The sequence below is a fragment of the Eisenbergiella massiliensis genome (assembly GCF_003435485.1).
Window position 1 is genome coordinate 1 of record NZ_QVLV01000027.1, and the last position, 57,671, is coordinate 57,671.

Annotated in this window: 55 protein-coding genes and 1 pseudogene (1 of these 56 running past the window's edge); 38 read left to right on the forward strand and 18 right to left on the reverse strand. The window is 48.1% G+C overall.

Features of this window, described 5'->3' with window-relative positions; translation table 11 throughout:
- Positions 1-182 precede the first annotated feature (182 nt).
- Positions 183-821, reverse strand: a complete 639-nt coding sequence (locus DXC51_RS24775; RefSeq protein ID WP_117545607.1) for a flavodoxin family protein — start codon at positions 819-821, stop codon at positions 183-185.
- A gap of 497 nt (positions 822-1,318) precedes the next feature.
- Between DXC51_RS24775 and DXC51_RS24780 the strand changes: the two genes are divergently transcribed.
- The 5 genes from DXC51_RS24780 (at position 1,319) to DXC51_RS29700 (ending at position 2,493) form a co-directional block, all read left to right on the forward strand.
- Complete coding sequence (locus tag DXC51_RS24780; RefSeq protein WP_117545608.1) at positions 1,319-1,576, forward strand: type II toxin-antitoxin system RelB/DinJ family antitoxin; 258 nt, start codon at positions 1,319-1,321, stop codon at positions 1,574-1,576.
- Complete coding sequence (locus DXC51_RS24785) at positions 1,569-1,832, forward strand: Txe/YoeB family addiction module toxin (RefSeq protein ID WP_117545609.1); 264 nt, start codon at positions 1,569-1,571, stop codon at positions 1,830-1,832. Before DXC51_RS24780 ends, DXC51_RS24785 begins: the two co-directional genes overlap by 8 nt.
- A gap of 47 nt (positions 1,833-1,879) precedes the next feature.
- Positions 1,880-2,029 (forward strand): hypothetical protein, encoded by a 150-nt coding sequence (locus DXC51_RS30150; RefSeq protein WP_243003268.1) that lies wholly within the window; start codon positions 1,880-1,882, stop codon positions 2,027-2,029.
- The gene (locus tag DXC51_RS24790; RefSeq protein WP_243003269.1) at positions 2,005-2,184 is read left to right on the forward strand and encodes a toxin-antitoxin system antitoxin subunit; all 180 of its coding nucleotides are present in this window, start codon (positions 2,005-2,007) and stop codon (positions 2,182-2,184) included. Before DXC51_RS30150 ends, DXC51_RS24790 begins: the two co-directional genes overlap by 25 nt.
- A gap of 135 nt (positions 2,185-2,319) precedes the next feature.
- A complete protein-coding gene (locus DXC51_RS29700; RefSeq protein ID WP_181970192.1) occupies positions 2,320-2,493 on the forward strand; it encodes a hypothetical protein in 174 nt (57 codons plus the stop codon).
- A 21-nt stretch (positions 2,494-2,514) separates the two neighbouring features.
- Here DXC51_RS29700 and DXC51_RS24795 read toward each other — a convergent pair whose 3' ends face one another.
- Positions 2,515-3,486 carry a helix-turn-helix domain-containing protein gene (locus tag DXC51_RS24795; protein WP_117545610.1) on the reverse strand — a complete coding sequence of 324 codons (972 nt, stop codon included), beginning with the start codon at positions 3,484-3,486 and terminating at the stop codon, positions 2,515-2,517.
- 48 nt (positions 3,487-3,534) lie between these two features.
- Between DXC51_RS24795 and DXC51_RS29705 the strand changes: the two genes are divergently transcribed.
- From DXC51_RS29705 to DXC51_RS24805, 3 genes are all read left to right on the forward strand, one after another.
- Positions 3,535-3,684 carry a hypothetical protein gene (locus DXC51_RS29705; protein ID WP_181970193.1) on the forward strand — a complete coding sequence of 50 codons (150 nt, stop codon included), beginning with the start codon at positions 3,535-3,537 and terminating at the stop codon, positions 3,682-3,684.
- A 233-nt stretch (positions 3,685-3,917) separates the two neighbouring features.
- Positions 3,918-4,523, forward strand: coding sequence for a zinc ribbon domain-containing protein (locus tag DXC51_RS24800; protein ID WP_021637090.1), 606 nt, complete (start codon positions 3,918-3,920; stop codon positions 4,521-4,523).
- A 190-nt stretch (positions 4,524-4,713) separates the two neighbouring features.
- On the forward strand, positions 4,714-5,196 hold the full coding sequence (locus DXC51_RS24805; protein WP_334294622.1) for an amidase domain-containing protein: 483 nt from the start codon (positions 4,714-4,716) through the stop codon (positions 5,194-5,196).
- Between the two features lie 44 nt (positions 5,197-5,240).
- Here DXC51_RS24805 and DXC51_RS24810 read toward each other — a convergent pair whose 3' ends face one another.
- Complete coding sequence (locus DXC51_RS24810) at positions 5,241-6,047, reverse strand: AraC family transcriptional regulator (RefSeq protein WP_102289216.1); 807 nt, start codon at positions 6,045-6,047, stop codon at positions 5,241-5,243.
- A gap of 142 nt (positions 6,048-6,189) precedes the next feature.
- Between DXC51_RS24810 and DXC51_RS24815 the strand changes: the two genes are divergently transcribed.
- A complete protein-coding gene (locus DXC51_RS24815) occupies positions 6,190-8,211 on the forward strand; it encodes a beta-galactosidase (RefSeq protein ID WP_117545612.1) in 2,022 nt (673 codons plus the stop codon).
- A 100-nt stretch (positions 8,212-8,311) separates the two neighbouring features.
- Here the strand turns inward: DXC51_RS24815 and pdaA are convergent, their stop codons facing one another.
- Complete coding sequence (gene pdaA, locus DXC51_RS24820; RefSeq protein ID WP_117545613.1) at positions 8,312-9,136, reverse strand: delta-lactam-biosynthetic de-N-acetylase; 825 nt, start codon at positions 9,134-9,136, stop codon at positions 8,312-8,314.
- Positions 9,137-9,453: 317 nt separating this feature from the next.
- Here pdaA and DXC51_RS24825 point away from each other — a divergent pair, with 317 nt between their 5' ends.
- The 9 genes and pseudogenes from DXC51_RS24825 (at position 9,454) to DXC51_RS24865 (ending at position 20,204) form a co-directional block, all read left to right on the forward strand.
- Entirely contained in the window at positions 9,454-10,809 is a 1,356-nt protein-coding gene (locus DXC51_RS24825; RefSeq protein ID WP_102289214.1) for an ArsB/NhaD family transporter, read from the forward strand.
- 13 nt (positions 10,810-10,822) lie between these two features.
- Complete coding sequence (locus tag DXC51_RS24830; protein WP_035322272.1) at positions 10,823-11,416, forward strand: cytidylate kinase-like family protein; 594 nt, start codon at positions 10,823-10,825, stop codon at positions 11,414-11,416.
- 113 nt (positions 11,417-11,529) lie between these two features.
- Positions 11,530-12,132, forward strand: coding sequence for a cytidylate kinase-like family protein (locus tag DXC51_RS24835; RefSeq protein WP_117545614.1), 603 nt, complete (start codon positions 11,530-11,532; stop codon positions 12,130-12,132).
- A gap of 302 nt (positions 12,133-12,434) precedes the next feature.
- A complete protein-coding gene (locus DXC51_RS24840) occupies positions 12,435-15,374 on the forward strand; it encodes a response regulator (protein ID WP_117545615.1) in 2,940 nt (979 codons plus the stop codon).
- Positions 15,374-16,675: an ABC transporter substrate-binding protein gene (locus DXC51_RS24845; protein ID WP_243003270.1), complete on the forward strand. Its 1,302-nt coding sequence runs from the start codon at positions 15,374-15,376 to the stop codon at positions 16,673-16,675. The genes DXC51_RS24840 and DXC51_RS24845 overlap by 1 nt, the downstream gene beginning before the upstream one ends.
- A 258-nt stretch (positions 16,676-16,933) precedes the next feature.
- The gene (locus DXC51_RS24850; RefSeq protein WP_117545616.1) at positions 16,934-18,067 is read left to right on the forward strand and encodes an aldo/keto reductase; all 1,134 of its coding nucleotides are present in this window, start codon (positions 16,934-16,936) and stop codon (positions 18,065-18,067) included.
- An 83-nt stretch (positions 18,068-18,150) separates the two neighbouring features.
- Positions 18,151-19,044 carry a LysR family transcriptional regulator gene (locus DXC51_RS24855; protein WP_117545617.1) on the forward strand — a complete coding sequence of 298 codons (894 nt, stop codon included), beginning with the start codon at positions 18,151-18,153 and terminating at the stop codon, positions 19,042-19,044.
- Positions 19,045-19,048: 4 nt separating this feature from the next.
- Positions 19,049-19,399, forward strand: a complete 351-nt coding sequence (locus tag DXC51_RS24860; RefSeq protein ID WP_117545618.1) for a MerR family transcriptional regulator — start codon at positions 19,049-19,051, stop codon at positions 19,397-19,399.
- Positions 19,400-20,204, forward strand: a pseudogene (locus DXC51_RS24865) (aldo/keto reductase).
- A gap of 261 nt (positions 20,205-20,465) precedes the next feature.
- On the opposite strand, the gene DXC51_RS24870 reads toward DXC51_RS24865, so the two are convergent.
- Positions 20,466-20,792, reverse strand: a complete 327-nt coding sequence (locus DXC51_RS24870; RefSeq protein ID WP_021637073.1) for a hypothetical protein — start codon at positions 20,790-20,792, stop codon at positions 20,466-20,468.
- A gap of 199 nt (positions 20,793-20,991) precedes the next feature.
- Entirely contained in the window at positions 20,992-21,492 is a 501-nt protein-coding gene (locus tag DXC51_RS24875; protein ID WP_021637072.1) for a VanZ family protein, read from the reverse strand.
- A 298-nt stretch (positions 21,493-21,790) separates the two neighbouring features.
- Between DXC51_RS24875 and DXC51_RS24880 the strand changes: the two genes are divergently transcribed.
- Both DXC51_RS24880 and DXC51_RS24885 read left to right on the forward strand, forming a co-directional pair.
- Positions 21,791-22,474, forward strand: coding sequence for a DUF2461 domain-containing protein (locus tag DXC51_RS24880; RefSeq protein WP_117545619.1), 684 nt, complete (start codon positions 21,791-21,793; stop codon positions 22,472-22,474).
- Positions 22,475-22,489: 15 nt separating this feature from the next.
- Positions 22,490-22,807, forward strand: coding sequence for a hypothetical protein (locus DXC51_RS24885; RefSeq protein ID WP_117545620.1), 318 nt, complete (start codon positions 22,490-22,492; stop codon positions 22,805-22,807).
- Between the two features lie 4 nt (positions 22,808-22,811).
- Here DXC51_RS24885 and DXC51_RS24890 read toward each other — a convergent pair whose 3' ends face one another.
- The 4 genes from DXC51_RS24890 to DXC51_RS24905 form a co-directional block, all read right to left on the reverse strand.
- Positions 22,812-23,504 carry an ABC transporter ATP-binding protein gene (locus DXC51_RS24890; protein ID WP_021637067.1) on the reverse strand — a complete coding sequence of 231 codons (693 nt, stop codon included), beginning with the start codon at positions 23,502-23,504 and terminating at the stop codon, positions 22,812-22,814.
- A 116-nt stretch (positions 23,505-23,620) separates the two neighbouring features.
- Positions 23,621-26,113 carry an ABC transporter permease gene (locus DXC51_RS24895; RefSeq protein WP_243003271.1) on the reverse strand — a complete coding sequence of 831 codons (2,493 nt, stop codon included), beginning with the start codon at positions 26,111-26,113 and terminating at the stop codon, positions 23,621-23,623.
- 122 nt (positions 26,114-26,235) lie between these two features.
- Positions 26,236-27,723: a sensor histidine kinase gene (locus DXC51_RS24900; protein WP_117545621.1), complete on the reverse strand. Its 1,488-nt coding sequence runs from the start codon at positions 27,721-27,723 to the stop codon at positions 26,236-26,238.
- On the reverse strand, positions 27,720-28,427 hold the full coding sequence (locus DXC51_RS24905; RefSeq protein ID WP_102289204.1) for a response regulator transcription factor: 708 nt from the start codon (positions 28,425-28,427) through the stop codon (positions 27,720-27,722). The genes DXC51_RS24900 and DXC51_RS24905 overlap by 4 nt, the downstream gene beginning before the upstream one ends.
- An 87-nt stretch (positions 28,428-28,514) precedes the next feature.
- On the opposite strand from DXC51_RS24905, the gene DXC51_RS30320 reads away from it, so the two are divergent.
- Positions 28,515-28,649 carry a hypothetical protein gene (locus DXC51_RS30320; RefSeq protein ID WP_270495307.1) on the forward strand — a complete coding sequence of 45 codons (135 nt, stop codon included), beginning with the start codon at positions 28,515-28,517 and terminating at the stop codon, positions 28,647-28,649.
- A gap of 88 nt (positions 28,650-28,737) precedes the next feature.
- Positions 28,738-29,766, forward strand: a complete 1,029-nt coding sequence (locus tag DXC51_RS24910; protein ID WP_117545653.1) for an NAD(P)/FAD-dependent oxidoreductase — start codon at positions 28,738-28,740, stop codon at positions 29,764-29,766.
- Positions 29,767-29,950: 184 nt separating this feature from the next.
- Here the strand turns inward: DXC51_RS24910 and DXC51_RS24920 are convergent, their stop codons facing one another.
- Together DXC51_RS24920 and DXC51_RS24925 are read right to left on the reverse strand one after the other, a co-directional pair.
- On the reverse strand, positions 29,951-30,415 hold the full coding sequence (locus tag DXC51_RS24920) for a helix-turn-helix domain-containing protein (RefSeq protein WP_117545623.1): 465 nt from the start codon (positions 30,413-30,415) through the stop codon (positions 29,951-29,953).
- 334 nt (positions 30,416-30,749) lie between these two features.
- Positions 30,750-31,841, reverse strand: a complete 1,092-nt coding sequence (locus tag DXC51_RS24925) for a hypothetical protein (RefSeq protein ID WP_117545624.1) — start codon at positions 31,839-31,841, stop codon at positions 30,750-30,752.
- 584 nt (positions 31,842-32,425) lie between these two features.
- Between DXC51_RS24925 and DXC51_RS24930 the strand changes: the two genes are divergently transcribed.
- The 7 genes from DXC51_RS24930 (at position 32,426) to DXC51_RS24955 (ending at position 42,450) form a co-directional block, all read left to right on the forward strand.
- Positions 32,426-33,430: a hypothetical protein gene (locus DXC51_RS24930; protein ID WP_243003272.1), complete on the forward strand. Its 1,005-nt coding sequence runs from the start codon at positions 32,426-32,428 to the stop codon at positions 33,428-33,430.
- 348 nt (positions 33,431-33,778) lie between these two features.
- Positions 33,779-34,621, forward strand: a complete 843-nt coding sequence (gene licT / locus DXC51_RS24935) for a BglG family transcription antiterminator LicT (protein ID WP_021637049.1) — start codon at positions 33,779-33,781, stop codon at positions 34,619-34,621.
- Between the two features lie 140 nt (positions 34,622-34,761).
- The gene (locus tag DXC51_RS24940) at positions 34,762-36,756 is read left to right on the forward strand and encodes a beta-glucoside-specific PTS transporter subunit IIABC (protein WP_117545625.1); all 1,995 of its coding nucleotides are present in this window, start codon (positions 34,762-34,764) and stop codon (positions 36,754-36,756) included.
- Positions 36,757-36,774: 18 nt separating this feature from the next.
- Positions 36,775-38,199, forward strand: coding sequence for a 6-phospho-beta-glucosidase (locus tag DXC51_RS24945; protein ID WP_117545626.1), 1,425 nt, complete (start codon positions 36,775-36,777; stop codon positions 38,197-38,199).
- 90 nt (positions 38,200-38,289) lie between these two features.
- Positions 38,290-38,427: a hypothetical protein gene (locus DXC51_RS29710; RefSeq protein WP_181970194.1), complete on the forward strand. Its 138-nt coding sequence runs from the start codon at positions 38,290-38,292 to the stop codon at positions 38,425-38,427.
- 56 nt (positions 38,428-38,483) lie between these two features.
- Positions 38,484-39,434, forward strand: a complete 951-nt coding sequence (locus DXC51_RS24950) for a glycoside hydrolase family protein (RefSeq protein WP_181970195.1) — start codon at positions 38,484-38,486, stop codon at positions 39,432-39,434.
- Positions 39,435-39,717: 283 nt separating this feature from the next.
- Positions 39,718-42,450: a bifunctional diguanylate cyclase/phosphodiesterase gene (locus DXC51_RS24955; protein WP_117545627.1), complete on the forward strand. Its 2,733-nt coding sequence runs from the start codon at positions 39,718-39,720 to the stop codon at positions 42,448-42,450.
- 88 nt (positions 42,451-42,538) lie between these two features.
- On the opposite strand, the gene DXC51_RS24960 is transcribed toward DXC51_RS24955, so the two are convergent.
- Positions 42,539-42,943 (reverse strand): ACT domain-containing protein, encoded by a 405-nt coding sequence (locus DXC51_RS24960; RefSeq protein ID WP_021637043.1) that lies wholly within the window; start codon positions 42,941-42,943, stop codon positions 42,539-42,541.
- A 210-nt stretch (positions 42,944-43,153) separates the two neighbouring features.
- Here DXC51_RS24960 and DXC51_RS24965 point away from each other — a divergent pair, with 210 nt between their 5' ends.
- Positions 43,154-44,152 (forward strand): glycoside hydrolase family 43 protein, encoded by a 999-nt coding sequence (locus DXC51_RS24965; RefSeq protein ID WP_025489457.1) that lies wholly within the window; start codon positions 43,154-43,156, stop codon positions 44,150-44,152.
- Positions 44,153-44,168: 16 nt separating this feature from the next.
- Here the strand turns inward: DXC51_RS24965 and DXC51_RS24970 are convergent, their stop codons facing one another.
- Genes DXC51_RS24970 through DXC51_RS24980 form a run of 3 tightly spaced genes read right to left on the reverse strand, consistent with a single transcriptional unit; the run spans position 44,169 to position 46,062 of the window.
- Entirely contained in the window at positions 44,169-44,846 is a 678-nt protein-coding gene (locus DXC51_RS24970; protein ID WP_117545628.1) for an HAD family hydrolase, read from the reverse strand.
- The gene (locus DXC51_RS24975) at positions 44,843-45,685 is read right to left on the reverse strand and encodes a flavodoxin family protein (RefSeq protein ID WP_117545629.1); all 843 of its coding nucleotides are present in this window, start codon (positions 45,683-45,685) and stop codon (positions 44,843-44,845) included. Before DXC51_RS24975 ends, DXC51_RS24970 begins: the two co-directional genes overlap by 4 nt.
- Entirely contained in the window at positions 45,682-46,062 is a 381-nt protein-coding gene (locus DXC51_RS24980) for an ArsR/SmtB family transcription factor (protein ID WP_117545630.1), read from the reverse strand. The genes DXC51_RS24975 and DXC51_RS24980 overlap by 4 nt, the downstream gene beginning before the upstream one ends.
- Before the next feature lie 617 nt (positions 46,063-46,679).
- Here DXC51_RS24980 and DXC51_RS24985 point away from each other — a divergent pair.
- The 5 genes from DXC51_RS24985 (at position 46,680) to DXC51_RS25005 (ending at position 52,831) form a co-directional block, all read left to right on the forward strand.
- Complete coding sequence (locus tag DXC51_RS24985) at positions 46,680-47,660, forward strand: hypothetical protein (protein ID WP_117545631.1); 981 nt, start codon at positions 46,680-46,682, stop codon at positions 47,658-47,660.
- Between the two features lie 128 nt (positions 47,661-47,788).
- Positions 47,789-48,466, forward strand: a complete 678-nt coding sequence (locus DXC51_RS24990; RefSeq protein WP_117545632.1) for a response regulator transcription factor — start codon at positions 47,789-47,791, stop codon at positions 48,464-48,466.
- Positions 48,463-49,383, forward strand: a complete 921-nt coding sequence (locus DXC51_RS24995) for a sensor histidine kinase (RefSeq protein WP_117545633.1) — start codon at positions 48,463-48,465, stop codon at positions 49,381-49,383. Before DXC51_RS24990 ends, DXC51_RS24995 begins: the two co-directional genes overlap by 4 nt.
- A gap of 213 nt (positions 49,384-49,596) precedes the next feature.
- Positions 49,597-50,295 carry an ABC transporter ATP-binding protein gene (locus tag DXC51_RS25000; protein ID WP_117545634.1) on the forward strand — a complete coding sequence of 233 codons (699 nt, stop codon included), beginning with the start codon at positions 49,597-49,599 and terminating at the stop codon, positions 50,293-50,295.
- Complete coding sequence (locus tag DXC51_RS25005; protein WP_117545635.1) at positions 50,288-52,831, forward strand: ABC transporter permease; 2,544 nt, start codon at positions 50,288-50,290, stop codon at positions 52,829-52,831. The genes DXC51_RS25000 and DXC51_RS25005 overlap by 8 nt, the downstream gene beginning before the upstream one ends.
- Positions 52,832-52,837: 6 nt before the next feature.
- On the opposite strand, the gene DXC51_RS25010 is transcribed toward DXC51_RS25005, so the two are convergent.
- Entirely contained in the window at positions 52,838-54,172 is a 1,335-nt protein-coding gene (locus tag DXC51_RS25010; protein WP_102289185.1) for an MATE family efflux transporter, read from the reverse strand.
- 125 nt (positions 54,173-54,297) lie between these two features.
- Between DXC51_RS25010 and DXC51_RS25015 the strand changes: the two genes are divergently transcribed.
- Positions 54,298-54,861 carry a TetR/AcrR family transcriptional regulator gene (locus DXC51_RS25015; RefSeq protein WP_180998265.1) on the forward strand — a complete coding sequence of 188 codons (564 nt, stop codon included), beginning with the start codon at positions 54,298-54,300 and terminating at the stop codon, positions 54,859-54,861.
- 73 nt (positions 54,862-54,934) lie between these two features.
- On the opposite strand, the gene DXC51_RS25020 is transcribed toward DXC51_RS25015, so the two are convergent.
- Entirely contained in the window at positions 54,935-55,951 is a 1,017-nt protein-coding gene (locus DXC51_RS25020) for an alcohol dehydrogenase catalytic domain-containing protein (RefSeq protein ID WP_117545637.1), read from the reverse strand.
- Positions 55,952-56,121: 170 nt separating this feature from the next.
- Between DXC51_RS25020 and DXC51_RS25025 the strand changes: the two genes are divergently transcribed.
- Both DXC51_RS25025 and DXC51_RS25030 read left to right on the forward strand, forming a co-directional pair.
- The gene (locus tag DXC51_RS25025) at positions 56,122-56,883 is read left to right on the forward strand and encodes an AraC family transcriptional regulator (protein WP_117545638.1); all 762 of its coding nucleotides are present in this window, start codon (positions 56,122-56,124) and stop codon (positions 56,881-56,883) included.
- Positions 56,880-57,671, forward strand: partial view of an HNH endonuclease gene (locus tag DXC51_RS25030; protein ID WP_117545639.1) — the 5' portion only. Its footprint extends 531 nt past the window's final position; the window shows 792 of its 1,323 coding nt (coding positions 1-792); it begins with the start codon at positions 56,880-56,882; its stop codon lies off the right edge, out of view. The genes DXC51_RS25025 and DXC51_RS25030 overlap by 4 nt, the downstream gene beginning before the upstream one ends.

Here is a 57,671-nt window from a genome sequence, read left to right on the forward strand (position 1 = left end):
AGGTTCTTTTTTATTCAATTGGCGTTATTTCTGAATTACAGGAATGCTCCTTATCCTTCACTGAAATGAAACAGCTGCCGGCGCATTCCGGGCGGCAGTATGTCTGTGTTAGGCTTATGCTACCTCCCAAAGCTGCTTTTGTAAAGATATTTTATGAATTAGAAAGATTCTTTTCATAGCGCTCACAGTGTTTCCCGCAGGACAATTTCAATGTATTCCTCCAGTTTCTGCCTTATGGAATCCCAGTCGTATCTCTGAACCGGGAAGATGCTGTCTGTTTCCTCGATTTTGGAGATAGGAAGAGAAATGCCGGTATTCCATTCGGAATCAAAGGGGATTACCCTGCATTGAATTGTTTCCAGTGCATTTGCTATCGTGTCGTTTACCATTGCTTTATAGCTTTTCAGCGCCCATTGCGCACCGCCGCCATGTGAGATAATCCCTGCGGGAAGATGATACAGTTCCGAACGGTAGGAATTATCCTTCCACCAGTGAAGAAAGGTGATCTGTTCCATTTTTTCCAGAAGCATGCTTACCTTGGCGGGGATGGGGGCGTAGTGGGGGGAAATGAAGAAAATACAGTCCGACAGTGTCAGTTTTTCGTAGATCTCATTAAAACCGGCATCCATATGGCAGCGTCGGGTGCTGAAGCAGCAGCCGCAGCCGGTACAAGGGGAAAGCGCATAGCTACGCAGGTCGATAATCTCGCAGGAGATGTGTTTCCTGGCGGCGGTTTGGGCAATGACTGCGCAAAGCTGCAGGGAGGTGCTTTCAGCTTTGCTGTTTAATATGTTGGAGCCTGAAATGCATGTGATTTTCATGAAGAACCTCCTTTAAAATAAGCTTTTTTCAAGTGATATTTTTTGATTGAAAGCTTTGAATCCATTTTATAAACTCTTATAAGTATCGCAGTAAAACGGCTTGAAATCAAGGCTTTCCGCGAACTTCTTAAATTCGTTATGATTCCTTATTGCGTGATTTTAGAAAGTCGGATACCATGTGACTATTTACAGGCGCACTTCAATTAAAGTAGAAAGTGTTGGAAAATGTAGTTAATTTTTTTATGAAGAATCAAATAGAGAGTGAAGAAAATTGATGTTTTTAGGAGGTAAGCAGTGTGATTTGGCCTATGATGCAAATGTTTGACGGAGATTGTGATGGCAAAATTCGACATAATTATGGACTACATTTTTATTATTATTTTGTGTCAAACACTGACAGATAGTCATATCACATTGAAACAAGCATATGTATATTGAAATGCTTGTATTTTGCTGATATACGTGGTACAATAAAAGAACAAGAAAGGAGGAATTTTATGGCACAGATTAGTTTACGTGTTGATGATGATGTGAAGCGTGGTGCTGAGCAAACCTTTGATGACATTGGTTTGAGTATGTCAACTGCAATCAATATCTTTTTGAAAAAGGTTGCCAGAGAGCGGCGTATACCCTTTGAATTGTCTGCTGATCCATTCTATTCCGAAAGCAATATGGCGCACTTGCGACGCGGTGTTGCCGCCCTTAATGCCGGAAAAGGCGTAGAGCATGAGCCAATTGAGGTAGAGGGTGAATGAAAAAGTATGGTTTGATGAAGCTTGGGAGGATTATCTGTACTGGCAGACACAAGATAAAAAAACGTTGAAACGTATCAATGCCTTGCTAAAGGATATAGAGCGAGGGAATTTTGATGGTATTGGTAAACCTGAACCGCTGAAGGGAGATTTGAGCGGCTTTTGGAGCAGACGTATTGATGATACAAACCGCTTTGTTTATCGTATCAATGACAATGTTTTGGAAATACTATCATGCCGTGGACATTATGATGGCTAGAGGACGGGAAACCGCCCTCTTTTCCTTTATAAAAGGCGGTGAGCATAATGGCCAAGACAGTTAATATCAACGGTTGCATTGATCCAGAAACAAAAGCCGGAGCAGAAAAACTTTTTGCCTGTTTTGGTATTACAGTTAATGATGTAATCAATATTATTTACGCAAATCTATCATGGAAGCAGGCTTGCCTTTCGTAAGGAAGCTGTCCCGGTACAACGCGGAGACAGAAGCCGCCATGCAGGAAGAAGGAGATATTATTAATGGTGATATCTCCATTAAAAGCTATCCCCCTGCCCGTGAATTGTTTGCAGAATCTGACGCAGAAATCGATGGTAAAAGATGTTACAGTTAGAAATAGCCGGACAATTCCGGAAAGATTACAGGCGGGTAAAAATGAGAGGATATGATATAAATCTGCTGAAAGATGTTATTCAAACACAAATTGATATCATGTCATAATGGAGACAAACGTAAAGGAGCAAATACATTGGAAAAGTTTATGAATCCCCCAGTCAGGCACAAATGGAATGCTGCCGATATCAGAGAGGAACACAGGCAGGGCAGAGATCTGAAGAGGATTGCCAAAAGGTACTGCATCACCAATAAAGAAGTCAGGGAATTGCTTGGAGAGCCAAAGCGGAAAGCGGGAAAGTGCGTATAATGTATAAGCGCCGGATAATACCTATTCCCGCGGTACGGACATATTTCGGGCAAGCGGCATTTTTTTGCCGGACAGGCCGTATTTTCTGGAATAAGCGCCGGGCGTAGTGCCAGTGTATTTCTTGAATACCCTGGAAAAATAATAAATATCCCTGAATCCGCACTTTTCAGCCACGTCGGAAATCCTGCTGGTGCCGTCCGACAGCAGCTGCCTGGCTTTGGAAATCCGAAGCTCATTCAGGTAAGCAAGGATCGTTTTCCCTGTGGCTTTCTTAAATAAACGGTTGATATAATCATAATTACAGCCGTATTTCTGTTCGATGAGGGCGCTGGTAATTTCCTCCGTGTAGCTGCTCTGGAAGAAAGTAAGGATATCATGGATAATCCGTGTGGAACGGCCTGTAAGCCCGAAGTTTTCTTCATACAGACAGGAATCGGTCAGTTCCCGTGACAGAAGAATGAGAAACTGCAGAAACAGGCACCCGGTATTCAGCTGAAAATGCTCCAGATGATTGTAGTGGGAAGCCTTGATCTGTTCCAGCAGTTCCGTCAGCTGCATTACAGCGCCTGGCTGGCCGATATGCATGTGCTTTGGCAGCAGAATGGGGGAAGCCGGATTTTTACGGATGGAACATTCATCTGTCTGAAGCGCGGCAAAACGGCTGCTGACAAGCTCGTTTTTTACCAGCTCCTCCGGTGCGGAGCATTCTGCCATCCGATCATGATAAAAGTGTATGTAAAAATACGTACAGGAGGAAGCCTTTGTGCCGCAGTGTACCAGATGAGGATCCAGGATGAGCATATCACCGGGCTTCAGCGCATATTCGCGGCTCCCTTCCTTCAGATACATTTCCCCTGAAAGTACAAAATAAAGTATGAATTCCTCTGTTTGTCTTTTTATATGGATGTGAGGCGGTTTTACGCTCACTTTATTTGTAAATTTAACTACGGGCATGCAGGTGCTGTCCATTTTATAAAAAAGAAAATCTTCCATTGTTTCTGCCTTTCCTGAAAATCATCTGACTGAAATGCTTCCATCTTTATGAGTATAGAAGCAATTATTGCTCATGGCAACGGATTTTTTGAAATATTTTTAATGATAATGGCAGCGCAATTACGCAGAGAAATAGTAAGCAGAAAGCAGCAGGTGATTCCGCCTTATTTTACCAAGGCGGAACAGGGATTGATTTGATTGACTTTGCATAAAGGGACAGGTATAATTCAGTTTATGATGTACATGTTGCCATATGAAGGGGGATTATTTATGGTTATGATTAAGGTACCTGAGTGCGGACAGGAAATTTCCGGCAAGGTTCAAAAGAGTACCTATTGCGGAAAGGTTTTGCTGAGGAGGACAAAAAAAGAAGCCGGATAACGTATAAGAAGACAGAAAAATAATAAGAGTACATAAGGGAGATTAATTCTATGGCATTAATTAAATGTTCAAAATGTGGATCAGAGATAAGCGGAGAAGCTTCTTTTTGCCCCAAATGCGGATGTCCTGTTGCGGGTTCGGCTGCGGCATCCAACAACAATAAGCAGAAGAAAATGATAATAATTATAACAGCGATTGTTATTTTGGCGGCAGCACTGATTGGATTTATAGTTTACAGGTCCGCCAATAAAACGGATAAGAGTGGTTATTATAATGGGTTGAAATGGGGAACATCATATGAAGAAGTCAAAAAACAAATAGACGATGATGTAATCAGTATTGAAAAGGATGGCAAAATTACTGTTGATTTGCAGAATTATGAGGGAAAAGAAGGAGTAAACTGCATATTATCTTATGAGTTTGAAAATGATTCATTAGATCAGGTAGCTTTATTTATCACGAATCTTGACAGCAGTTCTTACACCGATAATTCTCTGATTGAAGAATATACAAAGAAATTTGATGAATTATATGGTGATCACAGTCAGGATCTTTCTACCTACATATGGAAAACAGAGTATAGCAGTATTGAACTGACATTTCTGATGGACAATCTTTTTATAATAGAATACAAAGATATTAATAAAGCAGATTAGAATGATCGGAAGTGAAGCGATTCAGCCGGATGCAGTAAGTGTGACAGCATCCGGCTGATTTTATTTTAGTCTTCCGGTGCTCAGGAATCACTTTCTTGCGGACAGCACAGGCAGATTCCGAAGATCAGGAGCATCGGCGCCAGTTCCGGTATATTATATGGTAAAGTAAAAGAAACAGGGTAAATACATGCTGAAGGAAATGGAATACCGCAGAGAGGCGGCGCTGCAATATGCAAAGCAATGGGCGCTTGGAAGAAATCCCCGATATTATAATTTTGAAGAACTGGGAGGGGACTGCACCAATTTTGCTTCCCAGTGTATCTATGCGGGGAGCGGCGTCATGAATTATACGCCAGTGACGGGCTGGTACTATAACAGCAGCTCGGACCGCTCGCCAAGCTGGACAGGAGTGCAGTATCTTTATAATTTCCTCACAGGGAATAAATCCGTCGGGCCATATGCCGCTGCAACCGACGCCGCAGGCGCAGTGCCCGGTGATATTGTGCAGCTGGGAAACCAGAACGGGTACTATCACAGCCCGGTGATTGTCGCCGTGGAGGACGGCCGCATTTATGTGGCTGCCCATACCTATGACGCCTATATGAGGCCGCTGGATACGTATATCTACCCAAAGTCGCGTTTCCTGCATATTATAGGGGTTCGCAGCTGGTAAGCATTTGTAATGGGGCTGCCGTGGCTCCGGGAAAACGGACGGAATTAATTCAGCTTCCGGAATTCCAGTGGCGTTAGCCCGGTCATTTTTTTAAAGCTGGCTATAAAATGGCTGGCATCGGTAAAGCCCACTCTCTGTGCGATATCCTGTACGCTCATTCGCGGAAAGGTCAGGAGGAATTCCTTTGCCTTATTGATCCGGTAAACGGTCAGGTATTCATAGGCTGAACAACCAAGGAAACGGCCGAACAGACGGGAGAGGTACTGGGGGGTGATAAAAACCTGACGGCTTAAATCCAGCACTGTCAGCTCCTGCCCGTAATTTGTTTCGATCTCTTTTACCACAGGAGCCACATATTTCTCATAGAGAGGGTCTTTAATCAGGTCACGGGTATATACGCCGTCCACGAAATACATCAGCAGCCGGTAACAGTCGGCGGAAAGGGATTTTTCATCTACCGGAGGATTTTCATATTTTTCCATCACATCCCGGATCAGGGCAGCGATTTGCGCGCCCTGATCTTTTTCAATAAAAATGACGGATCTGTTTCCCAGCATTGTGACAATACTGCTTTCTATTGTTCCGGCAAAGGTGGCAAAAAGGGTAAACCAGCTGTCTGTTTTGCCGGAATAGGCATGCTCTGTAAAAGGTGCGATAAGAACGCCCTCCCCTTCATTCAGAAGATATTTTCTTCCCTGGATTTCAATTCGCCCGCAGCCCTTTTCCGTCTGCAGATAATGGTAGAGCGGATAGCCTTTGGGGCGCCGTACGCTTTCCTGGCTCCAGTGGTTGCCTACGGAATCAAAAGTGAAAGGCTCGCTGACAGGCGCGCTCCTGAAAATGATTGGCATGGTTTTTCTCCTGTTTCGAAATGTTATATTTTTTAGTTTAACATGTTACACATACCGTTGTCCATCCATAATATAATGTCAGTAAAGCTGGGGGAAGAGTCCTGCGGCAATGTAAATTTATGTAAAGAGAGGGAAAGACAGGATGGAAGGAAAATTTAAGAGGATTTTATACGGAGGGGATTATAATCCGAACCAGTGGCCCAGGGAAATCTGGGATGAGGATATGAGGATTTTCAGGGATGCGCGGATTAACAGCGCTACAGTGAATGTGTTTTCCTGGGCAAGGCTTCAGCCTTCGGAGGAGACCTATGATTTTGAACAGCTGGATGATATTGTGGACATGCTCAGCCGTGAGAATTATGATATAGTGCTTGCCACATCCACAGCGTCGCTTCCGGCATGGATGGTAAAGAACTATCCGGAGGTGGCAAGGACGGATTATGAAGGAAGACAGCATAAATTCGGCCAGAGACACAACGCCTGCCCCAACTCTCCAATCTACCGGAAATACGCAGAGGCACTGGCATCCAGACTGGCCGAGCGTTATGGAAGCAATCCTCACGTCACCTGCTGGCATGTGAATAATGAATATGGCGGGGAATGCTACTGTGAACACTGCGAAAAGGCTTTCCGTGTCTGGCTGCGCAAGAAATACGGAACGTTGGAAGCGCTCAACGCGGCGTGGAACATGGAATTCTGGGGACACACCGTTTATGACTGGGATGAAATCGTGCTGCCTAATGCACTGAGCGAGGGGATAGGCACTGGCAAAACCGCATTTGCAGGAATTTCCATTGATTACCGTCGTTTTATGTCGGACAGCATACTGGCTAATTTTACTATGGAAAGAGATGCCATCCGCCGTTATGATAAGGAAACGCCGATCACGACGAATCTGATGGGAACCTATAAAGGGCTGGATTATTTTAAATGGGCGAAGGAGATGGATATCGTTTCCTGGGACAATTATCCCCGTTATGATACGCCCTGGAGCTATACAGCATTAAGGAACGATCTGATGCGCGGGCTAAAGGATGCTCCCTTCATGCTTATGGAGCAGACGCCCAGCCAGCAGAACTGGCAGCAATACAATTCCCTGAAACGTCCGGGCCAGATGCGGGCGCAGAGCTATCAGACGCTGGCGCGGGGAGCGGATACCATACAGTTTTTCCAGCTGCGCCGCAGCAAAGGGGCCTGTGAAAAATTCCATGGCGCGGTCATTGCACATGCGGGGACGGAGGATACCAGGGTATTCCGGGAGGTAAAGCAGCTGGGGACCGAGCTGGAGAAGCTGGGCAATGCCACGTTGGGAGCCGTAAATGAAGCAGAGGTGGGAATTGTTTTTGACTGGGATAATTACTGGGCGCTGGAATATACAAGCGGGCCGTCCGAGGATTTGACCTATGTGGATCAGATTCAGCAGTATTACCAGTTCTTCTATGACAGAAATATTGCGGTACATATGATCCCCTGTGATGCGGATTTCGGCAGATATAAGATGGTGGTTGCCCCTGTGCTTTATATGGTAAAGGAAGGGGTAAAGGAAGCGTTGGAGAAATACGTGGAGCAGGGCGGCGTGCTCGTCACCACCTATATGAGCGGTATTGTGGATCAATCGGATAATGTTTACCTGGGAGGTTATCCCGGGCCGTTGAGAACCCTTGCCGGCGTGTGGGTGGAGGAAATAGATGCGCTTTCACCGAAGCAGTCAAATGAGGTGATTTTCCAGGACGGCACAAAAGCCTCCTGCGGGCTGTTATGTGAGCTTATGCATCTGGAAGGCGCCGAATGTCTTGCCAGATATGGTCAGGATTTTTACAGGGATATGCCTGCTGTGACAAAAAACAGGTATGGTGACGGTATAACCTATTATATAGGAACAAGAATGGAAGAAGGGCTTGAAAAGATCCTGGAAAGCGCCGTTTCGGATGCACAGGTAAAGCCAGTGCTTGAAGGAACGGACGGACTGGAGGCGGTTTGCAGGAAAAAAGATGGATGCAGCTTCTATTTTGTGATAAATTTCCAGGATAAGGCGCTGCCGGTCCCTCCCGCTCTCGCAGGCCATATGGATATGCTGACCGGGGAGACGGTAAAGGCGGGAGATATGCTTGCAAAATACGATGTAAGGATTGTGCGTGTGGAGGATAGTGCTTCACAGGAATAGCACAGAAAAGCATCAATGCAAAAATGGATGGCGGAAAGCCCGCTTCTTTTCAGGCAGGAAGCCAGACCTGCAAGAAAAGAAGCGGGCCTTTTGCCGTCCATCAGCTGTTTCCCACCCCGGGCAGCTCTGTCAGGGCACGGAAGCTGTAACCCATCCCTTCCCATTTTGTGAGCAGCTCATCAAGTATTTCACCATTTGTTTTTGAGGTATTATGAAGCAGCACGATGGCTCCGGGATGTACCCTTTTGAGCAGTTTATCGAAGGCCTCTTCGTGGGTCGGCTGCTTATCCTGATCCCAGTCCACATAAGCCAGGCTCCAGAAGAAGGTTTTATAGCCCAGATCTTTTGCGATTTGGAGATTATTTTCACTGTATTTTCCCTGGGGCGGCCGGTAGAACTTCATCATCGGCTGCCCTGTGGTCTGCTCATAAAGCGCTTCCAAATCTCCCAGTTCTTTGGCAAAAGCGTCTTTGTCCATCCGGGACATGTCCGGGTGATGGTAGCTGTGATTCCCCACGATGTGCCCCTCTGCCAGCATCCGTTTTACCAGATCCGGGCTGGTTTCCAGATAATTTCCCACCACAAAAAAGGTTGCCTTTACGTTATGCTTTTTCAATGCATCCAGGATTGCCGGCGTGTTCCCATTTTCATAGCCGCAGTCAAAGGTCAGATAAAGAACCTTATCCTGTGTATTTTCGGCGTAAAAGGCATCATATTTCGCCAGCTCCTCATAGGTGGCATTGGCAACCGGCGGTTTTCCGTCCTCCTGAAAGCTCAGTCCCCAGTTCCCTTCCGCAGGCAGGACCGCCGGCGCCATTGTGCTTCTGGTGTCCATGGCCTTTGCCAGAAAACGGCCTGCAAGGAAGGCCAGGACAAACAGAAAAAGCACCCCCGTCAGCCCTTTGATTTTTTCAAGTTTGTTCATGTGTCTGATTCCGGTTTTTCTTTCATTATATACATCAAAGGCCGGTTTAAGACTTGCAGAATTTTTAGCAAAATGTTAACACTGCCTGAAAAAAAGAAGGAATCCGCAAAAAACAGCGCAAAATCACGATTCTTAAGCGTGTAAGGTATTTTTATATGCAGTCTGCGGTAGAAAAATGAAGAAAAAGCTTGTAAGTTTTTGCCATATTCAACCTTGTTTTTTTGTAATATAATAACAAGCCGGGGCGAAACTGAGTGGTTCCGTCCCGGCTTGCAAAATTATAAAGACAGAATATGTAAAGAGGAGGAAGATAGGACATGACTGTAGCACAGATATTAGCTGTTGTTATTTTTGTGGCAATGTTCGGATTGATTGTGTCGGAAAAAATTGAACGGCACCTTGTATCCCTAGGATGCGGCCTTTTGATGATCGTCCTGGTTTTCGGCCTGAGCATGCACAGCATGCCGGCAATCTGGAACACACTGGCGCTGAGAGATTTTTTTACGGCAGGCTTCTGGTATCAGGCAAAGGAAGCGGCGGAATCCTCGTCCGGAATTAACTGGGCGACGATTCTTTTTATTGCGGGAATGATGATAATGGTGGAAGGCATGGGAAGAGCAGGCTTTTTCCGTTGGCTGTGCCTGCGTATTGCAAAGGCTGTAAAGTACCGGACAATTCCGCTTTTTATTACTTTTATGGTAATGTCCAGCATCCTGGCCATGTTTATTGACAGTATTACGGTAATCTTATTTCTGGCGGCGGCCACGGTGGAGCTGGCCCGTCTGCTGAAATTCAATCCGGTTCCAATGATTATTTCGGAAATTTTCTGCGCCAACCTGGGCGGCTCCGCCACCATGTGCGGGGATCCGCCGAATATTATTGTGGGAACCTCACTGGGATATTCCTTCAGCGATTTTATTACGAACACAGGTTATATTGCACTGATCGCCCTGGTGTTTACCATTGCTTATTTTTACTTCTGCTTCCGGAAGGAGCTGGGGCAGAGCGCGGCGGGAAAAGGGACGGTATCCTATCCGGATCCCAGGGATGCTATCGAAAATAAGAAGGATTTCATCATCAGCTGTATCATTTTTGCCTGTGCGGTAGTGCTCCTTATCACACATGCACAGACAGGGCTGACTGTGGCGGCCATAGGCGTTTTTATCGGCGTGGTGACCCTTCTTACGGCGGGCAGGGAGGCTGTAATCCTGTTGAAAAAGGTGGATTATAAGACACTCCTGTTTTTCATCGGCCTGTTTATTGTGGTAGGCGGACTGGAACAGACCGGAATCCTGGAGCTGATCGCCGGCTTTATTGCAAAAATAAGCGGTGACAACGCCATGCTCATGATCGCCATCGTCCTGTGGGTTTCAGCCATTGCCAGCGCTTTTGTGGACAACATCCCCTTTGCGGCTACAATGGTGCCGGTTATCAGGAGCCTGGCGGCGGCACAGGGCGTGGATCTTTCCGTGCTTGCCTGGACGCTGGCTATGGGAACCGATATCGGCGGCAGCGCAACACCCATCGGCGCTTCTGCCAATGTTGTGGGAATTTCCGTGGCGGCCAAGGAAGGACATATGATTGGCTGGGGAAAATACTGTAAATATGCGGCGCCGGCTACCATTCTCGTGATGCTGATCTCCATGTTGTGTATTTATGTCAGATATTTCTAGGAAGGAGAGACTGATGGACGGACAGATGATTATTTCCGTGGGACGTGAGTTCGGCAGCGGTGGTCATGTAATTGCCGAAGCGCTTGCCAAAAGATTCGGCTTGCCGTTGTATGACAGCAATCTTCTGGAACATATTGCGCAGGAGAAAAATATAGATCATACAGAATTGAAAAAATATGACGAGAAGCCTAAAAACAGGCTGCTTTCCAGGACGGTCCGGGGTTACTCCAATTCCGCGCAGGAAAACATTGCGTATATGCAGTTCGACTATCTGAAAAAAAAGGCAGAGAGCGGAGAATCCTTTGTGGTGGTAGGCCGCTGTGCTGAAACAAAGCTGAAGGGCTTTCCCGGCCTTATCTCCTTTTTTATCCTGGGGGATAAGGAAAAGAAGGCGGAGCGTGTGATGAAGGTATACGGCGTTTCCAGGGACGAGGCCCTGCATATGATGGAGCGGGAGGACTGGGAACGGAAAACCTATCATAATTACTATTGCAGGGGAAAATGGGGAGATTCCAGAAATTATGATTTCTCCATTAACAGCAGCAGGCTGGGTATTGACGGCACGGTGACGATGCTTGAAGAATATATCAGGGCTGCCACTCATTAACAATTTTCAGGCCGGCAGTTAGAAATGCACTTGCCATTAACCGTAAAAATGCTAAAATATAAGAAACGGCAGTTTTCGGCTGCCGGAATTCTACTAAGCTTGGGGGAAGTGTTATGGGGAAACAGTTGATTATTTCCGTAGGACGTGAATTCGGCAGCGGCGGCCATGTGATTGCAGAGGAGCTGGCCAGACGGTTTGAGCTTCCGCTGTACGATAATAACCTGCTGGAGCACATTGCTGAGGAAAAGGAGATTTCTCACGAAAGCCTGAAAAAGTATGATGAACGGCCGAAGAACAGGCTTTTTTCCAGAACGGTAAGGGGATATTCCAATTCCATGCAGGAGAATCTTGCCAATATGCAGTTTGATTACCTGAAAAAGAAAGCCGCAGCAGGAGAATCCTTTGTCATTGTGGGCCGATGCTCTGAAACGATTCTGAAGGGCTTCGACGGCCTGGTTTCCATATTTGTCCTGGGAGATCCGGATGTAAAGGCGGAGCGTATCAGAAAGGTCTACGGCGTATCCGAAGAGGAAGCCAGGCGTATGATGAAGCGGGAGGACTGGAACAGGAAATCCTACCATAATTATTACTGCAAAGGCAAATGGGGAGATTCCAGAAATTATGATTTCTCCATCAACAGCAGCAGGCTGGGAATTGAGAAAACAGTGGATATGCTGGAAAACTGCATCAGAGCGCGTATGGAATCAAATTGCTGAAACAGCAGCGGGACGGATACATATTTATTAACTGCATAAGGAGTAAAAGTACGGTAAAATAGAATCTGCGGCCGGAGACGCCGCAGATTTTTTATGATTTTTCATTATTTTTGTAATAATTAATCATAAGGATATAGTCAATTGTTTCATTTCGTGCTAGACTATATCATATTGAAGATATTTTGTAACGGATATTTCTGCCCGGACAGTTGTTCCGCCATTCACTGCAGTTTCAGAAAAAAGGGAAGAGGATACCGCAGCAGCCTATCGGAGACAAATGAAAATTTCCCGGAGGTACGTAAGTGAAAGCTGAAGCGAAGGAAAAAAAGAAATCAGGCGCGATACTGGCGGCATCAGCAGGGATTTTTGTGATTGCCCTGTCTGTTTCCAGTTTCTTTCTTATCCAGATTATCGGCAGAATGAACCGCAGCGCCAATCAGAATCTTCTGACCTCCAGCCGGGTTATTAACGAGGGGCTGAATAATAAGATCACTTTGGATCAGGAAATGTTAAACACCCTTGCAGACCTGCTTGCCCTTGAAGAAGAGGACATGGTTGGGAAGACGCTGTGTAAATATACGGATTTTACGGATTTTTATCAATTTTCATATATAAATATGGATGGGAAGGGAACAGACAGTAAGGGAAATACCATTTATGCCTCGGATTTTCAGTTTGATGAGATATCCCTTTCTCAGGGGAAGAACGGTATTTCAGCCCCTTATTACGGTTCCAGCGGGCGGCTTCAGCTCACCTACCAGTCCCCTGTAATCAGGGATGGAAAGCAGGTAGGGGCCGTATATGCGGATCGGATTGTCAATGATTATAACCTTCCTACCCTGTTTACCTTCCATAATGGGGCGGGTTCCGCCTTTGTAGTGGACAGCGATGGGAAATTCATTATCAGCTCCCGGGGAACGGGAGGGGAAAAAGACATTTTCAGCTATCTGGGAGAACAGGGGAATGGAGATGCCGTCCGGGAGACGCTCCGTCAGGTGATGGAGGAAGAAAAAAGCGGAACGCTTACCATCGTATATAAAGATCAGAAGTCCCTGCTGGGTTTCCTTCCTGTAGAAGCGCCGGAGGGCTGTTATCTTCTCACGGTTATACCGCGTTCGATCCTTCAGCAGGAGGCTACGCCCATCATCTGTATGCTGTGCTGTATGTTCTGCCTGCTCCTTATCGGAGGAATTTCCATTTCAGCACTGCTGGCGGGCAGACAGTCCATGAAGGCCGATGTAAAGCAGAAGGAGTACCGGGAGAAGCTGTTCGGGAACCTTTCGGCGAATATTGATTTTGCATTTATGCTGTATACGCCGGAGCAGCAGAAGGTGGAGCTGGTGTCGGATAACCTGCCGGGGCTTCTTGGCATAACCTCACAGCAGGTAATGGAAAGGCCCGGACAGGTGTTTGATGCCAGCGGCATGTCCCGGGAGGATGAGGCCAGGAACGGCTTCCTGAGGGGGACGCTTGGAGAGCAGATTACAAGGGAGTCCATGGTTGGAAGCGGACCAAATGAGGTGAGACGCTGGATTGCGGTCCATCTGATACCGGCGGATTACGGACAGTATCTGGCGGTATTTCATGAGACGACCAGTGAGCATGATATGCGGGATCAGCTGGCGGATGCCCTGACGCAGGCGCAGAACAGTAACCGCGCAAGAACGGCCTTCTTTTCCTCCATGTCCCATGACATCAGGACTCCTATGAATGGAATTATAGGAATGACGAATATCGCCTTAAAGAATCTGGATGACAGGGAAAAGGTAGAGTCATGTCTGAACAAAATTACGGCGGCCTCAGGACATTTGCTGTCTCTGATTAACGAAGTGCTGGACATGTCCCGAATCGAGAGCGGAAGGATCAGCCTCAAGGAAGAAAATGTGCATCTTCCCAGCCTGATTGGAAATCTTCTGTCCGTTATCAAGCCTGATATGGATAAGAAGGGGCAGAGCCTGCGGATGCAGTCACGGATTCTGGAGCATGACACGGTAATCAGCGATACGCTGCATTTGCAGAAAATATTGCTCAACCTGTTGTCAAATGCGGTGAAGTATACGCAGGAGGGTGGTGAAATCCGCCTGCTGATTTCAGAGCTGCCGATGGAGTCGGATACCATAAGGATGCGTTTTGTGGTAGAGGATAACGGCTTCGGCATGAGTCCTGCATTCCTGGAGCGTATTTTCCTGCCCTTTGAAAGAGCGGAGGACAGCAGGATGAACCAGGTTCCCGGCACGGGACTGGGGCTTGCGATCACAAAGAGTATTGTGGATTTGATGGGCGGACTGATAAGCGTGGAAAGCAGGGAGCATGAGGGATCACGTTTTACGGTGGAAATTCCGCTGAAGCTGCCGGCGCAGCAGGTGGAGGAATTCCCGGAGCTGTCCGGTTATTCGGCGCTTATCGTGGATGATGATCGGGATGCCTGCGAAAGCATCGGCCTGATACTCCAGGAAAGCGGTGTGCGCGCCAATTGGGTTAATAATGGCCCTGCGGCGGTGGAACAGGTCTACAAGGCCCATGAGGAAAAGGATGATTACTGTGTTGTTATTCTTGACTGGAGAATGCCCGGAATGGACGGTCTGGAGACTGCAAGACAGATCAGGGGGCGGCTGGGCAGCGAGGTCCCCATTCTTCTGTTGTCCGCATATGATTGGGAAAGTGTGAAGGAGGAGGCTCTTGAGGCAGGAATTAACGGCTTCCTGACAAAGCCGATTTTCAGGACAGAGCTTCTGGAGCAGATGAAATATTACATATGGGACAAAAATAAGGAAACGGAAAAACAGGAAACGGAGAAAGCGGTAACAGCGAAACTGCAGCCGGAAGAAGCGGAAAACCTGCAGGGGATCAGAATCCTGACAGCGGAGGATAATGAGCTGAACCGGGAAATCATTGTGGAGCTCCTGGAAAACAGCGGCGCTGTGGTAGACAGCGCGCAAAATGGGAAAGAGGCGCTGGATTATTATCTGGACAGCAGTCCCGGATATTACCATCTCATACTGATGGATGTAAATATGCCGGTAATGGACGGACTGGAGGCTGTAAGAGCGATCAGGGATTCAGGCAGGGAGGATGCGGCCATGATTCCGGTGATTGCCATGACTGCGGATGTTTTTAAGGAAGATATTAACAAGTGCAGGGAAGCGGGAATGAATGCACATATAGGAAAACCAGTGGAGCTGGACAAGTTGTACAGCACGCTCCGGCGGTTTTTAAATACGGGAAAATCAGGGGAAATGTGATGAATGGGAAAAAGATGGGAAAAAGTGTGCTGTGCGCTGTATTGGTAACCGCTCTCCTGGGGGCAGGCTGCGGAAAGGAACAATCCGCTCCGGAGGTGTATCTGGACGAAAGCATTCCGGAAACGCCTGTGAAGCTGTTTACACAAAACGAAACGGTTTCTGTAGCCATCGAAGAATGCTGCAGGAAGGTGCTGAACCGGGACGGGAACACCAACATAACTCTTTACAGTGATTCTGCGGGCTATTATGCGGAAGAGGGGCTGTCATACCGGGAGCTTCTTCTAAAGCGCCTGTCCTCAGGGACCGCAGATGATTTATACCTCATCCCGGCAGAGGATGTGCTGGAGTTTGATGATAAGGGGTATATCTACGACATGTCGGATCTGAAATGTGTGTCGAACCTGTCAGATGATGCATTGATACAGAGCACCTATGACGGAAAGGTATTTTCCATTCCGCTTACATATACCTGTTTCGGTTTTGTCTGGAATGTGGACATGCTGAAAGAGTACGGCCTGGAGGTTCCGGAAAATCTGGAGGAATTTTTGAATGTGTGTGAGACTCTGAAGGAAAACGGAATACTTCCATATGGGGCGAACAAGGATTTTGCCCTGACGGTGCCGGTGATGTGCGCAGGACTTTATGATGTTTACCAGGAGGCTGATTCAGAAAAGAAGCTGGAGGCATTGTCAAACGGGGAGACGGCGATCAGCGAGTATATGGAAAAAGGCTTCAGCTTTCTCCGGCTGCTGATTGATCGGGGCTATATGGATCCGGAAGGCGCGCTCGGCATGGCGCCCTTGGGTGATGAAGAAAAGGCTTTTTTTGCGGAAGGAAACTGTGCTTTCATATGTGCGCTTTATCGGGGCGTCACTTTTGAAGGGTATCCGTTTGAAATAAAGATGACGCCGCTGCCGGTGCTGGAAAACGGTTCCATTTGCGTGGTCGGCGCGGATCAGCGCCTTGCAGTCAATCCGGGTTCGGAGCATCTGGATGCGGCCATTGCCATCGTTGAAGCGTTGGGCCAGACGGAAACGCTGGATTCCTTTGCTGCAAGCCTTGGAAAGATATCCTCTTCCCAAAATGCCACAGCACCGGATATCCCCCAGTCGGATTCGATTATTGCATGCGTGGCCGGCGGCGGGCAGATTCCCAATCAGGATTTCCGTCTGCATTTTAACGTATGGGATACGGTGCGGGATTTGAGCCAGCAGGTCTGCCGGGGAATGAGCGCGGAAGAAGCGGCGGCAGAGTATGATTCCAGGCAGCAGCAGGAAATTGCAGTGTATGGGAAGCAGTAATGCAAAAATAACGAAAACGGTATTGTGGGCTTAAGAAGGCTCCGGTACCGTTTTTTGCATGGTATTTACGGGAGAATGGATGACTGGATCGTTGGCTTGAAAAGGCTGGCTGGCGGAGATATTCGTAAAAGGTATAACTATGTATTATTTTTAAGTATTTGCCTTTGGCATAAAGTGAATTTACAATAAAAACAGAAAAGGAAGCATTCAATTTGATTAGCAGGCGGCGAAACTGCAAAGAAACAGGAGGAAGAAAAAATGGTATACCGCGAATTTCAGGACTTACAGTTATCTGCCCTGGGTATGGGGGCCATGCGTCTGCCCGTGATTGATGGAAATGACGCGCAGATCGATAAGGAAGCAACTGCTGAAATGGTTGCTTATGCTATGAAGCATGGCATCAATTATTATGATACCGCATGGGGCTACCATGCCGGTAATTCCGAAACCGTGATGGGGGAGGCTTTGAGCCGGTATCCCAGGGAAAGCTTTTATCTGGCCACCAAATTTCCGGGCTATGATTTATCCAACATGGACAAGGTGGAAAGCATTTTTGAAGCACAGCTGGAAAAATGCGGAGTGGATTATTTTGATTTTTATCTGTTCCACAACGTATGTGAAATGAATATTGATGCTTATCTGGATGAAAAATACGGTATTTTCGATTACCTGATGGAGCAGAAGAAAAAAGGGCGTATCCGTCATCTGGGATTTTCCGCCCATGGAAGCTATGACATTATGAAACGCTTTCTGGACGCTTATGGCAAGCATATGGAATTCTGCCAGATCCAGCTCAATTATCTGGACTGGTCGTTCCAGAATGCCAGGGCAAAGGTCGATTTGCTGAAGGAGCATCATATCCCTGTCTGGGTCATGGAGCCTCTGCGCGGCGGAAAACTGGCGTCACTGGAGGATGAGAATGCCGCTGTCCTGAAGGGGCTTCGCCCGGAGGAGGGGATTCCCGCATGGGCCTTCCGGTTCCTTCAGTCAATCCCCGGGGTGACCATGGTGCTTTCCGGAATGTCCAATTTTCAGCAAATGCAGGAAAATATCGCTGTCTTTGAAGAGGATAAGCCGCTGGATGAGAAGGAAATGGCTGCGCTGTTGGAAGTGGCGGACCGTATGGTAAAAAAGATTGCCCTGCCCTGCACCGCCTGCCATTATTGTGTGAGCCATTGTCCGAAGGGACTGGATATTCCCGCCCTTCTGGAGCTGTATAATGAGCACTGCTTTACAGGAGGAGGCTTTATTGCGCCGATGGCGCTGATGGCGGTGCCGGAGGATAAAAGGCCGGACGCCTGTATTGGCTGCAGAAGCTGTGAGGCAGTCTGTCCCCAGCAGATAAAAATATCGGAGGCAATGGCGGATTTTTCGGCGCGGCTGCAGGGTTAAGCAGGATATGCGATGCCTGAGGGCAGTCACAGAGTAAGGCGATTGGGAACGGACAGGCTTTCGGCCGGGAGGGATTGGCGGATATGGAGCTTCGGGTACTGAATTATTTTTTGATGGCTGCAAGGGAAGAAAACATTACCAGGGCCGCGTCGCTTCTGCACGTGACCCAGCCTACGCTTTCCAGGCAGCTGATGCAGTTGGAGGAGGAGCTGGGGGTAAAGCTGTTTGAACGCAGCAGCCACAGCATTATTCTGACGGATGAAGGAATGCTGCTGAAGCGCCGGGCACAGGAGCTGCTCCGGCTTGCGGAAAAAACAAAAAGGGAGGTTTCCCACGAGGAGGAGAGCATTATCGGTGAAATTGCCATCGGCAGCGGGGAACTGAGAAGCAGCGGCTGCCTGGCGGAGCTGCTTTCCTCCTTCCGGGAAAAATATCCTATGATACAGTACGATATTTTCAGCGGCAACGCGGACAATATCAAGGACAGGATGGAGCAGGGACTTCTTGATATGGGGCTGCTGCTGGAGCCTGTGGACATCGGCAAATATGAGTTTATCCGTATGCCATTAAAGGAGGAATGGGGGATTCTTGTGCGGAAGGATTCCCCGCTGGCACAAAAAAAGGCAGTCCGGCCAGAGGATCTGATTGGACGGCCGCTGATGGCATCGGGCCGGGAACTGGTGCAAAATGAGCTGGCAAACTGGTTTGGCGAATATGCGGATCAGGTAGATATTTTTTCTACCCATAACCTTCTTTATAATACGGCCATGATGGTGGATAAAGGAGCGGGAGAGGCGCTGACGCTGAGGCTGGAAAGCAGCTACGACAATTTATGCTTTGTACCGCTTTCCCCCGGCCTGGAAACCGGTTCGGTGCTGGCATGGAAGAAAAACCAGGTGTTTTCGCCGGCAACGGCGGCATTTATCAGGCATGTGAAAAAATGTATCAGAAAAGAACCAATGGGAGAGGAGGCGTGAGGATATGACAAAATCGGAAGCCTGCGAACGTTACCGGATTCCGCCGGAAATCCTCAGTGAATATGAAAGCTGGGGCTTGTGCGGGGCGGTAAGACAGGTAATGGGGGACTGGCAGTATGACGACCAGGATCTGGAGCGCCTTGGAATGATTATGACGCTGCATGATATCGGTTTTAGCCCGGAAGAGGTGGAGAGCTATATGAGGCTGATGCTTGCCGGAGAGTCCACGGAAAACGAAAGGATGAAAATGCTTGATGCCAAGCGGAGCAAGGCCCTGGATGAAATCCATTTCCGCGAAAGGCAGCTGGAGCGTATGGATTATCTGCGGCATGAGATGAAGAAGGGGAAAAAATAAATGCAATATATAAAGCTTGGAAATTCAAAGCTGCGGGTATCCCGTATCTGTATGGGCTGCATGGGCTTTGGCGATGCCGGAAAAGGACAGCATACGTGGACACTGGACGAGGCGCATTCCCGGACAGCAGCATATTATGCATATGATGGATAAAAGCCTTCAGAACCTGGGGATGGATTATGTGGATTTGTATATTTATCATATGTGGGATTATGGGACGCCGCTTTACGAGATTATGGAGGGGCTGAATGCTGTGGTAAAAGCAGGAAAAGCCCGTTATATCGGTATTTCAAACTGCTTTGCATGGCAGCTGGCGAAAGCGAATGCGCTGGCGGAAAAGGAAGGATTTGCAAAATTTGTATCCGTCCAGGGGCACTATAATCTGATTTTCCGGGAAGAAGAGCGGGAGATGGTACCTTACTGCAGGGAAGAGAACATTGCGCTGACGCCCTACAGTGCGCTGGCGGGGGGACGGCTGTCTAAGCTTCCGGGAGAAAAATCGAAGCGCCTGGAGGAGGATAGCTATGCACGTCAGAAGTACGGCAGTACACAGGCGCTGGATCAGATAATAATAGAACGGGCCGCACTGCTGGCGGAACAGAAGGGGGTTACCCTGACAGAAATAGCTCTGGCATGGCTTTTGCAGAAAACGGCGGCCCCGGTAGTGGGTGCGACGAAAATCCATCACATAGAAGGGGCGGCAAAAGCAGTTGATGTGCAGCTGACGGAAGAGGAGATCACTTTTCTGGAGGAAATGTATGTGCCGCACAAGCTGGTTGGCGTTATGGCGGAAAATAACCGCTGACCGTATGGGATGGCCCGGGAGGCGTTGTGCAGAGGGAGCAGCGGAGACAACTGGATAAAAGTAGCGCTATTAAGCATTATCGGTATTTTGGTAAAGATGTCTGTATTTCCGAGGAGACACACCTGTTTCCAACTTAAATTTGCGGGAAAAGCCTGCTAGAATAGTGCGTTTTCGTTGATTGAAAAATATATAGGGCATATTACATCCATATGCTGGTATGGATTCTGCCATAAGATGGGTGATACGGAAATCAGGGGATATTCATAAAGGATATACTAATGTACAATCCTCCACGTCCGCAGCTTCCTTTTCGCTAATATAGATTTCTGCTGAAAGGGAAAGATCATTATCGGAAAACTTCTCTTCATGAAAAAGTTTTGCTATGGCCGGCCAGCTTTGGGCGGCGTCCCCGGTTTCAAGCCAGATTCCCAAAAGAGGGCCGGAACCTTCTCGATCGATATAATCATATCCATTATCCTGAATGGCGCCATCCGTCAATTCCCCAATTCGATCGGGAATCAGGTAACGCAAGTCCAAGTCCGGATTTATAAGTTTTCCGGGATCTAACAGTATAACAATAGTCTGCATATTTTTTCTCCTGCTATTAAATATTATAGTTATTATGTATGTATCTGTTCAGGTCGGAGCATTTTCTTGAATGACGTTGCCATGCAAGAAACCTCGGATTGTTCATCCGAGGTGAATATTGGTGTAAAACAGTCTTATAAGCAAGCTTAACACCCGCTTTTGCACCAATAGTCCCGCATTCTGAACTGCTACCTATATATTATAGATTCACAAGCACCAAAAGTCCAATAAACAAAACTAAAATAATTCCTCCGGCCAGGCAGATTAGGTTAAGGATTTTCAGCGTATTCCTTTTGAATACTTTTTCCAGAAGGAAAAAGAACCCAATTCCAATAAGGCCGCCGAAAGTATTTGCGAGCAGGTCGGTAATATCGCTTGCACCGATGGAAAAGACAAACTGGATTACCTCAAAGGCCAGACTTGTCAAAAATACGGGCGCAACTTTCTTAAAGAAAGCCTGGCCCTGTAACAACATACCCATGAAAATACCAAAAGGGATAAATGCCGCTACGTTGTTGATGATTTCGCTGTAGTTTGTTTTCCCGTTTGTAACCATCGATTCGGCAAAAGGAATTAAATTGATATTTCTCAGATGCGGCAGCCCCTGAAAAGACAGCTGCATTTTAAAGATTATAATCCAAATCAAAGCAGCAAGATATACAATCAGCAATCCCCGTGTCAATTTTTTAGAATTCAACATATCCCGGCCTTCTTTCTTAAAGTCACTTCCTTAAAGTCATCCAAATTAATCGCTTCAAATTCAAGATTAATCTTATTAAATTCATTTTCGCATAGGAAAATTAAATAATACTGCACAAAATTCTTAATTTTTAAAAAAGACAGATTTATTGTCACACGGACGCCGCCGCGCAGTCTAACAATATAGGAGGAAAAATTATAAGCACGGGAACCGATGCAGAATCCGCCCTGTCATATCTTCTGGGCAGCTCCTGCAAAAGCCGAAGCTTATACAAACATAAAAACATAGGAGGAAGTTTATGAACACAGGGATTATTCTGGATTATCTGACCGGCCTGGCCGGAAACAACAACCGGGAATGGTATCATGCCCATAAGAAGGAGTATCAGGAGGCAAATGAGGAATTTATTGCGCTGTTACAGGAATTGATTTGGCGGATAGGGGAAAAGGACAGCAGTATTTTGCATAACGATCCACGGGACCTGACATTTAAGCTAAACAGGGATACCCGCTTCAGCCGTGATAAATCTCCTTACAATCCGGCCTTCCGCGCCCACATCTCTTCCGGCGGGAAGCTGCCGGTTCCTGTAGGATATTATCTGATGATTAAGCCGGATGGGCAGTCCTTTCTGGGAGGCGGCCTTTTTGCGGATATGTTTAAAGACGCAACCGGGATGGTAAGAAATTATATCGCACAACATCCTGGCGAATGGGAGCAGGTGCTTCAGGCGCCGGATTTCAGGAATACCTTTGAGGTACAGGGAACGGCGCTGAAAAATGTCCCCGCAGGCTATGACAGGAAACATCCCCAGGCCGAATATCTGAAATTGAAAAGCTGGTATCTGGAATACCTGGTCAGTGACGCCGTTGTGCGTAATACGGAGGATTTTCTGGATTTGGCCGTGGGTATTTTCCTGAAAATGAAACCCTTTAATGATTTTTTGAACCGTGCGCTGGCCGGGTTTCAAATGCCTGAACGATAAAGAAGGAGAAAAACCATGAAAACTTTTCTACTTACCTGTCTCATCGGAATGATTGCCGGGGCAATAGATATTCTGCCCATGATTAAAATGAAGCTGGACAGGCATTCCATTGCCTCGGCCTTCGTATTTTATTTCATTCTTCCCTTTGTCATCCTGGATATTGACCTGTTCAGTCTGGCATGGTGGCTGAAGGGCGGAGTGACCGGACTTTCTATGGCTCTGCCCATCATTATCATGGTGGCCAAGGAGGATAAGAAGTCTGCTCCGCCCATGCTTATCATGTCAGCTGTGCTTGGCACGCTTATCGGTATTGCAGGGCATTTCCTGCTGTAGAGCCTCAGGAGCACAGAAGCGTTCCGTCCTGCACGGTGATGATCCGTGTACTGCTTTCAGCCGCTTTGGGAGAGTGGGTTACCATGATGATTGTCTGGTGCTGTTCCTTGTTGATTTCACTGAGCAGAGCCATGATTTCCTCTCCGGTTTTGCTGTCCAGGTTCCCTGTAGGCTCGTCGGCAAAGAGGATTTCAGGGCTGCCCATGAGCGCCCGGGCGATGGCCACACGCTGCTGCTGGCCGCCGGAGAGTTCCCGGGGCGTGTGCCTGCGCCGGTCGGACAGACCGACGGTTTCCAGCAGCTGTGCCAGCCTGTCCTGATAATCTGCTGCCTTTTTGCCATCCAGCAGCAGAGGGAGCAGAATGTTTTCTTCCACGTTCAGATTGGGGATCAGATTATAAAACTGAAAAACAAAACCGATTTTCTGACGCCGCAGCCGGCTCATTTTTTCATCGGTAAAATGGGAGATGTCCATCCCGTCCAGAAGGACGGAGCCGGCCGTGGGGGCGTCCAGGCCTCCTAAAATATAGAGCAGCGTGCTTTTTCCGGAGCCTGACGGCCCCATAATGGAAACGAATTCTCCCCGGGCGACCTGCAGGGAAATGTCCTTCAGCACCCTTGTGGTACTGTCTCCCAGCTGAAAATCCTTTCTGATATGCTTACCTTCCACGGCAATGCGTTCTGTTGATGTTTTCATAAAAGCTTTCCTTTCTGTTTAAAATATAAGAAAATTCTAAAATATATTAAAATGCTGGAATATAGTGTCCCTGTATACAATTTTATTTTTTCACTGTTTTTCCTGGCGGCCGGCAGTTATTCGAACTTGATTTCCTCCACCAGCTTCATCCGGCGGCTTTTCAGGATAGGGACGGCTGAACCGAGCAGCGTTACCCCGATTCCCATAAGTCCGGCCGACAGGAAGGTGGAAATTTCCAGGTGCGGCGACATGGATATTTTCGGGCCTGCCACAAGAAAAATGGTTTGTATCTCCAGGTAAGAAACAACAATGGCGATGATCGCGCCGATCAAACCGGAGGAAAAGCCTTCAATCAGTGTCATTTTCATGTTCTGCCTGTTGCTCAGCCCTACGGATTTGTACATGGCCGTGATGCGCCGTTTCTGCATATAGTTAATCAGCAGATTGTTGATAACGCCAACAGCGGCCAGCAGCAGGATGAAATAGGTCATGCTGTGCATGGGCTGCAGAAAGGCTCCCACTGTAGAAAGGGCGTCGGTATTAAACTCCTCTACGGTCCGGCTCCAGTTGGAGGTATTGCCGAAGAGATCCCGGATCTGCACCATAACGGCATCCGGATCGGCGGCGGTATAGGCAAGAAAATCATAGGAGGAAGCGCCGAAGTCATCTGCCGCCCAGCGGGAGGAAATGACGGCCTCCACGTCGGTGGCCCGGGATTTAAAGCTGCCGGCGATTTTATAATTATAGGAAGCGTTTCCATCCGACAGCGTAATTATATCGCCTGTGGAAAAGCCGCTGCGTTCCATACAGCTTTCACTCAAAAGTATGGTCCTTTCCGATTGAAATACGGAAGCCTCCGGTCTTTGGCCTTCTGTATAATGAAGCGCAAACATGGAGGAGTACCAGTCAGGATTGTCGGTTCCTTCCAGCCTTGTAAAGGTTATATTGTTTTCCTGATCAGGACTGACCGCTTTTCCGGCCTGAATACTGTTTTCAAAGACATAGAGGGGGAGAAGCTTTTCCACTCCCTCCATATTTTGCACCTGCTCCACAAAAGCGGGATCCATATGACCGTCTGCAAAGCCCTGAAGCTCTGCGCCGTTAAAGACATCGCTCACATAGGCGGTCACAAAATCGCCCACCACCTGAATGGCAATTACAGCGGAAATACTGATGAAGAGCAGTGTAATATTCTGCGTGGTATTCCTGTTGCCTCTCATATTCCGGGCGGCAAGCCTGCCCTCGTTCCCGAAAACAGCACCATACAGACGCTCCATTCCCCGCGCGGCCAGATTGGTAAAAAGAGGTACGAACAGAATGGCTGAGGCAATGAGGCCCAGCAGGGAAAAACCGCCGGCCGGATAAAGCAGATCTTTCGTGACAGCCCTGGGCAGAAGGGCGGAAATGGCAAACAGGATCACACCGCTCACGGCAATAAAACGGTGGGAAGATCGTGCCTCCTCTACAGTTCCAAGCACTACCTTTTTCACGGGAAGACGGCTTGCGCGCCGTATGGGAAGCCAGGCGCTTAACAGGGAGACAACAACGGCCACGGCAAAGGAGAGAAGGATGCCGGCCGGGGAAACGATGACAGGGATTTCGATTCCCTGGGAAAGGGATTGTCCCATGCCCTGTAAAATCAGCCGCAGCAATGCGATTCCCACAGGAATGCCCAGCAGACCGCCCATAATGCCATACAGCATGCTTTCCAGCAGAAGAATCCGGGTGACTGTTTTCTGTGTTGCGCCGATGCTGCGGAAGGTTCCGATGACCGGCAGACGATCCAGCGTAATCACCTTATAACTGCTGTAAATAATGAAAACGCTCATGGTAAGAGAAAAGAAGCTGATGAGGAAAAAGGGCATGGACTTTTGTCTGGCGTCCGCGGCAATCTGCGCTTCCTTCACAGTTTCGGTGACCTGAAGACCGTCTGCCAGCGCTGCGGCCAACGCTTCCTTCAGCGCCGCTGCTGAAACGCCGTCTGCAGGCGCTATCAGGATTTCACTGAAGCCTTCCGTCTGCCCGGTAAGAGCGGCCAGCGTTTCCATAGGCAAAAGCGCGGTGGCGCCTCTTGTGTGCCGCAGGAAAACGGTATCGTAGGCTGCGATTGCGGCAACCTCAAGGGTTACCGGAGTCCCTTCTATCCACAGGGAAAAATCATCCCCCGTTTGAATGCCGTATTTTGATGTAAAGCGATCCGGCAGCAGGATACGGTCTCCCTCAAAATCGGAAAGCTCCCCGCCTTCCGTCAGGCGCGGCGGATTGATTTTGTTAAGGGAAGGCAGATCGGCGGCAATGAGATCGATGGTTTCATAATAACCATTTTCATGGTAAAGGGCAGATCCCTTCAATATGCCAACCGCCGCTCCAATGTCTGGCAAATCCGGAATGTCCTGGGAAGTGATTGCGCCGGACAGTGAGGATACGGACAGTGCTGCGCTCCCGGTCATCCCCCGCGCCATTTTCCTCTGGGCGCTTTCATAGGATGCGCCGATGGAAAAGGATACGAACAGAAGCGTGGTGGAAAGAAGAATGGACAGCAGCATGACACCGCTCCGCAGCTTGCGTTCCTTAACGTTGGTGATGATGTACTTCAGTATGATTTTCACAAGATACCTCCTCTGAATTTGATTTTTATGGTTCTGCGTGGCTTACACATATGCAAAATAAGGCTGGCAGCTACCATAGGTACATGATACGCTGTCAGCCTTAAGGGGATTTTCAGGGAACCTTAATTAACCTTAATTAAAGGAAAGTCTATCTGGAACAGGGTTCTGCTGTCCGCAGGGATGTTGAGCAAAACCGGTTTGGCGCCGGGGGAACCGTAGAGGAGCCTGGAGGTCTGGTGCTGCAGGGAGAAAACGCTGATACTGCCTCCATGAAGCTCGGCAATACCTTTTACGATGGCCAGGCCAAGGCCGGTACCCTCCGGTTTCCGGCCGGTATCCTGGCCGCGGTAATAGCGGTCAAAGAGATGTGCCGCATCCTCCGGAGGGATTCCCCTTCCGTTGTCGGCAACGGCGATTTGGAGCACGGAATCCGTAACGGCGGCCAGTATTGTGACTTCGGTGTTTTCATTTCCATGGACAAAAGCATTGATGATCAGGTTACGGAAGGCTCTTGTTAAGAGGGTAGGGTCAAACGGAAACAGGATGGGCGCATCGTCACTTAGAAAATGGATCGTGCGGTTTTCGTATTCCGGTGTGTTCAGGATATCGATGGCAAGCTCCTTCAGGAAACGGACGATATCCTGCCTGCTGCGGTGGATGGGAAGCATGCGGTTATCCAGCTGATAGGTGAGCTTCAGGTCGTCGATGAGTGTTTCCATGTAGGCGGTATTTTTCAGTATGACAGCGGCGTACTGCCGGCAGGAGCCCTCCTCAGGGACTCCATTTTCCAAAAGAAGCTCCGCATAGCCCCGGATAGGGGATAGGGGTGTTTTGAGATCGTGGGTGATGTTGGTGATCCACTCCTCCCGCATTCTGTCCGTATCCCTTCGCAGCTGATCTCCTTCCCGGAGTTCAGCGTCCAGCCGGTTCAGGCTTTCGCCCAGGTCGCGGAAAGCCCCGGTGCTCCGGACGGGCAGATAGCAGCGCCCGGCGATTTCATCAACGGAAATGACCAGCTGCTTTACGGTGCGGGTAAGCCTGAAGCCATACAGGATAGCAAAAAAGGAGATGAGAACAAGCAGGACGGCAGCAATGGGCAAAAGGACATTTTTTCCGCCGGAGAAACGTTCGCCGTTAAGATACATGGTATTTTCCGAGATTTTTACCGGAAAATGAAGCAGGCAGGTGTACTCCTGCCCATCCTTTGTGAAAACTGCGGCAAAGGAGGATTCCTGCCTGCCTTCCAGATGTCCGCTGCTTACGATGCGCAGGAGCTGTGCAGCCGAGTAGCCCGTTTGGGCTTCTTCAGGCTTCTGCCAGGATAACAGCTCGCGGCCGGAGGCATCCAGCAGCTGCAGGCCTGTTTTTTCCATCCGGAGCAGCTCGCGGCCTGTTTGTGACAGCTGCGGCTTCCCGTCAAGGAAAAGGATTTCTTCCCGGAAGCTTTCCGTCATAAGCTTTGGCCAGTCGCTTTTTGCAAGGGAACCGTCCGGCTTCCTGAAAGTAATCAGCAGAAAAAAGAAACAGGCGGAGGCAAGAAAGGCGCCAAGCAGGCCCAGGAGGAAAATCAGATAAATATGAAAAATAGTGCGGTAACCGGATTTTTTCATGATTCAAGCCTCTTTTTCAGCTTATAGCCAAGCCCTTTTATGGTAATGAGCTGTCTGGGGGAGGAGGGATTATCCTCAATTTTTTCCCGAAGATGGCGGATGTGTACCATGATGGTGTTATCACAGATGCTGCTGTATTCGCCCCAAACCTGTTCGTAAAGGCGTTCCTTGCTGATGATTTTATCCGTATTTTCCATCAGATAGGACAGCAGCAGGAATTCCCGTCCGGTCAGGCTGATTTCTTCTCCGTTTTTATAGGCCCGTCCGCTTTCCGGATCCAGGGTAAGAGAGCCAGCTTTCAGCAGGGCGGCATTTCCGTCCGGCGACGTTTTCTGGTACTGCTGCCTCCGTAGCTGCGCCTTGACGCGGAATACGACCTCCCGGGGGCTGAAGGGCTTGGTAATATAATCATCGCCGCCGTAGGAAAGACCGAGGATTTTATCGATATCATCATTTCTGGAGGATAAAAAGAGAATGGAGCAGTAGGAAAATTCACGGATTTTCCTGCACACCTCCAGGCCGTCAATATCCGGCAGCATGATGTCCAGAATGACCACATCCGGCTGGAATTCCCGGCAGGCCTTCAGCGCGCCCATTCCGGTTTCCGCCCTCTGTATGGACTGGAAACCGTCCTTTCGCAGTACATTTTCAAGAAGATCAAGAATATCCTTTTCGTCATCTGCCAGTAGGATTTTAGCATTCATAAAGAAGCACCTGTTTTCTTTCTGCCTTCCGGCGGTGATGGAGGCTGATTTGCTTCTATCTTAATATCAGGGGAGCAGGCCTGTCAAATGGATATTGCAATGTTTTGGAATCGCTTATTGACAGGGCAGGAAGAAACGGTTTACAGTGGAGGAGGCATTGGCGATTGGGATGGCGGGGCGGGGAAAGATGCGGAAAAGAAGAACAAAAGAAAAAAAGAATAAAGGAAAAATAGAACAGAGGGAGAATATAACAAAGGAAAAAAGAAAGGTAACTGTGAACGCAACGGGCAGTTACAAGGGGAGAATGATTATGTATGATGTATTGGTTATTGGGGCAGGGCCGGCGGGCAGCACAGCTGCTAAAGTCCTGGCGGACAGGGGCCTTCGGGTTCTGCTTGCGGAAAAATGCGCGTTACCCAGATATAAATCCTGTTCCGGTGTATTGATAAAAAGATCCATGGATTTGGTAAAGCTTTATTTTGGGGAAAACGTGCCCTTATCGGTGACCTGTGAGCCGGCGGAGAACAGAGGAATGATTTTTACGAATGACTGCGGCAGGGAGTACCGGTTTGCGCAGGAGGGGCTGAATGTGTGGCGCAGCTCCTTTGATAACTGGCTGGCGGAAAAGGCAGGGGAAAGCGGTGCGCAGGTGAGAGACTGCACTACGGTGGTTGCCTGTGAAGAGAAGGATGGTTTTGTGGAGGTCACCCTGCAGGGGAAGGAAACCTTCGTGGAGAAAGCAGCTTACGTGCTGGACTGTGAAGGTGTTGTGGGGGCGGTCAGGCGTAGGCTGCGAAAGGAAACACTGGAATGTATAACCACCTACCAAACCTTCAATGAAGGCACAATTGACCTTGATCCTCATTATTTCTATGCTTATCTGCAGCCGGAGCTGTCAGAATATGATGCGTGGTTTAATGTGAAGGACAATCTTCTTGTCCTGGGTGTATCGGTGAAGGATCCGGCGCGAATTCCCCTGTTTTATGACCGGTTTCTTGGTTACATGCGGGAACGGCATAATCTGCGGATCAACAGGCAGACGAAGGAAGAAAAATGGCTGATGCCCCATGTCCGGCCCGGCTGCCGGATTGATTTTGGCATGGGGCGTGTGCTGTTTACCGGAGAGGCGGCAGGCTTCCTCAATCCCATGGGAGAAGGGATCTCGGCCGGAATGGAAAGCGGGTTCCTGGCGGCCAATGCGGTTGCGGCGCATTTTGAGGATCCCCGGAGGGTCTGTGACGTTTACAGGGATAGTGCTGCGGGGCTGAAATCGTATATGGAGCGCCAGTGGGATCTGGTGGCCGGGATGGCGGGGACTTTCAGGGAGATGGCTTTTTAACAGGCTCCAATGTATATCCTTCCTATGTATATTAATGTATATGCCGTTAATGACAACAGCGGCAGGTTGTATCCGACTGACTGGCGGTATCTGACCTGCCGGAACCTTATTATAATTGTTCCGGCAGGTCAAATTGTCTGGCGTTGCTGTTGGGAAATTTTTGGACAGCGGTATTTCCAGAACTTCATTTTCTGAGAAAGCTTCTGCCGATACAATATACGCCAACCAGTATTTCACCGACAGAAATCCCGAAAAGAACGCCTGACATAAAATCTTTCATATCGGAACCGCCGACAGTGTGGGACATCAGCAGCATGGCGATACCAATTACGATAAGGAACATGCCGTACATGGTCGCTTTTTGACTCTCAAGCTCCTGAGTTCTTCTGAGCAGATCCGTAATTTGCTTTTCATCGTACATACGAATACTGTCATCAGCAGCGTCTTCGGCATCTATGAATTCGGATATCGTAATTCCCAGCGTGTTGCATAAATTTTCTATAATGCTGTAATCCGGCATGCATTTGCCGTTTTCCCATTTGGAGATGGTCTTGTTGGAAACGCCAAGCTTTTCCGCAAGCTGTGTTTGTGTCAGGTTTTTCGCTTTCCTTTTTTGATAGATATATTTTCCGATAGCTGACTGATCCATTGTGTTACCTCCGTGTATTGATGGCGTAATTTGTAATTGATTAATTCCTGTACGGCTGTTTGTAAAGTCTATCCAAACGGATATGTCTGTCTGCGCAGATATCACCACGAATGAAAATTGATTGCTACATGCTGTGAACTCCTGCAGCCGCTGCCGGCATTTACAAACTGGCCTGCTGAAGAATTACTATAATTGTAACCTTATAACAGAAATAATAATATCCCCCGGAAGTAGAATATGGGTAGAATTGTAGCTATGTTTTTTATGTCAGTTATTATTAAATCATCTTAATGCGAATTCTGGTTACTCTGCATTTTTAACACGCAGGTTATGCTCATTTTGTATGATTGATAATGTGTAAAAATTGCAAAGCCCAAAATGTTAAATCACACTCCAACGCATGTGGTTTACTATAATCTTCTTCAAGCCAAATATCGCAATATGCCGATGGAATCCGGTAAGTTCTTAATTGTTGTTTCTGATAAGAAGATAGCTTCCATTTCAAAATGACATCTTTTGAAAGCGTTTCTTCTAAATTATTCATACTCTCCCGTATCCCTTTCACTTTTGTACCAACACCCAGCATAGCAATTTCGGTTAAAACTCTGCGATAAAGAATAAAGTCAATATTATCAATGGAAAATATTTTAATTGGTCTAAAAAGCAATCCGACGGAATAATAATTATTTTTAACTTTTACCTGCAAATTGTTATCTGCAGGCAGAATACTGTCTCGATGGTTTATTGCAGCAGCTAACAATTCAATATTCTCGGGTGTTCTCCAGTTTTGCGTATAAGCAAGCCCGGCTAAATGATAGACAGAGGGTAAAAATGTGCTTTCTTCTATGTATGGATAGCAATATTTCCCTTTTCTTTGATTGGTTTTTGTGACGTCGGATAGCTTCTCTATTTTTAAAACATCAGCGAATGCTTGTAAAGCTGCATTCTGATATTTTTTAACTTCTGCATCGTCACCATATCCAAGCATGGCTTGCATTGTATATAACAATATCATCAAAGAAAAACCGCAGTTTACACCTAAAAATCTATCATTATAAAATCGGAAAGCAGTCGATGAAAAGGAAAATTCTTCCTTTAAGATCTCGTCATTTCTCAAAGCATTAATGTAATTCTTAATAATTTTGTCTTGCTTTGGAACAGCATAGCTTGACAACAATCTTGCTGCTGCTTCACCTTCTTTTAGCTGTAATTCTTTATTGTTTCCGGTATGCATACCTATGCCAATATATCCATTTGGTTTTACATAACTTTTAACAAGTTTGAAATTAGTTGTTTGCATTACCTTTTCAAACAGGTTTTCTTCCTCTGTTTTGCTTAAATCTTTTAAAATTTCTTTATGAAGTCGATATTTAATTACATCTCCCGCATTTTCAAGGAGAAAATCAACAGACTTTGATAAATCCATTTCACACCGCCTAATATATATTTTCTTCATATTCCATGTGATTTTCTAAGAAGTATTGTATCATGCCTGTTGTTTACTTTTCAAACTATTCGCAAATTCGTAAATAATTATTTGTAAAAAAGAGGATGAGGTTACTTCCCAACAAGTCATTTTTTTGAAGTATTGCCACACTTCTTAAGCTTGAATCGTGATTTTACCTCCCTATGCGGAATGGATAGAAACTACTATGGCAAGGGCGATAAACGAAACAATTATTTACACCCATGTGGAATATAATCCCGTCTAATAATATATCTGAAAACCGCTTTAAATAAAACGGCATATATGGTATTATATAAAAACACCGGCGGCCGGGCATGTGTAAGAGTCTGTCAGCCGCAATTAGTTTTCATTTACCAATTCATAAAATATCTCATATATTCTGTCCGGATCGGACAACACTTTCAACTAATTTTTAGTTAAGCATTATGAATCAGATAATAAGATACATCAAATAGTAAGATACGGTTGCCCGGTGACGGATTTTCAGCTATAATTGTATGGAAGACAGGTATCTGCACATGGCTTACGGAACAGGAGGCCGTGTGGATAAACACGAACAGAAAGAAAAAGGTAAACAGACAGAGACAAAGAAAAGCCCGGAAAAAAGGGAACAAACCGGGGGAAAAGCAAAGGCCAGGGCGCGGGAACAGGCAGAGGTACAGGAAATCAACCACGAAGACCTGGCTTTGAAAACGGCCGCCCAGTACTTCGGAGAGGAACTGCTGCCCTTACTGGGAATAACGGAGGAGGTAAGATATGCGGCGCCTACCGAAAATGTCAGGCTTGAGGCAAGGCAGATGTACCAGGATTTCAATTATATTACTTCGGGAGGAACGTGGATACATCTGGAGTTTGAAAGTGATTCCGTCACAAGGGAAGATCTGAGACGTTTCCGGGAATATGAAGCGGCTACAAGCCGCACATTCCAGGTGGCAGTGATTACATATGTAATCTGTTCCTCAAATGTCAGGAAATTAATGAACAGACTGACGGAAGGAATCAATGTTTACCAGGTAAATATTATACGTCTGAAGGATAAAAATGCAGACAGTTTAATTTCCGGGCTGGAGAAAAAACAGAAGCAAGGGGAACCGTTGGGAAAAGAGGATCTGGTACCTTTGCTTTTAACCCCGCTCATGTCAGGCCGGCTGAATATCGGGGACAGGATTATCAGAAGCATTGAACTGCTGCAAGGTTCCAGAGCTTCCGTAACGGAAACCGAACTGGAAAAAATGTATGCAGTATTGTACACACTTGCGGATAAGTTTTTAGGTGTGGAAGATTTGAGTAAAGTAAAGGAGCGGATTGCGATGACTAAGTTAGGGACGATGCTGTTTAATGATGGGATTGAGAGAGGCAAGGCAGAAGGAAAAGCAGAAATAGTAGCTATCATCCGGAAAAAGGCAGAAAAAGGACTTGATGTACAAAAGATTGCGGAAGTCATGGAGCTGGATCCGGTTTATGTAAAAAGGATTACAGATCTGCTGACAGAAGCTCCTGCCAGAACTGATTTGCAGGTAGCAGAAATTCTTATTGGGCAGGAATAACCGTTGCAAAGACTTCTGACAGCGCAAATGGTTTTCTGCCACAAATGCGATGCAGTATAATGCGGAAGATTGATTTCACAGCGGTATCTGTAGTTTGATTTAATAGGGAAAATGAACAAAATTACAGCTCCTGTTTTGTAAAAAAAAGAGAAAGCGGAAGCGTTTCCCAAAAGGAGATTGACTTCCGCTTTTTATCGTGCTAAGCTGAATTTCAGAACAGGATAGCGATTGTGAAAGCATGCTAAACCTATATACAGAAATATGTTTGGAAGCAGGTGTTTCCGGATTTATTTGTGTATATAGGTTTTTTTGTATTCAAAACTTCAGAACTGTCAGGAGGATGGGGATATGCAGATATACAAGATTCTCAACAATAATGTGGCGGTGGTGCTGGATGAAAATGGCCGGGAAAAAGTCGTAATGGGAAGAGGAATCTGCTTCAAAAAGAAGGCGGGTGAATTAATTCCCGATGAAATAATCGATAAGACCTTCTTCCTTTCCGGTTCGGAGGCCAACAGCAAATTTCAGGCGCTGGTACAGGATATTCCCATGGAACACATTGCCATCGGGGAAGAAATAATTTCCCGTGCCAGGGAACAGCTGGGTAAAAAGCTCAGCGACATGCTGTACATATCCCTGATTGATCATGTCCATACCTCTATTGTCCGTTTCCTGGACGGGATAACGGTAAAAAATGTGCTTCTATGGGATATCCGGCGATTTTACAGGGATGAATTCCAAATCGGACTGTGGGCGCTTGAACTGATTGAAGAAAAATGCAAGGTACGCCTGCCAGAGGATGAAGCCGGATTTATTGCGCTCCATCTGGCAAACGCCCAGATGGACGAAGACGTGATGCATAATATGTATGAAATTACAAGGATAATGCAGGAAGTTGTCAATATAGTAAAATATTATTTCCATGTGGATTTTGACGAGGATGATGTGTATTATTACCGGTTTATCACGCATCTGAAATTTTTTGCCAAGCGTTTGATTGAACGGCGGACCTATGAGGATGAGGGCGATGATCTGCTGGAGGTAATCAGAAATAAATATCAGGATACATACCGCTGTGTGGAAAAAATCACGCAGTTTATCATGAAGAAATATGAGTACCGGCTTTCCAGGGAAGAGCAGCTTTATCTGACAATTCATATTGAACGGGTGATTCATAAAGCAAAGGGATAATACATAAGGCAAATGGATGATTGTGACAATAACAGTACATGGCAGGGCAGTTACTTAAAAGGACACGTACGCCGGGATGGTGACATTTGGTTGGCCAAACCTTCATCAATATAATTATTTATAAAATGGAGGAAAAAAGAATGGGCAAGTACGAAAATCTGGCAAAAGAAATCGTCAGGAATGTGGGCGGAAAAGAAAACGTCAGCAGTCTGACACATTGTATTACAAGGCTTCGCTTCAAACTGAAGGAGGAAAGCCTGGCAAAGGATGATGTCATCAAAAATATGGACGGGGTTGTGACCGTTATGAAAAGCGGCGGCCAGTATCAGGTAGTGATAGGGAATCATGTGCCTGAGGTATATGCGGAGGTAATGCCGTTGCTGGGGCTGGAGGAAGGCAGTGCAGATAAGGCGGATGAGACGCCGTCGGGAAATCTGTTTAACCGTGCAATTGATATTATTTCAGGAATTTTCCAGCCGATTCTGGGTATTATGGCGGCCTGTGGTATGGTGAAGGGGCTGAATGCCCTGTTTGTGGCGCTGGGGTGGTATCCGGAAACCTGCGGCGGATATCTTGTGTTAAATGCTATTGGTGACGGCCTGTTCCATTTCCTGCCGCTGTTTCTTGGGTATACTGCCGCGAAAAAATTCCGGTTGAAACCGATGATAGGGCTGGTAATCGGCGCGATTATGTGTTATCCCACCGTACAGGCCGGCACGCTTTCGGCAGGAGGGCAGGTGCTGTATACACTGTTTTCCGGAACGATGTTCGAATCCGCCGTATATACTGATTTTTTCGGCATTCCCATGATAGCCATGGATTACACAGGCACGGTGATTCCTGTTATTTTTGTAGTTTATTTTGCTTCCAAATGTGAAAAATTCTTTAATAAATTTATTCCTGATCTGGTAAAATTTTTCTTTGTGCCGATGCTTACGCTGTTGGTGAGCATTCCGGCAGGCTTTCTGTTGATTGGGCCGCTGGCAACCTTTGGTTCTACGCTGATTGCCCAGGGGGTTATGACGGTGCGTAACTTCAGCCCGATGCTGGCCGGCGCGCTGGTTGGGCTGACATGGCAGATTCTTGTTATTTTCGGACTTCATTGGGGGTTTATTCCGGTGTATATCAACAACATTATGACCAACGGCTATGACAATGTAATGATGCCTTTTTTTGCCTGTACCTTTGCCACATCGGCGGTGGTTCTTGCAATCTTTTTCAAAACAAAGAACAGACAGCTGAAGGAAATGGCGCTGCCTAATTTTATTTCCGGTATTTTCGGGGTGACCGAGCCTGCCATTTACGGAATTCTCCTTCCGTTAAAAAAGCCGTTTATTATCAGCTGTATTGCCGGCTGTATCGGCGGCGGTTTTTATGGGGCCTTTAATTTCCGTAAATTTATGATGGGCGGCATGGGGATTTTTGAATTCCCGGCCATGATTGAGCCTGACGGCGGGATGGGAAATCTGATTGTGGCCCTGGCAGGTGTGGCGATTACTATGGTGATTGCTTTTGCGGCAACTATGATTTTTTATAAGGATGATAAGAAAACGGCAGAAGAAACGGCGACAGGAGATCGTAGAGCGGAAGGCGGTTCGGTGGAAGCTGAGGGAGAATCTGAGACAGTACCTGAGACAGACGGGGTAGGGAAAAAGGCGGAGACAAGGGCCGCCCTGCTTCATCAGACGCAGCTTTACAGTCCGCTCAGAGGAAGGGTGCTGAAGCTGGAAACGCTGAAGGATGATGCTTTTGCGTCCGGTGTGCTGGGAAAAGGTGTTGGGATATGGCCGGAGGAGGGGAATGTGTATGCGCCTGCGGACGGCGTGGTTTCCGTACTTTTCCCGACGCTGCATGCCATTGGTTTTTCGACGGACGAGGGCGTGGAGCTCCTGATCCATATCGGTCTGGATACCGTCCAGCTGAATGGGGAAGGTTTTCAGGCCAGGGTTGCGCAGGGAGACCGGGTGAAAAAAGGACAGCTTCTGGTGAGCTTTGACATGGCGTTTATCGAGGAAAAAGGATATTGCCTGGAAACGCCCGTGCTGGTAACTAATTCAGACAACTATCTTGAGGTGGTGGAAACTGCCGCAGAGCATGTGGCGCAGGGTGATGTGCTACTGAAGGTGTTAAAATAAGAGAGCGGAGGTGGCGATATGGGATTTCCAAAAGATTTTTTATGGGGCGGCGCTACGGCGGCAAACCAGTGTGAAGGCGGTATATTTGAAGGCGGAAGAGGACTGGCAAATGTGGATGTGTGCCCTGCAGGGCCGGATCGGAGCGCCGTGCTTGCCGGGCACAGGGAAATGCTTGCCATGGATGGCTCCCACAGGTATCCTGCGGCGGAAGCGGTTGACATGTATCATCACTTCCGGGAGGACATCCGGCTCTTTGGCGAGATGGGATTTAAAACCTACCGGCTGAGTATTTCCTGGACCCGTATTTTCCCGGAGGGAGATGAAACGGAGCCGAACGAAGAGGGGCTGCGGTTTTATGAGGAGATTTTTAAGGAATGCAGAAAATATGGGATCCGGCCCCTGGTGACGATCTGCCATTTTGACTGTCCCATCGGACTGATCCGTAAGGTGGGAGGCTGGAGGAGCCGGGAGATGATCGGGCACTACCTCCGTCTGTGCGAGGTGCTGATGAAACGGTACCGGGATTATGTGACATACTGGCTGACCTTCAATGAAATCAATATGATTCTGCATGCGCCGTTTCTGGGAGCGGGGCTTGTATTTGCAGAGGGAGAAGATGAAGAGCGGACCAAATACCAGGCTGCGCACCATGAACTGATTGCCAGTGCGCTGGCGACCCATATGGCTCATGAGATCAACCCGGAAAACAGGGTGGGCTGCATGTTTGCCGCAGGAAGCGCTTATCCTTTTTCCTGCCGGCCGGAGGATGTCTGGGAGGCGCTGCTTACGGACCAGGGAAATTACTTTTTCGTGGATGTGCAGGCCAGAGGCTATTACCCCTCCTATGCAGTAAAAAGGCTTCGAAAAAAAGGAATTTTTCCCCGGATGGAGCCTGGGGATGAAGATATCCTGAAGCGGGATACGGTGGATTTTATTTCTTTTTCCTATTATAACAGCAGGTGCATTGCAGCGCCCGGCAGCGCAACAGAGGAGGCGGAGGGAAATCTTTTCCGTTCCGTGAAGAATCCGTACCTGAAGTTCAGTGAATGGGGCTGGCCGATAGATCCCATGGGACTGCGAATTACCTTAAACCAGGTTTACGACCGTTACCAGAAACCGTTGTTTGTGGTGGAGAATGGCCTGGGCGCGCAGGATGTGCCGGATGAAAACGGCCGTGTGGAGGATGACTACCGCATTGATTACCTCAGAGAGCATATCCGGGCCATGAAAGCGGCGGTGGAGGAGGACGGCGTGGAGCTTATGGGCTATACCTCCTGGGGGTGCCTCGATCTGGTGAGCGCCTCCTCAGGAGAAATGAAAAAGAGATACGGCTTTATCTATGTGGATAAGCAGGACGACGGAAGCGGGACGTACGCCCGGAGTAAAAAGAAATCCTTTGACTGGTACCGGAAGGTGATAGCTTCCAATGGGGAGATGCTGTAAAGAAAGGCAGTATTTTGGTTATAAGTAATTTTCGGCAGACTATAACCAACAGCATAATTGTGGTATACTTCATATTGTCAGGAAAACAGGATGGAAAACTTGCATTATAATGACTGGCTTCCGGAAGAAGGCAATACGGATATCCGAAATTACGGAATTGCTTTCTTTAAAAAGCTGTGCAGGATGATGGACAGCTTTAAAATTCATGACAAAACGGCCTGGGAATAGAAAATAATATGATTCAAACTAACATAAAGCACAGACCAGGCTGAAAGGAGAATACAATGAAGAAAGAAGTGGCATTGCCGGCTCCCTTATTCCGGGATCCGATTTATGACTGCCCCACAGACCCCACGATTATCTGGAACAGGGAAGAAAAACAGTGGTATCTTTTTTATACGCAGAGAAGGGCCGCGGATACTTCCACAGGAGTTTCCTGGGTACATGGTACGAAAATCGGCATCGCTGTCAGCAAGGACGGCGGAAAATGGCTTTACAGAGGAACCCTGGAAGGCCTGGATATTGAAAAAGGGCACAATACCTTCTGGGCGCCGGAAATCCTGTGGGCGGAAGGCTGTTACCATATGTATGTATCTTATATTACCGGTATCCCTACTGATTGGGAATATCCCAGGCAGATGCTGCATTATACCTCGGACGATCTGTGGGACTGGGAATTTCAGGGGAGAATAGATCTGAATTCCCAGCGGGTGATTGACGCCTGCGTATACGAGGTCGCCCCGCATCAGTATAAGATGTGGTACAAGGATGAGGAAAAGGAAAGCAGAACCTATGCAGCCGTCAGCAGTGATCTGTACCATTGGGAGGTTCTGGGAGAAGAGGTTTCCGACTGCGCGCAGGAGGGCCCGAACGTGTTTGAGCTGGACGGCATAAAATGGATGATATCTGATTACTGGCACGGACTTGCGGTATACCGTTCCGAGGATTTTGCACATTGGGGCAGATGTGCGGATATCCTGGAGAAATCCGGTACCAGACCTTTGGACAGGGGCCTGGGGCATCATGCGGACGTACTTGTAAAGGACGGCCGCGCCTTCCTCTTTTATTTTTGCCATCCCTATGCAGGAGAGGATGAGGCAGAAAGAGCGGCGATGGAAAATCTGCCGAAAAGCATCCGCAATAACGCAGTGGTTCAGGCCGCGGAGCTGAAGGTGAAGGACGGACAGCTGGTGTGTGACAGGAACGCGCAGGTAGTATGGGAAATGGAAGAATGATTTTTCCTTGCGGAGAGGCGCATAAACCTGATTCAGGCTGGCCAGGCGGGAATAATCCAACGCGGAAGGTTCGTCCCCGGTGTCGGCGGCAAAGGAAAAATCACATCTGTACATAACCGATATACTGACTGTTGAGAAAGGCGGAGGTCTGAAACTGGGATATTGATAATTATATAAAAAGATGGCTGGTTTTAAAAATGTATATGATCTATAATAGAAATAATACAAAATATTGATTGATAATAATCAAATTCTATATTATTTACGAACGTGGAGAAGCACTATGCAGAAGAAAATCATGCCGATCATTCTGATCGTGGCTTTGCTGGTTACAGGACATCTTTCCCTGATTTCAATCCATGGGCTGCAGGGAAACAGCCGGGTAATTAATTACACCGGAGTAGTGAGGGGAGCTACCCAGCGTCTGGTCAAGCAGGAGCTGAACGGTCAGCACAATGATGCTCTGATTAAACGCCTGGACGGGATTCTTGCGGAGCTTGCCACAGGGGAAGGCGGGAACAATCTGATCCGGCTGGAGGATGATGATTTTCAGCGTCTGGTCGCCCGGATGCAGGAGGAATGGGAAAGCCTGAAGAAAGAAATTGTAAAAGTTCGCCAGGGAGAAAGCAAAACAGCCCTTTATGAGCTTAGCGAGGATTATTTTTCCCTGGCGGACCGGGCGGTCAGCGCGGCGGAGGAATGTTCGGAGCGGCGGGTTGAGGAGGCGAAGAATGTGCTTCTTGCCCTGAATGGCGTATTTATGGTGCTTGCAGGGCTGCTTGCCTGGCTGGGGGCGATTCAGTCCAGACGGCAGCTGGAGCTGCAGAAAGCAGAGGATGAAAACCGCAGAAAGAGCGAGAACCTGGCGCGCATGGCGCTGGAACTGCAGGCGCCCATGGATGAAATTTCAGAGCTTATGTATATTTCGGATACGGAGAATTATGAACTGCTCTTTTTGAATGAAGCGGGAAGGAAGCTGTTTGGTGTAACCGAGCTGAAAGGGCAGAAGTGCTACAAGGTCCTGCAGGGAAAGGAGAGCCCCTGTGAGTTCTGTACCACCTGTTTGCTGAAAGACGGAGAAAATTATACATGGGAGCATACGAACCCCATTACGAAAAAGCATTATCTGTTAAAGGACAGGCGGCTCCAGTGGGCGGGCAGGCCTGCAAGGATTGAAATTGCATTCGATATCACAGAAGCGGAAGCGGAAAAGCAGACGCTGAAATACATGCTGGACGGGGAAATGATGCTGATGGAATGCGTCCGTACTCTTTACCAGAAGCATGATATTGAGCAGTCCATTCCCATGGTGCTGGAGCATCTGGGACAGTTCCTTGGCGCGGAACGGACATATCTGGTTTTGTTACATGATTCCATGCTGTATAATGATTATGAATGGTGTGCTCAGGGAGTTGAATCCCAACAGAAAATGCTTCAGGGGATCCCTCTGTCGGCCATTGACTGCTGGAAGCCGGTCTTCAATGCGCAGGAATGCGTTATCATGGAAGACATCTCGGTCCTGAAGGCTTCGTATCCGGAGGCCTATGAGCTGCTGCGGATACAGAATATTCACAGCCTGGTGACAGCCCCCATGGAGCAGGATGGCAGCTTCAAGGGCTGTATCTGTGTGGATAATCCTCCTGCGGAACAGATGCGCAGTATAGTTCCGCTTCTGCAGACCCTGTGCTATTTTATCATGCTGACCTACCGGCGGACCGAGTCGGAGCTGCAGCTTTCCCGGTTAAGCTATTATGATACACTGACCTCCTTTTATAACAGAAACCGGTTTATCAAGGATTCCGAGGAGCTCTCCATGTGTGGCAGGGCGGTAGGGATTGTGTTCCTGGACGTAAATGGCCTGAAGGATATAAATGACCGTTACGGACACACCTGTGGGGATAAAATGTTGATCGAATGCGCGCGTCAGATGAGGGAAGTGTTCCGGGAGGCGGATTATTATCGTATTGGCGGTGATGAATTCGTCATTATCTGCCAGGGCATCGACCGGGAGGCTTTTGATACAAAGGTGGCCGCGCTGCGTTATCAGTTCAGTATTAATACGATCTGTAAGGCCGCCATCGGTTCCGAGTGGTCCTCTCAGTTTACGGATATACAGCAGCTTATTTCCGGTGCGGATGCCATGATGTATAAGGATAAAAAAGATTTTTACCGGAAAAATTCCACCTCTAACCGCTACCGGCATCACAGCGATGAAGCGCTGCAGCTGTCTGATCCTGAGGTGCTCCGGGAAGAAATCCTGAAGGACCGTTTTGAAGTGTTCTTCCAGCCGAAGATAGCGGCCTCCAGCCGCTGTGCTGTGGGGGCGGAGGCTTTAATCCGCTATCGGCCGCAGTCCGGAACTCTGGTGATGCCGGGGAATTTCCTTCCATTGCTGGAGGAAAGCAAGACGATAAGCCAGATTGATTTTTATGTGTTTAAGTTCGTCTGCTCCAGGATTAAGGAATGGTTGGATAAAGGAAAGACACTGGTTCCAATCTCCGTGAATTTTTCCCGCAGCTCTCTGGCGCAGCCGGATTTTGTGGAACGGCTTAATTCATTATGCCGTAATTACGGTGTGGACAAAAAGTATCTGGAAATAGAGATTACGGAAACCATACAGGAAGCGGACGGCATGGATTTCAGGACATTGATTAATGAGCTGCGTCAGTCCGGCTTTATTGTTTCAATAGATGATTTCGGTACGGAATATGCGAATCTTGCGCTGCTGTCCAATGTGGATTTTGATGTGCTGAAGCTGGACAGAAGCCTGGTGTATGATGTGGCTCACAATTCCAGGGCGCGGACCGTAGTGGAATCCATTATAGAAATATGCAGAAAGATGAATATCCAGGTAGTGGCAGAGGGAATTGAGACGGAGGAGCAGCTTACGGTGCTGCGCGCATGCGGCGTGGAGCTTGCGCAAGGCTTCCTTTTCAGCAGGCCGGTGCCCCTTGAGGAATATGAGAAGAAATATCTTTTCCAGCAGACGGAGGGAAAAGAATCGGAAGATAATTAATAATAATAAAAAAGACATTCCGGAGAATGCCTTTTTTATTGTCGGATCCGTGTAAGGGAAACACAGGAAAACCTGCGGGAAGGGATAGTTACACTACAGTAAAGCCTTTGGCCGCAAGACATGCTTCTACCTCATAGGTATCCTCTGTATGGAAAATAAGGATGGGCTTTCCTGAATCACGGTTAAAGGAAAGGTAGACGTAATCCACGTTGATATTGCTTTCGGATAATGCCAGCAGCAGATTGTGAAGGTTTCCCACCTCGTCGGCAACCTCCACTCCGGTCACATCGGTAAGACGGCACAGGTAGCCGGCATTTTCCAGGGCCAGGGCGGCTTTTTCGGGAGCGGATACCACCATGCGGATAATGCCATATTCCGCGCTGTCATTGGTAACGGAGCCGAGGATGTTGATCTGCTCATTTTTTAATATTCCGGTAATATCCTGCAGGGTTCCTTTATTGTTCTGTGCAAAGAGAGATAGCTGTTTCATCATAGATTTATTTCCTCCTGGAGTTTTATGGAAAGAGGCAGCTGTTCAGTTACTTTGGAGATATAAAAATGTTCTTTTATATTATACATTATTTTTCCGGAGGGAGGGAAGAAAATTTATCAACGGTACAAAAAGCAGTATTGTGGAAATAAGAAAGTGTAAAGAAACAGGAAAAAATTTGATTGCGCTTTTATGCGCTGAAAGGGGTAAGTGATGGAATATCCGTTTTCTGTCAGAGATATTATTATAAGTGATCCTTTTATTTTAGCGGATCCGGTCAGTAAAAAGTATTATACATATGCGGCGGTATTCAATCCGGAAAGATTTCCGGATTTGAAGTTCCCGGGGTGTTTTTATGCTCTGGAAAGTGAGGATCTGGTCCATTGGAGCAATCCCATAAAAGTGTTTGACAGCGATGAAACAGGTTTTTGGGCGAAGCTGGATTATTGGGCGCCGGAATGTCATATGTGGAAGGGAAAATATTATCTGATTTCTTCCTTCCGTACGGAAGGAAGCTACAGAAAGTGTCAGTGCCTGGTAAGTGATTCCCCGCTGGGGCCGTTTGTGCAGCTGCGGCAGGAAGCGGTAACGCCGCCTGACTGGCAGTGTCTGGATGGGACGCTGTATGTGGATCTTCATGGAAAACCGTGGATGGTTTTTTGTCACGAATGGCTTCAGGTAGGAGACGGGCAGATTGCTGCCGTCCCTCTGTCCGATGACCTCTCGGAGGCTGTGGGTCCGCCGGAGGTACTGTTCCGGGCGTCCGATGCTCCCTGGAGGGGAAGCTTCTGCAGGCACAGCGGCTATGTGACAGACGGTCCTTTCCTGTACCGGATGAAGGACAATTCCCTGCTTATGCTCTGGTCCAGCTTTACGGAAAAAGGATATGCCACCGGTTATGCGAAAAGCAAATCCGGAGAAATCCACGGGCCGTGGATCCAGCGTCAGGAACCGCTGTATTTCCTGGACGGCGCTCATTCCATGCTGTTCCATACCTTTGACGGCAGACTGATGATGTCGCTTCACTGTCCGAATATCCATACCAAAAAGAAAATGCTTCTGTTTGAGATGGAAGAAAAGGACGGGGAGCTTTACATCCTCAATGAAATTACAGGGAACTGGTATCAGAATGCAGGAGGAAATGCGGCGGGATATTTGTATCATGAGCCGTGCAGGGAGGAGATACGCTTCAGTGGGAAGGCGGAGGAATAGTCCCGCATTTCTTTTTTCATCTGCTGCATCCCTTCTGCAGCAGCCATTCCAGCGCTTCTGTCAGTGAGCTTACCTTTTCAAAAACGCAGGGCCCATACTTGCCGTAGCGATCCAGAAGCAGCGGCTTTATGCCGGCCTTTTGTGCCCCCAGCGCATCGGAACGCAGGGAATCCCCAATGTGGATCACTTCTTCCGGGAGGCAGCCGCTTACCTCCAGCGCCTTTTTGAAAATTCGTGTATCCGGTTTATAGGCTCCTGACATTTCGCTGGAAACCAGGCCGGCAATCGGGACATCCAGGCGGCGCAGCCCTTCCTCCAGGTACAGGGTATCATTGCTGCTAACCACGAAGACGGGTACCGGACAGTTTTGCAGGAATGGAACCGCATCCCCAAAGGGCGGGGAGCAGGTCCAGTGTTTTGTGAGCATTTCGCAAAGCATATGGGCATCATCTGTGAATTGAAAGTGTTCCATAGCCAGCAAAAATGTCCGGTATGCAATTTCATATTCTGTTTTATATTCATTCTTATTACATTCTTCCAGAAGCTCATCATGTCTGAAAAACCACCAGGCCGCCACTTCTGATGGTTTTGTTGCCTTACTCTGTTTAAAACAGCGGCCAATGACGGCATTGGCATATTCGCTTTCTTCCTGCACCAGGGTTCCCATATAATCAATAAAAACAGCGCGTATCATATCTTTCCTCCTAAATATAGTTCATTCTTTTTCCTGCCGGAACAGACCTTCTTCATGGAACAGCCTGCAACGGAGAGGACGGCTTTATTCAGGGAACGCGCTTTTACCGGACAGATCTGAATGCAGCGCATACAGGAGATGCAGCGGTTTTTGTCCGTTTGCTCAGGGTGGCTGTCCGGGATCGCGCCCACGGGACATGCTTTGGCGCAGGCACCACAGCCGGTACAGGCTTTACCAGCTTTCGGCTTGAGCGGAATGCCTTTGTATTCCCGGTAGGGGCGGCTGCCGGGCAGCGCCGGGGCAGACACCGCTGCACTGCTGCTGCAGTCTGCTGCCGGGCGCAGGAGTTCTTGAATCTGGCGGACGAATTTTCTCAGTTCAGCTTTGTCCTGGGCGTCCGGGCGGCCTGTGCCGTACTGATGCATGATGGAATGCTCCGTAACGGCGGCGATTGCTGCAACAGGGCAAAAACCGCTGTGTTCCGCCGCTTCCTGCAGCTCCAGTAGTGTATCGTCACAGGCACGGTTTCCGTATGCTGCGACAAGAACGGCAGGAGTGTGGCCGGCCTTTAGCTGTGTCAGCCGCTCCAGCGCTGCGGCAGGCACACGTCCGCCGAAGGAGGGGACGGCAATGATGCAGAAATCCTCTCTTCCGGGAGTGGCATGTGAGAGAAAAGCGCCTGACCGGGTTCTGTCGGATAAATCAATTTCAACCAGTTCTGTGGATGTTTTTCCTGATTCATCCGGCGCTCCATCGTTGATGAGCCATTCCTTAACCAGTTCGTCCAGTACTTTTTTTGTCCCTCCTGTGGGACTGAAATAGACGGTATAAAGCTTCATCTGTATTCTCCTTTTTCATCTGTCTTTCTATTCTTTTCACACAAATCCATCATTGGCTCCACCTGCTCCCAGAAATGTGTCAGCTGGCGGAGGCTGCTGCTTTTAGGATCCAGATAGTAAAAGTTCATGGTGCCCTTACGGCGCACGTTAATGATTCCCGTCTCCAGAAGGACCTTCAGGTGATGGGAGACTGCTGTGCGTGACACACTGGTTTCCTTCTGAATTTCACCTACACGCAGGCCGCATTTGCCTCCGTTTTTAATCAGGGTAATAATGATGCACTGTCTGGTATTGTCGCCCAAGGCAAAAAGAGCCGCCTGACATTGACGGAATTCCTCCAGAAAGGCTTCCCTTCGTTCCGAAAAAGTTTCCTCCATGATATTTCCCTCCAATGGTCAATTCATATTGACCATTATAGCGCGCTGGTGTTTTGACGGCAATATTGGTAAAGATAATCGGGTTCATTGAATTAATAGTTTTATGGGGCTGACAAACGGGAAAATATTAAAAATAAGCAATTAAAAGCAATGATACACGACGGCTGTGGAATTATGATATAATGTCGTCGAAGACGACATTATATCTGCGCATTCTGGTTACTGCGCTTGCCGTAGAAATCTAGGTGTTAATTCGGCCGGAGGCTCATATCCGCGGAGCGGATATGATATAATTTCGTCGAAGATGACATTATATCTGCGCATTCTGGTTACTGCGCCTGCCGCAGAAATCCAGGCGCTAAATTCGGCCGGAGGCTCATATCTGTGGAGCGGATACGATATTGATATTAAGAACATACAGGGCAGATGTGTAAATTTGGGAAACAAGAGGACGGGATGAAAAGAAGGCAGCCTGGCCTAACCAAAACATACATGGCTCTAAGGAGGAACATTTATGTTGGAATTCAGGCTTCCCCGGCATTCCTGCGGATTCACATTACCGGATGCCGAATGTACACGTTATGCAGGCCAAAAGGAGAAAAGCAGGAGGGCAGGCAATGTATGCTGACATCATAAAAGAAATTCTCAGGGAGCAGAACCGTATTTATGAAAAAACAAACAGCGGGGACTTTTCGGACGTGTGTTTCCTGGAGGGCAGGGACGCAGTATTTGGGACCTTTGATAAAAACTATGAGAACCGGCTCCGGCTGGCCTATTATATCCTGTTTATGAAAAGGGGCGGAGAAGCCCTGGTAAAAAAACTGTTTGAAGAGGAGCTGAAGGACAGGGAAACGAATTCCTTCCAGGGAATAGGAGCCTGTCTGGAGATTCTTACCTTCCTGCTGATGAAATATAACGGCGCGCACCAGTACGACGCTCTGTTTGAACGGGCAAAGAATGCCAATTTTGACTGTGCCTGCGGCTATGACAGAAATGTGGAGCAGGAGACGCAGCTGGAGCGGTGTGATATTTACGACTGTATCCATATCGCAATCGAAACCGGATACCCGGAAAGCGCCGCCAGGCTTGTAGAGGAATGGAAGAAAGAAATAAAGGAATGGGACGTACAGAATTACAGACAGCTGATATTATTTAATAAAAATACCTGCCGGGAGGCTGAAAATGAAGAGCCGTTGAAAGCGCTGCTTGCATTGGAGCGTAAAAACGGGAAAAACAGGGATATCATAGCAGCCTGGAATAATTTGATACATTTTTATATCGGCTTCGGTGAAAGAAAAAAGGCGTATGAAGCTTTTTATGAGATGCTGGAACATACGGATTTATCAGAAGTTGCCGGTATCCGCCTGTTTTCAGGCATCCTTGAAGACGCCGCGCAGCTGATCGCTATGGGCGGAGAGGAGGCGCAGCCGCTCTGGGAATGGGCCGGGCCCTTTATTGCAAAGCTGGCGGGTACGGGTAGCATGTATGGCAATCTTTATAAAAAGAGCATCCGGGCTGCACAGTGCATGAAGGATCCTATAGAAGGGGAACTGACCGCGGCCTATGAAGCGTGGAAGAGGAAAACCGGAGCCAGGTAACCTGTTGGAAGGGATTACAGTAAATACGGGAAAATGTTTAAAAATTATTATTATGAAGAATTTGCGGGAAAGGCAGGCTGTACAGCTATTTTTTAAAATGCGTGCCGGACACGCTGACAGGAGGAAGCATGCAGGATATACTTTTAGTGGAAGATGATGAGGATCTTGCCGAAGGGATACAGATGGCTCTGGGCGGTGAATTTTCCATGATACATTGTAAAACTGTGGGAGAGGCAAAACATATATTAAACGACCGTTCCTTTGGATTACTGATTCTGGATGTGGGGCTGCCGGACGGGAGCGGCCTGAAGCTGTGCGGGGAAATCAGGAAAAGCAGCAGGGTTCCCATTGTCCTTCTCACCGCCAGGGATATGGAAACTGATATTGTGGCAGGGCTGGAATATGGGGCGGATGATTATATTACCAAGCCCTTCAGCCTTATGGTGCTGCGCGCAAGAATCCGGGCGCTTCTCAGGCGGACGGAAAAGGGCCAGGAAAAGGAATATCTGCAGCCGCCCTTTGCTTTTCACTTCGCCTCCATGGAATTTTATAAAGAGGGCCGCCCTGTGGAACTGAGCAAGACGGAACAGCGGATCTTGTATTTGCTTGTTTTTAACCCGGGACAAATCATCACCAGGGAAAGGCTCCTGGAATGGGTTTGGCCGGACGGGACGGAGTATGTGGAGGATAACGCGCTTTCGGTGGGAATCAGACGGCTGCGGGACAAACTGGAGGAGGATGCATCAAAGCCGGTCTATATCAGGACCATGTATGGGAAAGGCTATGTCTGGGAGATGCCGGTATGAACAGTTTTTTATGGTTTGCAGCGGGGGCGGCCGTATGCGCTGCGGTAAGCATCTGCCTGCTGGTAAAAGAACGCGGTAAAATGAAAGCCCTTCTCCAGGAAACGCTCCAGAAGCTGGATCAGGCCATCAGCGGAAACCTGCAGGATGTGACCTATGATGAATCCATGGACGGCGCGGTGGCTGAAAGGCTGAATAAGCTGGTGGAAATGGCGGGTACGCAGCGCGACAGGGCGCAGGAAGAAAGGGATGCCGTCAAAGCGTTGATTTCAGACATTACCCATCAGGTTAGGACGCCCCTTTCCAATATTATGCTGTATACGGATTTGCTGCAGGAGCAGCCGTTGGAAAAAGATTCTCGTCTTCTTGCGGAAAAAATCAGGAAACAGTCGGAAAAACTGGAATTTTTTATGAAGGAGCTGGTCCGTTCTTCCTATACGGAGCAGGAAATGATCGCTGTAAAACCGGAAAAGATACGGGCAGACAGACTGATTGGAAGGGCCTGCCAGACGGTGGAGATGGAAGCGCTGAAAAAGAAGGTTCTGATTTCCTTTGGCGGCACGGATCTGACCTGCTGTGCGGATTTGAAATGGACAGCCGAAGCGCTGGGGAACATCCTGGATAATGCGGTGAAATACTCCCCGGAAGGGGCGGAGGTAAAGATCGAGGCGATACCCTATGACTCCTTTCTGTGCATTGCGGTAAAGGATCAGGGGCCGGGCATCATGGAAGCGGAACAGGGGTTGATTTTCCGGAGATTTTACCGTTCGCCGGAAGCCGGAAAATTGCCGGGCTTTGGAATTGGCCTTTATCTGGCGAGGGAGATCCTTTCCAGGCAGGGCGGTTATATTAAAGTTACGTCAAAACCGGGCAGGGGAGCCGTATTTCAGATGTTTTTGCCGCTATATCATTCCTGCTGATAAAGGAGGCCAGGAGGCCGTCTGCGGCGGGAAAAGGGAGTCAAAATCCGGTTCTGCAGGAAATCTGTCAAAAATGTCATCTTTGAGACAGGATGTGGAAAGATTTCTTTGTTACACTATAGAAAATTCCGCAGGACATACAAAAAGTGTGACAGCGGAAAACAAAAAAGGCAAAGCCTGTCACAGGTGATGGGCGGGAATCGGAGGTCTTGGATGGAAATTCTGGCAGCAAAGCAATTGAAAAAATATTATCAGATGGGAGATACGGTGGTTAAGGCGCTGGACGGCATTGATCTGTCCATACAAAAGGGAGAATTTGCCGCCGTTGTGGGGAAATCGGGCAGCGGCAAATCCACGCTTCTGCATATGCTGGGCGGACTGGACTATCCCACCGGAGGCGAGGTGAGGGTGGATGGCAGGGATATTTCCCGCATGGGAATTTCCCATAAGGGAAAGGATGAACTCACAATTTTCAGGCGCAGGAAAATCGGATTCGTATTTCAGAACTATAACCTGCTTCCGCTTATGAATGTGTATGAAAATATAGTGCTTCCCATAAAACTGGATGGTATCAGGCCGGATGAAAAATTTGTGGGTTCCATCCTTGAAATGCTGGGACTGAAGGATAAAAAATATGCCATGCCAAACCAGCTGTCGGGCGGGCAGCAGCAGCGGGTGGCCCTGGCCAGGGCGCTGGCGGCAAAACCAGCCATTATCCTGGCAGACGAGCCTACCGGAAACCTGGACAGCCGTACCAGCCAGGATGTATTGGGGCTGATTAAGACCTCCGGCGAGCTGTTTGCACAGACTGTGGTCATGATTACCCACAATGATGAAATTGCCCAGATGGCCGGAAGGATTATCCGGCTGGAGGACGGAAGAATCTGCGGAGGTGACGGCGGCGATGATTAAAGTGGATAACCGGAAGGTGGTGGCGGGGATTGCTGCCGATACCTATAAAGCCCATTGGAAGAGAAACATAATAACGGTTTCGGCTATATTGATGACTACTTTTTTAACGGCAGTGGTATTCGCTTTGGGATTCAGCTATTGGAATACGGTTACGCTGCGTACACTGCGGATGAACGGCATGGATTATGACGTGGAGCTATCGGAACCCAGACCGGATCAGGTGGATAAAATCAGGGCTATGGAAGACGTGGAGGCAGCAGGCGTATCCATAAAATGTGCCATATTGGAGCGGTGCGGTGATATAGAGCTGGATAAAACCCAGCTTTACTGGCTGGACGGTGTCTGCTGGGAAAAACAGTGTATTCCGGCATTGGAATTCTATGAAGGCTCTTATCCTGAGAGGAAAGAGGAAATCATGCTTTCAGAAAGCGCGCTGACGGCGATGGGTATTGAACATCCGGAAACAGGGATGCGGCTTTCTATGGAATACTATCCACTATCGGGTGACGGGAATGGTAAGATTACCAGCGGGGATTTTATCCTGAGCGGGTACTTCAGGGACTATACCGGCAGGATGAAAGGCTATGTTTCACGTCCCTTCCTGGAAGAGAGCGGTGCGAAGCAGACGGATTTTACGCAGGGTACTCTGAAAATCTCCCTGAAAAAACCTTTATACACCAGACGGGAAATTGAAAAACTGCAGCAGGGAGCGGCGCTGGACCGGCAGGTTATTAAAGCAGACTATGATACGCCGGTGAATTTCCGGAAAACAGCGGCCGGGCTTGCCGTAATGCTTTTTATGGTGCTTTCCGCAGGTTATCTGTCCATTTACAATACCCTTTACATATCCATTTCCAAGGATATCCGTTACTATGGACAGCTGAAAACCATAGGTATGACAAGCATGCAGCTTACAGGCCTGGTATACAGACAGGCGCTCTGGAATGCGCTGGCCGGGATTCCTGCCGGGCTTTTGGCAGGAAGACTCCTGGCCGGGACAGTGGTTCCTGCGGTCCTGCGCATCGTCAATCCAACGCTGGCCGCGGAGGAAATCATGTCCGAAGGACTGTGGGTTTATGTGGTGGCGGGGAGTTTAGCTCTGTTTACAGATATCTATGCCAGCAGGAAGCCTGCAAAAATGGCAGGTGACTGTGCGCCGGCAGAGGCAATCCGTTATGTACCGGTTGCCATAGGAAATAGAAGGCCTTATAAAACCAGACACGGGAAGGGCGGAGTTGTCATTTCCATGGCATGGCGCAGTCTGCTGAGGGATAAAAAACAGTTTGCTGTCATCTTCCTTTCTTTTCTCATTGCGGGAACCGTATTTTTAACTGTCAGTACTGTAATTTTGCAGAATGACGCCCGCTCCGTCCTGAATGCCACCTGGGATTATGATATCCGGTTCAAGAATGAAACAACTCTTGACGATATGGAGCCGTTGCTTACAGAAGAGAAAATTAAGCAGGTGCGGGCGGTCCCTGGGGTGAAAAGTGTCAGAATCGTTTCTTCTGCCGATATCGTTGTCCCTTTACAGGAAGAGGTATTCGGGGATTATTATCAGGCTTTGTACCAGTCGAGATTCAGTCCGGGAAATTATGAGAAGGATATGGCGGTTTATCGGGAACAGCCGGGATATTATCTGTTTATGGCACGGCTGATCGGAATTGACGGTGAAGGCTTCGAGCGGCTGAATGCACGAATGGGGAATGTACTGGAAGAAGAAAGCTTTAAAGCCGGAAAATGTGCGGTGGCGGTTCCTGTTATTATTGATGCCGGAACAGAGGCCAGGAACAGCATGATGGGGAAAACAGTCCGTTTTTTGCCGGCAGGAGACTTAGCTGAGTCCCAGGAATATGGGGGTGGTTCTGCGGAAGCCGCTGTCCGTATTGCGGCGGTAGGAGACAGCGGTGACAATCCGGCTTATTTCGGCAGAGGGTATACGCCGGATTTGATAGTAAGCCGGGAATATGCCGGACAACTGCTGGGAACAGAATTTATTGAGCTGATAGAGGTGGATTATGAAAAGCCGTTTGCTGAAGATACGGAGCGTCTTGTAAAGGAAGTATTTGCAGGAGAAGGAAAAATATCCCGGGAGTCAAAGCTGGAAAGATACGTGGAGATGAAAAAAACGGAAATGCAGGTCAGGTTTTTGGGGAACGGCATCGGATTCCTGATTGCCCTGCTGGCAGTTTTTAATTATATCCACATGATGGCGGCAGGGGTGCAGAACCGCTCAGGAGAACTGGCGGCGCTGGAAAGCATTGGAATGACGCAGGCGCAGCTGAAACAAATGCTGATGCTGGAGGGAGCCGGCTATGCGCTTCTGGCTGAAGCGGCTTCCCTGGCTGTCGGCCTGCCTGTCAGTTATGCGGTATTTCAGGGGATGAACCGGTATCATATGACTTATTCCTTTCCCTGGACCAGCCATCTGGCGGTATTTACGGTTATCCTGGTTTTATGTATCCTGGTTCCGTCGGCTATTTACAGCAGGACGCAAAGGGGAAGCGTCATCGAAAGACTGAAGAATTGGGAATAGCAGCCGTTACATCACAAGCCGCGCATTCCACCGGAGACTGAAAAAAATTCCCGCGGCCAATGAGAACGCCAGGGTTGCCGCCCCTGTAAAGGCGATGCCGTAAAAACCGAAGCGGTGATTCAACAGAAACAGCATCGGCAGATAAAACAGTCCTTTGTCAAGGAGCGCCACCAATGTGGCATAGGAGGCTTTCCCGGTGGACTGCAGGAAGGTCTGGCAAAGCTGGTACAGCCCATAGAAGGGGCCGGTAATAATGGATGCCAGCACCATGATCTGACCATAGGAAATCACTTGGGCATTGTCGATAAAGGCCATAATAATCCGGTCTCGGGCAAAAAAACAGATGAGGGTGAGAAGGGTACCAAGAATCACCGTAAAAATGCCGGTGCTTTGGATAATGTGGTTCATCCGTTCCCTGCTGCCCCGGCCGCAGTTGTAGGAAATGGCAGGCTGCATACCCATACAGATACCCATGGCCAGCATGGAAAGCAGCATTCCGATTTTTCCGGCCACACCCTGGGCCGCCAGCGCGACGGGGCCGTAGCCCATCATCAGCCGGTTGGAAATCATGGAGGAAATGCTCATTAGAAGCGTGCTGCAGGCAAGGGGAAGGCCAAGGGTGGTGACGGGAAGCAGTATTTCTTTTTTCAGGGAAAGAAACTTTGGATGCAGGGAAAAGGCGGGCTGTTTTTTCAGGATATAATAAAGAAGGTAGCAGCAGCTGATCAGGTTCCCAAAAACCGTCGCCAGGGCGGCGCCTGCCACGTCCCAGGAAAAGACCAGGATGAACAGGGCATCCAGGCCGATATTGGACAGCGTTCCCAGAATGTTTGCAATCATGGACTCCTTTGCCGCGCCGTCGGCCCGTATGATATTGGCAAAGACGTTGTTGAACAGAATTACCGGGGCGCCCAGCGCAATGATGCGCAGGTAGCTGCAGGTAAGGGAAAGCGTATCCCCGTCCGCGCCAAGGGCCAGGGAAATCGGCTTTACGGCAAGAAGGACAATGAGGAGAAAAAGAAAACCGATAAACAGGGAACCGCAGCAGCAAAGGCTTGTATAGGCTTTGATGCGTGCGGTTTCTTTTTTCCCAAGGGCCAGGGAAACCGCGGTGCAGCCCCCGCTTCCGAAGAGCGTTCCCAAGCCGGAGAGGACGGAGAACAGCGGCGCACACAGAGAGATGGCGGCGATTTTTACCGGATCCCCGGTCTGGCCGATGAAAAAAGTATCCGCCATATTATAAATAACCATTACCAGCATAATGAGTATGGTGGGCAGGCACAGATTCAGGAGAAGCTTAGAAAAAGATGCCTCTTCCAGCATTTTCTGATTTTTTCCCAAAATGATTCCCTCCTTTAAAACATCACTTGTAGATTTAATATAATTCCATTATAATAAGGCTGTCAGGAAAGAACAACCGTCAATATATCTACGAGTATAGAAATAATAAATTAAGGAGAGCCGCCTTGAATACCAGAGGAAACCAGCGTTATATTCAGACAAAAGAAAAGATCGAAGCAGTATTTCTGGAGCTGCTGAAAGAGAAGGATATCAGTAAGATTTCGGTGAGCGAGATCTGCCGTCTGGCCGGGATACACAGGACCACCTTTTACGGCCATTTTGAGGATATTTATGCTTTGATGCGCAGTATTGTAGGAGAAATGTATACACAGCTTCTGGATTTTTTTATCATAGATGAGAAGGTCTGGCTGCCGGGCGGTTTTTTGCAGCTGTTTGAGTTTATCCGTGAGAATAAGGATTTTTTCCGCAGCTATCTGGAAAGCTACAGCCGGCAGAGCCTGGCCTTTCAGGCGCTGCCAACCGTAATGGAGGATAACCTGAAGCGGCTGATCCGGGAATTTGATTTTGCGACGAAGGAGGAGCTTTATTACCATCAGACCTTTTTCTGTGAGGGGCTGAAGGCGATGATAAAGCTCTGGATCTCCAGGGGCTGCGCGGAAAGCCCGGAGGAAATGTGCAGGATACTGGAGAAGGAATATTCTCCGAACAGAAGCTTTTTCGCACAGTAAGACAGCCAGAGTGCTGTCTGGCTGCCTTGTGCGCCGGGCCGCGGCGCCTGGAAAACCTATCCGGGGGTATTTTTTAAAAGCCGCCGTTGCCATATGTGCTGCAGCGGATCGCCCCTTTAATATAGTTATTGGTATGCGCCGCCATCTCTTCGTTTGCCCGGTCGAATTCCTCCATGTCATAAACTCTGGTGACACCCTTGAAATTCCACTGGCCGCCGGCAAGGAGATCAATACATCTCTGGCAAAGGCGCGCTTCGTAGGAAATGCGCCGTTCGTGGCAATTGATTGTAGTGATGGCTTTGAAATTCCAGAGCATGTAATTAATGGATCTGGGGCCGTCGTTATGATAGCCGCCTATGCCGAGCCGTCCATGCGCACGCACCAGATCTCCGGCCAGCTGCAGTCCGTCCTGCGTTCCGGTAAATTCCATGACGGTAGGGCAGCCCATGGCAAAAAGCGGGGCATTGTCGCCGTCGCGGCTCAGGTCCACCTTTCCCATGGTATCAAAGGTCATTATGTATTCTTCGGGGATGGTGTCCGGAGTGAAAACTTCGGTGGCTCCGAAGCGGAGTGCATTTTCCAGCGCCTCCGGCCGTTTGTCTATAGCTGTGATTTTCCCATAGCCCATGGCCCTGAACAGGGAGATCATACCCAGTCCCATATATCCGCAGCCTACCACGGCGACAGGATCGCCCAGTGTTTCGATGGGCAGCTTCATAGCAGCGGAAAGCAGGCAGGCCAGCGGCTCGGAAATCGCATCCTCATCCTTCAGGCAGTCAGGCACATGAACTGTTTTTTCCGCCTGCATGACGATATATTCCTTAAAGGCTCCGCCGCCCAGCCCGGTAACTCTGTCGCCGGGCCGGAAGGCTTCCACGCCTTCTCCGACCTTTTCAACGATCCCGACAGATTCATGACCCAGCGTATCGCCCTTTTTGGCAGTCATCCACGGATACAGCTCCGAATGGCAGATGCCTGACAGGGTGACACGCACCAGCAGCTCCCCTTTGCCAATCTGCGGGACGGGCACCTCCATCACCCTGCTTTTCCCCGGCCCCTCCATTACGATTTGTCTCATAGTAGTTTTCATCGTATACCTCCTGCATGAATAAGTGATTTGAAAGGAAGCTTTCCCCCTTTTATTATAAGAACAAGTTTACATGAAGGAGCTGAAAACAGTGAGAATGAAAGCTGCAATAAGGTGGACAAAAACGACTTTCTCTGATAACGTTGAACTAAAGAAATATAGGAGGAAAAGAGATGTCCGCATATACGATAGGCGCTTCACCGGCTGTTTTTCGCTCCTGCCCGGTGCACAGCCACGAATCCTGGGAGCTGGTAATCAATACGCAGGGCAGCGGTACTGCTGAAATAAACGGGAAAAAATATGCCTTTCAGCCGGGAACGCTCATGTGCATTCCGCCGCGGCTTCGGCACAACAAATATGCCGAAGAGGGCTTCTATGATCTGTATATCCATACGCAGCAGTTCCCTCTTTCCCGGAGCCGCAGGATGGATCCGACGGAACCGGTGCTGGTTTCAGACGATGCGGAGAAGACCTTTGAAAGCCTGTTCTCCCTGCTTTTAAGGCTTCATTATAAAGGAGATTCTTCCGCATCCATGTTTATTTTCAGGGCTGTCATGCAGCTGCTGGAAGAGCGCCTGTCCTCTGCGGGCAGGGATTCAGTGACGGAGGATATTAAAAACCGTCTCATCGCATCCTTTACGAATCCTGAAATAAACCTTACGGCTATGATTGCCGACAGCGGCTATTCCACCGATTATATCCGCCGTAAATTCAGGGCCGAGACAGGGATGACTCCGGGAGAATACCTGACCGGCTTGAGGATAACCTTTGCCAGGGAGCTTCTGGAACGCAGAGGATCCTTGAAGCTTTCTGTGAATGATGTGTCGCTCATGTGCGGATTTTATGATGTGCGTTATTTTTCCAGGGTGTTCCGTAAAATAACGGGATGTGCGCCCAGCCGGTATGTGGGAAATGGGGAGGTAAATAAGAAATGAAAACAGATAACAGAGCATGGCTTATAACGTGTAATCCTAGATTGTATGATGTAATAGGTGCTTTTGCAAGATTTAAAAAAATAGAATGGAAACAGAACAATAATATCAATAAGGGGGATATCGTTTATATTTATGTGGGAAGTCCTATTAAATGCCTGAAATATAAATGCAGAGCATTAAAAGTAAATTTGGATAAAACAACAATTAATGATTCTGATTTTGTATTGGATGGTAGCAACTATAAATTTTGTGGAAGGTATATGGAGTTATTATTATTGGAAGAGTATGATATACCGGAGTTAGATATAAAAAGATTAAGAGAGCATGGTTTAAGAACAATTCAAGGACCAAGCAGAATTACGGATGAATTGAAGCGTTATATTCAGAAAATTATAACAAAGTATTATAATGTGAGTTGTTTGGATAATTCTGATATCCAAAAATTGAGAGACGAAAAATATCCAAAGGACTATGCAAATCCATCAAATATTAATACGGAGCAATGGCAGCATTTATTAAAGGATCCTAATGTTTTTAGGTTATCAGATATAAAATTAATGAAAAAATTTTATCTGTCAGATAATCATGCGACGACTTGTTCGGAATTGGCTATTCATGATGGCTGTTCGCCCTCGTCCTATACGACATCTATAGTTGCTCTCGCAAAAAGAGTATGTGTTGCAACTGGAACTGAACCATTAATTGACGAGACTGGTAAAAAAAGATGGTGGAGGATACTTTTTTGGGGAAGATACCGTGAGGATAGACATTTTGAGTGGAAAATGAGA

Excerpts from the sequence above, each read along its gene's own strand:
- DXC51_RS24775 (WP_117545607.1), bottom strand. The coding sequence starts at position 821 with ATGAAAATCACATGCATTTCAGGCTCCAACATATTAAACAGCAAAGCT.
- DXC51_RS24780 (WP_117545608.1), top strand. The coding sequence starts at position 1,319 with ATGGCACAGATTAGTTTACGTGTTGATGATGATGTGAAGCGTGGTGCT.
- DXC51_RS30150 (WP_243003268.1), top strand. The coding sequence starts at position 1,880 with ATGGCCAAGACAGTTAATATCAACGGTTGCATTGATCCAGAAACAAAA.
- DXC51_RS24790 (WP_243003269.1), top strand. The coding sequence starts at position 2,005 with ATGGAAGCAGGCTTGCCTTTCGTAAGGAAGCTGTCCCGGTACAACGCG.
- DXC51_RS24795 (WP_117545610.1), bottom strand. The coding sequence starts at position 3,486 with ATGGAAGATTTTCTTTTTTATAAAATGGACAGCACCTGCATGCCCGTA.
- DXC51_RS29705 (WP_181970193.1), top strand. The coding sequence starts at position 3,535 with ATGAGTATAGAAGCAATTATTGCTCATGGCAACGGATTTTTTGAAATA.
- DXC51_RS24800 (WP_021637090.1), top strand. The coding sequence starts at position 3,918 with ATGGCATTAATTAAATGTTCAAAATGTGGATCAGAGATAAGCGGAGAA.
- DXC51_RS24810 (WP_102289216.1), bottom strand. The coding sequence starts at position 6,047 with ATGCCAATCATTTTCAGGAGCGCGCCTGTCAGCGAGCCTTTCACTTTT.
- DXC51_RS24815 (WP_117545612.1), top strand. The coding sequence starts at position 6,190 with ATGGAAGGAAAATTTAAGAGGATTTTATACGGAGGGGATTATAATCCG.
- pdaA (WP_117545613.1), bottom strand. The coding sequence starts at position 9,136 with ATGAACAAACTTGAAAAAATCAAAGGGCTGACGGGGGTGCTTTTTCTG.
- DXC51_RS24825 (WP_102289214.1), top strand. The coding sequence starts at position 9,454 with ATGACTGTAGCACAGATATTAGCTGTTGTTATTTTTGTGGCAATGTTC.
- DXC51_RS24830 (WP_035322272.1), top strand. The coding sequence starts at position 10,823 with ATGGACGGACAGATGATTATTTCCGTGGGACGTGAGTTCGGCAGCGGT.
- DXC51_RS24835 (WP_117545614.1), top strand. The coding sequence starts at position 11,530 with ATGGGGAAACAGTTGATTATTTCCGTAGGACGTGAATTCGGCAGCGGC.
- DXC51_RS24845 (WP_243003270.1), top strand. The coding sequence starts at position 15,374 with ATGAATGGGAAAAAGATGGGAAAAAGTGTGCTGTGCGCTGTATTGGTA.
- DXC51_RS24850 (WP_117545616.1), top strand. The coding sequence starts at position 16,934 with ATGGTATACCGCGAATTTCAGGACTTACAGTTATCTGCCCTGGGTATG.
- DXC51_RS24855 (WP_117545617.1), top strand. The coding sequence starts at position 18,151 with ATGGAGCTTCGGGTACTGAATTATTTTTTGATGGCTGCAAGGGAAGAA.
- DXC51_RS24860 (WP_117545618.1), top strand. The coding sequence starts at position 19,049 with ATGACAAAATCGGAAGCCTGCGAACGTTACCGGATTCCGCCGGAAATC.
- DXC51_RS24870 (WP_021637073.1), bottom strand. The coding sequence starts at position 20,792 with ATGCAGACTATTGTTATACTGTTAGATCCCGGAAAACTTATAAATCCG.
- DXC51_RS24875 (WP_021637072.1), bottom strand. The coding sequence starts at position 21,492 with ATGTTGAATTCTAAAAAATTGACACGGGGATTGCTGATTGTATATCTT.
- DXC51_RS24880 (WP_117545619.1), top strand. The coding sequence starts at position 21,791 with ATGAACACAGGGATTATTCTGGATTATCTGACCGGCCTGGCCGGAAAC.
- DXC51_RS24885 (WP_117545620.1), top strand. The coding sequence starts at position 22,490 with ATGAAAACTTTTCTACTTACCTGTCTCATCGGAATGATTGCCGGGGCA.
- DXC51_RS24890 (WP_021637067.1), bottom strand. The coding sequence starts at position 23,504 with ATGAAAACATCAACAGAACGCATTGCCGTGGAAGGTAAGCATATCAGA.
- DXC51_RS24900 (WP_117545621.1), bottom strand. The coding sequence starts at position 27,723 with ATGAAAAAATCCGGTTACCGCACTATTTTTCATATTTATCTGATTTTC.
- DXC51_RS24905 (WP_102289204.1), bottom strand. The coding sequence starts at position 28,427 with ATGAATGCTAAAATCCTACTGGCAGATGACGAAAAGGATATTCTTGAT.
- DXC51_RS30320 (WP_270495307.1), top strand. The coding sequence starts at position 28,515 with ATGGATATTGCAATGTTTTGGAATCGCTTATTGACAGGGCAGGAAGAA.
- DXC51_RS24910 (WP_117545653.1), top strand. The coding sequence starts at position 28,738 with ATGTATGATGTATTGGTTATTGGGGCAGGGCCGGCGGGCAGCACAGCT.
- DXC51_RS24920 (WP_117545623.1), bottom strand. The coding sequence starts at position 30,415 with ATGGATCAGTCAGCTATCGGAAAATATATCTATCAAAAAAGGAAAGCG.
- DXC51_RS24925 (WP_117545624.1), bottom strand. The coding sequence starts at position 31,841 with ATGGATTTATCAAAGTCTGTTGATTTTCTCCTTGAAAATGCGGGAGAT.
- licT (WP_021637049.1), top strand. The coding sequence starts at position 33,779 with ATGCAGATATACAAGATTCTCAACAATAATGTGGCGGTGGTGCTGGAT.
- DXC51_RS24940 (WP_117545625.1), top strand. The coding sequence starts at position 34,762 with ATGGGCAAGTACGAAAATCTGGCAAAAGAAATCGTCAGGAATGTGGGC.
- DXC51_RS24945 (WP_117545626.1), top strand. The coding sequence starts at position 36,775 with ATGGGATTTCCAAAAGATTTTTTATGGGGCGGCGCTACGGCGGCAAAC.
- DXC51_RS29710 (WP_181970194.1), top strand. The coding sequence starts at position 38,290 with ATGGAAAACTTGCATTATAATGACTGGCTTCCGGAAGAAGGCAATACG.
- DXC51_RS24950 (WP_181970195.1), top strand. The coding sequence starts at position 38,484 with ATGAAGAAAGAAGTGGCATTGCCGGCTCCCTTATTCCGGGATCCGATT.
- DXC51_RS24955 (WP_117545627.1), top strand. The coding sequence starts at position 39,718 with ATGCAGAAGAAAATCATGCCGATCATTCTGATCGTGGCTTTGCTGGTT.
- DXC51_RS24960 (WP_021637043.1), bottom strand. The coding sequence starts at position 42,943 with ATGATGAAACAGCTATCTCTCTTTGCACAGAACAATAAAGGAACCCTG.
- DXC51_RS24965 (WP_025489457.1), top strand. The coding sequence starts at position 43,154 with ATGGAATATCCGTTTTCTGTCAGAGATATTATTATAAGTGATCCTTTT.
- DXC51_RS24970 (WP_117545628.1), bottom strand. The coding sequence starts at position 44,846 with ATGATACGCGCTGTTTTTATTGATTATATGGGAACCCTGGTGCAGGAA.
- DXC51_RS24975 (WP_117545629.1), bottom strand. The coding sequence starts at position 45,685 with ATGAAGCTTTATACCGTCTATTTCAGTCCCACAGGAGGGACAAAAAAA.
- DXC51_RS24980 (WP_117545630.1), bottom strand. The coding sequence starts at position 46,062 with ATGGAGGAAACTTTTTCGGAACGAAGGGAAGCCTTTCTGGAGGAATTC.
- DXC51_RS24985 (WP_117545631.1), top strand. The coding sequence starts at position 46,680 with ATGTATGCTGACATCATAAAAGAAATTCTCAGGGAGCAGAACCGTATT.
- DXC51_RS24990 (WP_117545632.1), top strand. The coding sequence starts at position 47,789 with ATGCAGGATATACTTTTAGTGGAAGATGATGAGGATCTTGCCGAAGGG.
- DXC51_RS24995 (WP_117545633.1), top strand. The coding sequence starts at position 48,463 with ATGAACAGTTTTTTATGGTTTGCAGCGGGGGCGGCCGTATGCGCTGCG.
- DXC51_RS25000 (WP_117545634.1), top strand. The coding sequence starts at position 49,597 with ATGGAAATTCTGGCAGCAAAGCAATTGAAAAAATATTATCAGATGGGA.
- DXC51_RS25005 (WP_117545635.1), top strand. The coding sequence starts at position 50,288 with ATGATTAAAGTGGATAACCGGAAGGTGGTGGCGGGGATTGCTGCCGAT.
- DXC51_RS25020 (WP_117545637.1), bottom strand. The coding sequence starts at position 55,951 with ATGAAAACTACTATGAGACAAATCGTAATGGAGGGGCCGGGGAAAAGC.
- DXC51_RS25025 (WP_117545638.1), top strand. The coding sequence starts at position 56,122 with ATGTCCGCATATACGATAGGCGCTTCACCGGCTGTTTTTCGCTCCTGC.